At 56.2% G+C, this 57,671-nt stretch carries 51 protein-coding genes (2 of these 51 running past the window's edge); 24 read left to right on the top strand and 27 right to left on the bottom strand.

Annotated features, from left to right (window positions below; translation table 11 throughout):
• The 4 genes in view from RBB63_RS14010 to RBB63_RS13995 are tightly spaced (at most 39 nt apart) and all read right to left on the bottom strand, a layout consistent with a single transcriptional unit that may run on beyond the window.
• A protein-coding gene (locus tag RBB63_RS14010) for a prepilin peptidase (RefSeq protein WP_309385324.1) crosses the window boundary here: on the bottom strand, positions 1-123 show its beginning. The gene continues 924 nt to the left of window position 1, outside the view; only the first 123 of its 1,047 coding nucleotides appear in the window; it begins with the start codon at positions 121-123; its stop codon lies off the left edge, out of view.
• Between the two features lie 37 nt (positions 124-160).
• Positions 161-496, bottom strand: a complete 336-nt coding sequence (locus RBB63_RS14005) for a low molecular weight protein tyrosine phosphatase family protein (RefSeq protein ID WP_309385322.1) — start codon at positions 494-496, stop codon at positions 161-163.
• Complete coding sequence (locus RBB63_RS14000) at positions 493-1,422, bottom strand: shikimate dehydrogenase family protein (RefSeq protein ID WP_309385320.1); 930 nt, start codon at positions 1,420-1,422, stop codon at positions 493-495. The genes RBB63_RS14005 and RBB63_RS14000 overlap by 4 nt, the downstream gene beginning before the upstream one ends.
• 39 nt (positions 1,423-1,461) lie before the next feature.
• Positions 1,462-2,337, bottom strand: coding sequence for a transglutaminase-like domain-containing protein (locus RBB63_RS13995; RefSeq protein WP_309385318.1), 876 nt, complete (start codon positions 2,335-2,337; stop codon positions 1,462-1,464).
• Positions 2,338-2,489: 152 nt separating this feature from the next.
• Here RBB63_RS13995 and pyrE point away from each other — a divergent pair, with 152 nt between their 5' ends.
• From pyrE to RBB63_RS13980, 3 genes are all read left to right on the top strand, one after another.
• Positions 2,490-3,062 (top strand): orotate phosphoribosyltransferase, encoded by a 573-nt coding sequence (gene pyrE / locus RBB63_RS13990; RefSeq protein ID WP_309385316.1) that lies wholly within the window; start codon positions 2,490-2,492, stop codon positions 3,060-3,062.
• A gap of 115 nt (positions 3,063-3,177) precedes the next feature.
• Positions 3,178-3,561 (top strand): VOC family protein, encoded by a 384-nt coding sequence (locus RBB63_RS13985; protein ID WP_309385314.1) that lies wholly within the window; start codon positions 3,178-3,180, stop codon positions 3,559-3,561.
• A 62-nt stretch (positions 3,562-3,623) separates the two neighbouring features.
• Entirely contained in the window at positions 3,624-5,282 is a 1,659-nt protein-coding gene (locus RBB63_RS13980) for a tetratricopeptide repeat protein (RefSeq protein WP_309385312.1), read from the top strand.
• A 2-nt stretch (positions 5,283-5,284) separates the two neighbouring features.
• On the opposite strand, the gene RBB63_RS13975 is transcribed toward RBB63_RS13980, so the two are convergent.
• Positions 5,285-7,387, bottom strand: coding sequence for a hypothetical protein (locus RBB63_RS13975; RefSeq protein ID WP_309385311.1), 2,103 nt, complete (start codon positions 7,385-7,387; stop codon positions 5,285-5,287).
• A 140-nt stretch (positions 7,388-7,527) separates the two neighbouring features.
• On the opposite strand from RBB63_RS13975, the gene RBB63_RS13970 reads away from it, so the two are divergent.
• Positions 7,528-8,544, top strand: coding sequence for a glycosyltransferase family 9 protein (locus RBB63_RS13970; protein WP_309385309.1), 1,017 nt, complete (start codon positions 7,528-7,530; stop codon positions 8,542-8,544).
• Here the strand turns inward: RBB63_RS13970 and RBB63_RS13965 are convergent.
• A complete protein-coding gene (locus tag RBB63_RS13965; protein WP_309385307.1) occupies positions 8,520-8,945 on the bottom strand; it encodes a hypothetical protein in 426 nt (141 codons plus the stop codon). The genes RBB63_RS13970 and RBB63_RS13965 overlap by 25 nt on opposite strands.
• Before the next feature lie 263 nt (positions 8,946-9,208).
• Positions 9,209-9,742, bottom strand: coding sequence for a DUF3347 domain-containing protein (locus RBB63_RS13960; protein WP_309385305.1), 534 nt, complete (start codon positions 9,740-9,742; stop codon positions 9,209-9,211).
• A 1,152-nt stretch (positions 9,743-10,894) separates the two neighbouring features.
• Here RBB63_RS13960 and RBB63_RS13955 point away from each other — a divergent pair.
• On the top strand, positions 10,895-12,994 hold the full coding sequence (locus RBB63_RS13955; protein ID WP_309385303.1) for an ATP-dependent helicase: 2,100 nt from the start codon (positions 10,895-10,897) through the stop codon (positions 12,992-12,994).
• Between the two features lie 15 nt (positions 12,995-13,009).
• Positions 13,010-13,759, top strand: coding sequence for a hypothetical protein (locus RBB63_RS13950; RefSeq protein WP_309385301.1), 750 nt, complete (start codon positions 13,010-13,012; stop codon positions 13,757-13,759).
• Here RBB63_RS13950 and RBB63_RS13945 read toward each other — a convergent pair.
• Positions 13,756-15,525, bottom strand: coding sequence for a glycosyltransferase family 39 protein (locus tag RBB63_RS13945; RefSeq protein WP_309385300.1), 1,770 nt, complete (start codon positions 15,523-15,525; stop codon positions 13,756-13,758). The two genes, RBB63_RS13950 and RBB63_RS13945, sit on opposite strands and share 4 nt — an antisense overlap.
• 432 nt (positions 15,526-15,957) lie before the next feature.
• On the opposite strand from RBB63_RS13945, the gene RBB63_RS13940 reads away from it, so the two are divergent.
• Positions 15,958-16,686 (top strand): class I SAM-dependent methyltransferase, encoded by a 729-nt coding sequence (locus RBB63_RS13940; protein ID WP_309385299.1) that lies wholly within the window; start codon positions 15,958-15,960, stop codon positions 16,684-16,686.
• Between the two features lie 2 nt (positions 16,687-16,688).
• Here the strand turns inward: RBB63_RS13940 and RBB63_RS13935 are convergent, their stop codons facing one another.
• A complete protein-coding gene (locus tag RBB63_RS13935; protein ID WP_309385297.1) occupies positions 16,689-20,606 on the bottom strand; it encodes a methionine synthase in 3,918 nt (1,305 codons plus the stop codon).
• A 103-nt stretch (positions 20,607-20,709) separates the two neighbouring features.
• On the opposite strand from RBB63_RS13935, the gene rsmG reads away from it, so the two are divergent.
• The 3 genes from rsmG to RBB63_RS13920 all read left to right on the top strand — a co-directional run bounded on the left by rsmG (position 20,710) and on the right by RBB63_RS13920 (position 23,098).
• A complete protein-coding gene (gene rsmG, locus RBB63_RS13930) occupies positions 20,710-21,357 on the top strand; it encodes a 16S rRNA (guanine(527)-N(7))-methyltransferase RsmG (RefSeq protein WP_309385294.1) in 648 nt (215 codons plus the stop codon).
• Between the two features lie 156 nt (positions 21,358-21,513).
• A complete protein-coding gene (locus tag RBB63_RS13925; RefSeq protein WP_309385292.1) occupies positions 21,514-22,227 on the top strand; it encodes a hypothetical protein in 714 nt (237 codons plus the stop codon).
• Between the two features lie 154 nt (positions 22,228-22,381).
• Entirely contained in the window at positions 22,382-23,098 is a 717-nt protein-coding gene (locus RBB63_RS13920) for a class I SAM-dependent methyltransferase (protein ID WP_309385290.1), read from the top strand.
• Between the two features lie 33 nt (positions 23,099-23,131).
• Here RBB63_RS13920 and ruvB read toward each other — a convergent pair whose 3' ends face one another.
• From ruvB to RBB63_RS13900, 4 genes are all read right to left on the bottom strand, one after another.
• Entirely contained in the window at positions 23,132-24,175 is a 1,044-nt protein-coding gene (gene ruvB, locus RBB63_RS13915) for a Holliday junction branch migration DNA helicase RuvB (RefSeq protein ID WP_309385288.1), read from the bottom strand.
• Positions 24,176-24,250: 75 nt separating this feature from the next.
• The gene (locus tag RBB63_RS13910) at positions 24,251-25,567 is read right to left on the bottom strand and encodes a hypothetical protein (RefSeq protein WP_309385286.1); all 1,317 of its coding nucleotides are present in this window, start codon (positions 25,565-25,567) and stop codon (positions 24,251-24,253) included.
• Complete coding sequence (murA, locus tag RBB63_RS13905) at positions 25,560-26,864, bottom strand: UDP-N-acetylglucosamine 1-carboxyvinyltransferase (RefSeq protein ID WP_309385284.1); 1,305 nt, start codon at positions 26,862-26,864, stop codon at positions 25,560-25,562. The genes RBB63_RS13910 and murA overlap by 8 nt, the downstream gene beginning before the upstream one ends.
• A gap of 149 nt (positions 26,865-27,013) precedes the next feature.
• On the bottom strand, positions 27,014-28,267 hold the full coding sequence (locus RBB63_RS13900; protein WP_309385283.1) for a hypothetical protein: 1,254 nt from the start codon (positions 28,265-28,267) through the stop codon (positions 27,014-27,016).
• A 370-nt stretch (positions 28,268-28,637) separates the two neighbouring features.
• Between RBB63_RS13900 and RBB63_RS13895 the strand changes: the two genes are divergently transcribed.
• From RBB63_RS13895 to RBB63_RS13870, 6 genes are all read left to right on the top strand, one after another.
• Positions 28,638-29,753 (top strand): ATP-binding protein, encoded by a 1,116-nt coding sequence (locus tag RBB63_RS13895; protein WP_309385281.1) that lies wholly within the window; start codon positions 28,638-28,640, stop codon positions 29,751-29,753.
• Between the two features lie 60 nt (positions 29,754-29,813).
• A complete protein-coding gene (locus RBB63_RS13890; RefSeq protein WP_309385280.1) occupies positions 29,814-31,094 on the top strand; it encodes an urea ABC transporter substrate-binding protein in 1,281 nt (426 codons plus the stop codon).
• Positions 31,091-33,190, top strand: a complete 2,100-nt coding sequence (locus RBB63_RS13885) for a methyl-accepting chemotaxis protein (protein ID WP_309385279.1) — start codon at positions 31,091-31,093, stop codon at positions 33,188-33,190. The genes RBB63_RS13890 and RBB63_RS13885 overlap by 4 nt, the downstream gene beginning before the upstream one ends.
• 47 nt (positions 33,191-33,237) lie before the next feature.
• Positions 33,238-33,615 (top strand): four helix bundle protein, encoded by a 378-nt coding sequence (locus RBB63_RS13880; protein WP_309385277.1) that lies wholly within the window; start codon positions 33,238-33,240, stop codon positions 33,613-33,615.
• Between the two features lie 51 nt (positions 33,616-33,666).
• Positions 33,667-34,242 (top strand): peptide deformylase, encoded by a 576-nt coding sequence (locus RBB63_RS13875; RefSeq protein WP_309385275.1) that lies wholly within the window; start codon positions 33,667-33,669, stop codon positions 34,240-34,242.
• A gap of 64 nt (positions 34,243-34,306) precedes the next feature.
• Positions 34,307-35,047, top strand: a complete 741-nt coding sequence (locus tag RBB63_RS13870; protein WP_309385273.1) for a class I SAM-dependent methyltransferase — start codon at positions 34,307-34,309, stop codon at positions 35,045-35,047.
• On the opposite strand, the gene RBB63_RS13865 is transcribed toward RBB63_RS13870, so the two are convergent.
• The 6 genes from RBB63_RS13865 to RBB63_RS13840 form a co-directional block, all read right to left on the bottom strand.
• Positions 35,034-36,014: an acetylxylan esterase gene (locus RBB63_RS13865; RefSeq protein ID WP_309385270.1), complete on the bottom strand. Its 981-nt coding sequence runs from the start codon at positions 36,012-36,014 to the stop codon at positions 35,034-35,036. The genes RBB63_RS13870 and RBB63_RS13865 overlap by 14 nt on opposite strands.
• 73 nt (positions 36,015-36,087) lie before the next feature.
• A complete protein-coding gene (locus tag RBB63_RS13860) occupies positions 36,088-37,077 on the bottom strand; it encodes a helix-turn-helix domain-containing protein (RefSeq protein WP_309385268.1) in 990 nt (329 codons plus the stop codon).
• Positions 37,078-37,730: 653 nt separating this feature from the next.
• Positions 37,731-39,017, bottom strand: a complete 1,287-nt coding sequence (locus RBB63_RS13855) for a hypothetical protein (RefSeq protein WP_309385266.1) — start codon at positions 39,015-39,017, stop codon at positions 37,731-37,733.
• Positions 39,018-39,137: 120 nt separating this feature from the next.
• Positions 39,138-40,550 (bottom strand): DUF7305 domain-containing protein, encoded by a 1,413-nt coding sequence (locus tag RBB63_RS13850; protein WP_309385264.1) that lies wholly within the window; start codon positions 40,548-40,550, stop codon positions 39,138-39,140.
• Positions 40,547-41,101, bottom strand: a complete 555-nt coding sequence (locus tag RBB63_RS13845; RefSeq protein ID WP_309385261.1) for a PulJ/GspJ family protein — start codon at positions 41,099-41,101, stop codon at positions 40,547-40,549. The genes RBB63_RS13850 and RBB63_RS13845 overlap by 4 nt, the downstream gene beginning before the upstream one ends.
• A complete protein-coding gene (locus RBB63_RS13840; RefSeq protein WP_309385259.1) occupies positions 41,064-41,558 on the bottom strand; it encodes a pilus assembly FimT family protein in 495 nt (164 codons plus the stop codon). Before RBB63_RS13840 ends, RBB63_RS13845 begins: the two co-directional genes overlap by 38 nt.
• A gap of 307 nt (positions 41,559-41,865) precedes the next feature.
• Here RBB63_RS13840 and ispG point away from each other — a divergent pair, with 307 nt between their 5' ends.
• The 4 genes from ispG (at position 41,866) to RBB63_RS13820 (ending at position 47,472) form a co-directional block, all read left to right on the top strand.
• Positions 41,866-43,911, top strand: coding sequence for a (E)-4-hydroxy-3-methylbut-2-enyl-diphosphate synthase (ispG, locus tag RBB63_RS13835; RefSeq protein WP_309385257.1), 2,046 nt, complete (start codon positions 41,866-41,868; stop codon positions 43,909-43,911).
• An 18-nt stretch (positions 43,912-43,929) separates the two neighbouring features.
• On the top strand, positions 43,930-44,640 hold the full coding sequence (locus RBB63_RS13830) for a sulfotransferase domain-containing protein (RefSeq protein WP_309385255.1): 711 nt from the start codon (positions 43,930-43,932) through the stop codon (positions 44,638-44,640).
• Entirely contained in the window at positions 44,630-45,130 is a 501-nt protein-coding gene (locus tag RBB63_RS13825) for a GNAT family N-acetyltransferase (RefSeq protein ID WP_309385253.1), read from the top strand. The genes RBB63_RS13830 and RBB63_RS13825 overlap by 11 nt, the downstream gene beginning before the upstream one ends.
• 65 nt (positions 45,131-45,195) lie before the next feature.
• Positions 45,196-47,472 (top strand): S8 family serine peptidase, encoded by a 2,277-nt coding sequence (locus tag RBB63_RS13820; RefSeq protein WP_309385248.1) that lies wholly within the window; start codon positions 45,196-45,198, stop codon positions 47,470-47,472.
• A gap of 6 nt (positions 47,473-47,478) precedes the next feature.
• Here RBB63_RS13820 and RBB63_RS13815 read toward each other — a convergent pair whose 3' ends face one another.
• On the bottom strand, positions 47,479-47,853 hold the full coding sequence (locus RBB63_RS13815; protein ID WP_309385246.1) for an NADH-quinone oxidoreductase subunit A: 375 nt from the start codon (positions 47,851-47,853) through the stop codon (positions 47,479-47,481).
• A 275-nt stretch (positions 47,854-48,128) separates the two neighbouring features.
• Here RBB63_RS13815 and tmk point away from each other — a divergent pair, with 275 nt between their 5' ends.
• Positions 48,129-48,773 carry a dTMP kinase gene (tmk, locus tag RBB63_RS13810; RefSeq protein WP_309385244.1) on the top strand — a complete coding sequence of 215 codons (645 nt, stop codon included), beginning with the start codon at positions 48,129-48,131 and terminating at the stop codon, positions 48,771-48,773.
• On the opposite strand, the gene RBB63_RS13805 is transcribed toward tmk, so the two are convergent.
• Both RBB63_RS13805 and RBB63_RS13800 read right to left on the bottom strand, forming a co-directional pair.
• Positions 48,770-50,155, bottom strand: a complete 1,386-nt coding sequence (locus RBB63_RS13805) for a carbohydrate porin (RefSeq protein ID WP_309385242.1) — start codon at positions 50,153-50,155, stop codon at positions 48,770-48,772. The genes tmk and RBB63_RS13805 overlap by 4 nt on opposite strands.
• Before the next feature lie 113 nt (positions 50,156-50,268).
• Positions 50,269-51,627 (bottom strand): diadenylate cyclase, encoded by a 1,359-nt coding sequence (locus tag RBB63_RS13800; protein ID WP_309385240.1) that lies wholly within the window; start codon positions 51,625-51,627, stop codon positions 50,269-50,271.
• Positions 51,628-51,655: 28 nt separating this feature from the next.
• Here RBB63_RS13800 and RBB63_RS13795 point away from each other — a divergent pair, with 28 nt between their 5' ends.
• Together RBB63_RS13795 and RBB63_RS13790 are read left to right on the top strand one after the other, a co-directional pair.
• Complete coding sequence (locus RBB63_RS13795; protein WP_309385238.1) at positions 51,656-52,198, top strand: MotA/TolQ/ExbB proton channel family protein; 543 nt, start codon at positions 51,656-51,658, stop codon at positions 52,196-52,198.
• Entirely contained in the window at positions 52,195-52,677 is a 483-nt protein-coding gene (locus RBB63_RS13790; RefSeq protein ID WP_309385236.1) for a dihydrofolate reductase, read from the top strand. The genes RBB63_RS13795 and RBB63_RS13790 overlap by 4 nt, the downstream gene beginning before the upstream one ends.
• 173 nt (positions 52,678-52,850) lie before the next feature.
• Here RBB63_RS13790 and RBB63_RS13785 read toward each other — a convergent pair whose 3' ends face one another.
• From RBB63_RS13785 to nadB, 3 genes are all read right to left on the bottom strand, one after another.
• Entirely contained in the window at positions 52,851-53,306 is a 456-nt protein-coding gene (locus tag RBB63_RS13785; RefSeq protein WP_309385234.1) for a hypothetical protein, read from the bottom strand.
• Positions 53,307-53,398: 92 nt separating this feature from the next.
• On the bottom strand, positions 53,399-54,340 hold the full coding sequence (locus RBB63_RS13780) for a YHYH protein (RefSeq protein ID WP_309385232.1): 942 nt from the start codon (positions 54,338-54,340) through the stop codon (positions 53,399-53,401).
• A 29-nt stretch (positions 54,341-54,369) separates the two neighbouring features.
• Positions 54,370-56,004: an L-aspartate oxidase gene (gene nadB, locus RBB63_RS13775; RefSeq protein WP_309385230.1), complete on the bottom strand. Its 1,635-nt coding sequence runs from the start codon at positions 56,002-56,004 to the stop codon at positions 54,370-54,372.
• A gap of 143 nt (positions 56,005-56,147) precedes the next feature.
• Here nadB and RBB63_RS13770 point away from each other — a divergent pair, with 143 nt between their 5' ends.
• Positions 56,148-56,690, top strand: coding sequence for a thioredoxin family protein (locus tag RBB63_RS13770; RefSeq protein WP_309385228.1), 543 nt, complete (start codon positions 56,148-56,150; stop codon positions 56,688-56,690).
• Positions 56,691-56,786: 96 nt separating this feature from the next.
• Here RBB63_RS13770 and RBB63_RS13765 read toward each other — a convergent pair whose 3' ends face one another.
• Both RBB63_RS13765 and RBB63_RS13760 read right to left on the bottom strand, forming a co-directional pair.
• Positions 56,787-57,563 (bottom strand): hypothetical protein, encoded by a 777-nt coding sequence (locus RBB63_RS13765; RefSeq protein ID WP_309385226.1) that lies wholly within the window; start codon positions 57,561-57,563, stop codon positions 56,787-56,789.
• 63 nt (positions 57,564-57,626) lie between these two features.
• A protein-coding gene (locus tag RBB63_RS13760; RefSeq protein WP_309385224.1) for a glycosyltransferase family 9 protein crosses the window boundary here: on the bottom strand, positions 57,627-57,671 show its 3' end. It continues 966 nt past the right edge of the window; the window shows 45 of its 1,011 coding nt (coding positions 967-1,011); its start codon lies off the right edge, out of view; the stop codon is at positions 57,627-57,629.

Below are 57,671 nucleotides of genomic sequence, written 5' to 3'. Positions count from 1 at the left end.
TGCTGGCACACGATAGATCACGACGTTGAAAAAACTGCCCCAACAGGCGCCAAAAATGAACGCCCAAAATGCGAAAAACCAAGGTTGGGCGCTGTTGATTGCGTGGATTTCTTCGAGGATCATGCGATTTTATAAAAGAGTAGCTATCAGCACTTTCCCGTTAGGACAATAGTTGATTAATCCATGGCTCAGTCGATTCGCGGACGAGTTGCACTAACGCATCGTCCATGTAGCGAAAGTCATCCGGGATATCGAGGCACTCCACCGGCGGCAACGAGCCCTCACGAAAATGCTGGAGAATGCGCCGTTTGTGCTCGGGCGCCATGACGAGAATTAAGTCCGCCCAGTCAACATCCGACTGGCTAATCACGTGGCGCGCCGATTGGCTAACACCCGCCGAGCGCACTTCGACTCGCGGATCGCCGCGATAGACATGCTCAGCCGTAGGGCTGCGCCACTGATTGCGGCTGCACACAAAGAGGATGCGCGGCTTCATGCTCTCCTCGGCGAATAGCCTTTGGCCTGACAGGCGCCGTCCATCATGGCCTGAGCGGGGACCTGGGCGTTACTCCAGATTTCAAGGCTGCGCACCCCTTGCCAAACCAACATCGACAAACCATCGGCGTAGGCGATGCCCTGCTTTCTGGCTGCCACCGCCAATGCGTTTTCCACGCCATAGGTCATGTCGTAAACCTTTGCCGCTGGGGCAAAATGAGATAGGTCAATCGGCGCTGGGTCTTCCGCTTTCAAGCCCAGTGAGGTGGCGTTGACTATCACGCCGCTGCGAGGCAATTCCGTTGGCGGTTGGGTGAGGTCAAATCCGCGCACGCGTTCGCTATTAGGCGCCGCCTGCAAGAGATCGATCAGCTCGCCCAATCGCTGCTGGTTACGATTGCCAATCCATAGCTCGGCCACGCCCGACATCAGACACTGCACGGCAGCGGCGCGCGCAGCTCCCCCCGCCCCCAGCAAAATAACCGTGGCGCCAGCCAATTCAGCGCCAAGCTCGCGGCGCAAAGCCTGCTCCAGGCCATAGCCGTCGGAGTTAAAACCGGCCCAGCCATTTTCCCGGCGTAGCAGCGTGTTGACCGCGCCCGACATTTTGGCGCCGGGGTCGATTTCCACCACCAAGTCCACCGCCTGCACCTTATGCGGAATCGTCAAATTGACGCCCTGAAAACCAACCTGATGCAGTTGCTCGAGCGCGCTGGGCAAAATCTCGGGCGGGACATCAAACTTGAAGTAACGCCAATCCAGGAAAAGCTGCTGAGTCTGCCCCATCAGGTTCAGCGCCGCGTTGTGCATGCCAGGGCTCACACTGTGGGCGATGGGACTGCCGAGCACGGTAAGCGCCGTTCCGGAAAAATCCCAGTGCTTTAATTCATCGAGCAAACGCACGCGATCGGGGTCGTCATACTGCATGCCCCGTCAGCATGCTATTCCGGGTAACGGCGACAAGCCCTATTCGTCATTGAGTCGGTACGCCGCCTCAAATTCATTCACATAATCCGTGAAGAGCCGCGCGCGTTGCTTATCCCCTGCGCGACTGTATTGGTTGACCAAATTCCGGCAACAACGCGCCAGCACCTCACCCACCGGGCAAGGGGCAAAGATCGACGGCTCCAGCTCGATGTCGTATGGCTCGAGCATTTCCTCGATTTCCTCAATGGTCCGAAAAACTCCGCCTTCGTACACATCGATGTAAAACGGCTCAGAGTCCAAGAAACAGCCCACCATAAAGCGCCCGGGGAATGCGACTGGCGAAAGCTCCAAATGACAACGCTCGGCCACCAGCAAATACAGTATAGACAGACTGATCGGGATGCCGCGACGGCGGTCCACCACATCGCTCAAGTAGCTGTTGCGCGGGTCGTAGAAATTCTCCGTATCGCCACAAAAACCGTATTCGCCAAATATCACGCGATTGAGCACGCGGCACTTCTCCCAAGCCGTGCTGGGGTGGAGCATGAGTTCACGGCAACGATCAGAAACTTCGGCGAGAAATCGCTCATAGTCAGCCATGCCGATCTCCGGATTAGCCACGCGATCCAGCAGCAAAACGCCCGTTTCCAGCTCGTAATTAAATGAACGGATGAAATCCCGGAACACCCGCTCTGGTTGACCGCCAGTCAGGGCGTCCAGCAGGTCGCGAGCCGCGCATCCGACATTGGCGTCGGCATGGTGGGTGGCCTCACGCAAGAAGGCGACGCCCGTTGGGCCGAGCCGCTCCAGCTCGGCGCGCACGGCGTTACGGACAGTGGTCGTGGTGTCGTCCAACAAACCCAGCAACGCGCGTTTGCGCGAAGCCTTCAGCGGCGCTGGTTTGTTTTCATTCACGACTTTCACCATAAGCCTAAAAAGGACCTCCGCAATGGAAAAGCAAAGCTTGGGCCAACCTGTTTCAAGAAAATGTCATTTTCTAATTCCCGAAACGCCTCTTCCGCGACTTTGCCTTGACCCAACCTAATGGCGCTTCCAGCTTCCCACCTATGAGTGATTCCGTCGACCAAGAGGTACTCCAGATTTTCCGCGATTCCGGCGCTTTGCTGGAAGGGCATTTCATCCTGCGCTCCGGCCTGCGTTCAGGCCATTTTTTCCAGTGCGCCCGAGTTTGCGAGCAGTTGGATAAAGTCACCCGCCTAGCCGAGCTTCTCTTGGAAAAAATCGACACCGATAGCTTTGACACCGTATTGGCCCCAGCCATGGGCGGCTTGGTCATCGGCCAGGAAGTCGCGCGCCAAGCAGGCAAACGCTTTCTCTTCGTCGAAAAAGTAGACGACAAACTGGCTTTACGCCGGAACTTCAAAATAGCTGACGGAGAACGCATTCTAGTCGTGGAAGACGTGATCACCCGAGGTGGGCGCGTCAATGAAGCGCTCGACATCGTCGAAGCCGAAGGCGGCGCCGCAACCGGCGTGGCCGTGCTCGTAGATCGATCCGAGGGCAACGCAAGCTTCCGCACTCCCCTAACCTCCCTGCTGGAGTTTTCTTTCCCGACTTACGATCCAGAAAACTTGCCTCCCGAGCTGGCCGCGATCCCGGCCATCAAGCCGGGAAGCTAGGTGAGATTAAAGTGAGCAAATTAAAAATTAAAGATGGGTTGAAAACGATGGCTCACTCATCGAAACTAGATACACCGCTCTTTAATTTTTAATCTTTAATTTGCTCACTCTCCCTATGCCTATCTCCTTCGACCACACCCGTATCCGCGTCAGCGACCTCGAAAAATCCATCCAGTGGTATTGCCTGACTTGTGGATTTGAAGTGCTCAAGCGCACGGACAAATCACCCTCCGGCAACCAACTCGCGCACCTGCGCATTCCAGGTAGTGAGCATAAGCTCGAGTTGACCTACTCCCCGGACTTCAAAGTCGAGTTTCCGGAAGACTTGGTCCACACCTGCATCCGGGTAGACGACATCGTGGAGCATTGTGGTAAGCTGGAAGCAGCCGGCATCGAAATTTGGCCCGGCGGCTGGAAAGAGAAATTTACATCCGGCGGCAGCAAAATGGCCTTCATTACAGACCCGGACGGCTACGAGGTCGAAATTCTCGAACACTAAGTTCGCCGCGCCTGCTACTGCTGCATTTGGCCATGCCCTACTCTGCTACTAATCTGAAACGCATGTCCTGGCTCCCCATCACCATTTTGGTGGTGGGCGCTGCTAGCCTATGCGCCGCGGGCTACTGGTATTGGCAGCACCATGAGCTCACCGAGGCCCAGGCCGCCATGCAGGCCCAAGACTATGAAGAATCGATACGACGCGCCAATCTGGTGATCGATTATGGCTGGAAGAAAGATAAGGCGCTTGAACTCAGATCCCTGGCGCTGATCAAGCTCGCGCCGGAAGATGCGCTCGCAGTCATTAACGAGGACCGCGACGGAGCCATTTCCCCCCGGGTTGGCATGGAGCTCCTGCGCCACAGCAAGGAACACGGCGCCTACGAGGGCGTAGAAGAAATCTATGACGCCTTGGGGCCGAGCCAGGGCGGCGAGCCTGAATATCTGTTGCTTCAGGCCCAAATTGAGTTTGATCGCGATCACCCCAAACGCGCCCTGGAGTCCCTGGACCGACTCCTCACGATTGACCCCAACCACTCTTCTGCGCTTCTGCTCAAAGGCCAATACCTGCTGAGCCAGCCATCGCCGCTCACCTCGCTCCAGGCGAAATCCATCCTTCGACGCGCCGGCGAAGCAAAGAATGAAGACGGGTTTCGCGCGATGATTCTTCTAGGAGCGCGCGCCGACATTCCCATGTTTGACAACGACCGAAAATGGCTCGTCGCCAACTTGGAGAAAAGCAAGCGCTCTACGCCGTTGAGCCGGATCATCATCGCCACTCAACACCTGTTTCTCGACCCGGAAAAACGTCCAACCATCATTCGTGACACCGTCAATCGCGAGGTTGCCGAGTCCCCCGCCCTAGTCGCCAACTGGCTGCTCACCATTGGCGCTTACGAGGAATTACTGACGCTGATGAATAGCTCCAACGCAGAGTTGATGGACTCAAAATTCCGTTGGCTGGGCCAGCTTAAGGCCCACCTGGGGCAAGGGCAATTGGAAGACGCAATCAAGCTGATCAACCAACAAGGGGACTCCCTCGACGAACTCCACCGCGCTACAATGCTGGCGCATATCCAGAGCAGAGACGCAGCGCCCAGCCCAACCGAAGCGTGGCTACACGCCTACCAACTGGCCGCCAATCGTGGAGCTTTTGAGCAAATGCTTTCCCTGGCTTCCCTTGCCCTGCGGAATAAGTGGACCGACGCATCGCTTGAAGCCTACTATCAAGCGGTCAAGATAGCGCAAAACGATAGCCAAAAAAGCCGCGCGCTCAATCTGCTCTTCATTGCACTGGTCAGCAATAGCCGTACTCAGCAAGGCTTGGAAGTCATTCTGGAATATCTCGCCCTACAGCCCAATAGCCACGAAATGTGGAACAACGCCGCTTACCTGGAGGCATTGCTCGGTACGCCAAGCGAGCAGCATATTCAAAAAATGAGCGAACTGGTCGAGGCGATGCCCAACAGCATTTACCCATCCACGTATGCATTCATGCTTTGGAAGCAGGGGCGTGTGGAAGCTGCATCCGAGCAGTTGGCTCACCTGAACCGACGTTATTTGGCGGTGCCAAGCTGTCGCTTATCCAGCGCTCTGGTCGCGCTCGATCAAAATGACTCCGTGACTGCTCAGGAAATGCTCCATTCCTTAAAGGTCGAGCAACTGCTCCCGGAGGAACAAACGCTGTTCGAAGAGGCCATGCAAAAGCTGCCCAAGCTGTAAGCTCAGTTGACTGACATCCCCTGGCTCTCCGCCTCGCGTCGCTTCACCTGATCATACAGCGCCTGCTCAGCGCTGAGGTAAAGTTGCTCCCGATTGACTGCGCCCCAGTCGCCACTTGCCGCCGCATAGCAAAAGTAAAGGCTGGCGTCCTGCGCTTTATCAGCCGTATTCACAGGCACTTGAGTGGCCACTCTTTTGGCGACTCCCGGGTGGTTGGATTGCGCATAGGCAAACGCGAGGACCAGGTAGTATTTCGCCGTGTCCGGAAAACGTGACACCAGCTCTTCCGCATAGTAGCGACAAAGCTCCAAATCCTGTCCATACAAAGCCTTCAGGTAGATCGCCTGCATCAGAATGTTCGGGCTGTTGCGCAAGGTCTGCAACGACACTTGAGGCAGCACCCGCTTGAGTGTTTCGTCGTCGGATTGCAAATATAGCTGCCCCAGAAAGCTGGAGAGAATCATCGGCGAATAAGGAGTCTGCCGCATCGATTCGCTGTAAAACTCGATCAGTGCAGTTGGGTCGAGATAACGCAGCGCAATCTGGTTCAACCGCTGCCAGTCTGCTTCTTCCGCCGCCTCCAAACTCTTCACCAGCTCTTCCCGAAAACCATCTACATCCCCATTTTTATGCGCCAGGATCGCCCGCCAAAATGCGCGATCATGCGGATAGAGCTTTACGGTAGTCTCCGTGGAAATTCCGTTTACCAAGCCCGCCACTTGCTCGAAGTCAGGATTCTCCCCCTGCAGCAAGCCTTCCACATAAAGCTGAGACAATGCCTCATCCCGCTTGATGGAAGCTTTCAGCGGTTCCTCTTCCAGAATTTCGTAAAACTTAAAATTACTGATCAAGTCGAGTGCGCTATCCCAGCTCTCGGCGTCTTGCCAATCAATGACTTCATACACGCCTTGCACCGCCTCATCACGATCCAGATCTCCCATTTCCCACGTCCGACCATAAGCCATCGCCTGTTCAATCGGCGTGATCTCCGGATGGGCGAGCGCTGCAGTGAGCACGCGGTTGTAATCGAAGCCTTCGTCAAACAAAGGCCCGGGATTGAGGAGCGCCAGGTGAATGACCCCCAGCCCCAAGCGATCTGGTTCGTCAATATGCTCATCGATGTAAGCGATCAGCTTATCGCGAGCTTCCGGATCGCGCCAATACTCCTGCAGCACCAACTGGTGCACTGCCGGTGACTGGTTGCCAGCGGCGAAAGCCTTTCCCGCCAGCGCATAAGCATCGGCCGCACGCCCCTGCACCATCAACAAACGAACATGCGCGTCCACCACCAGATCGTGCTCAGGATACATCTGAAGCAGACGCTGGTAATAACGCGCAGCAATCCGGATACGCCGATACTGGCATGCATACTCCACCACTTCCGCCAGTGATTCAGGATCATAGCCGCTAGCCTTCGCCGTCAATTCACTCCACCAAACCAACTCCGGGTTGCGCGTTTCCTTGGCCAGTTCGGCGGTTACCTTCAGCAGCTCAGGATCATCACGGTCCAGCAAGGCCGCCGCACGGGCCTTGGTGTAGGCCTCCACTAAACGGCCGGATTCCTGCAACTGCTCCGCCTCCGCGAAAATCACCTCACTGCGATAAGACTTCGCCGCCTTGATCGCCCAGGGCAAAGAGATCAGGCCACCGACGCCACCCAAGATAATCAGGGCGGATATTCCGCGCAGCCACAGAGGAAAATCCCGCCAGCGCATAAAGAGGTAGCCCAGTTGGTTCAGCCCCCAGGCAATCATCGCCCGGTAGCCGTACCAAACCTCCAGGCAGGCTTCTTTGGCTGACATTTTCCGCAGTCGGTTTAATCCCCGGAAGAACCAACGCGCCAAGCGAAAAGGAGCGGTTATCAGCGAGACGAGCAATGCCAACGCGGCAAACAATGACATGCGCAGCCATTGCTTGGCATTGGCCCGGGCAGCCCAACGCTCCCGCTTGGCAGTCTTCCGGCGAGCGTCAGCACTGCGCCTCCAGTCGCCAAATTCCTTGGCTTGGTGCTCGCCAAAACCCTTGATAAATCGGAAACGATTCTTGAGCTGATGACGGAAAAAGTAGCGTCTGTCCGCCCACCATTCGCCGACTGTAATGCGCACAATTGCTATAATTCGCCTCAACATTGCCTCATTGCTAAGGCATTCTCCCATTGCCGCGCAATATCTTTCAGGCAGTGGAGCAATCCAACGCGAACCTTTTCCGCTTGGCGCAGACTGCAACATCTCCAAGCTCTGACTGAATGCGAATCGTGCTATTCCGGACCGACCGACTCGGCGATGTGGTGATCTCCTCCGCGCTCGTCGAGGCGACTCAGCGCGCCTACCCGGAAGCAGAGGTGTTTTTTTGCGCCAGCGAAATTTACGGTCCGCTGCTAATGGCGCCCGAAAAGGCGACCCACTTCCTGCCCTGGGGATCATTATCCCCGCAGCAAGTGCGCGACCTGAATTTCGACGTGTCCATCCACTTGCACCCGGACTCGGTTTGCGCCAAGCTCGCGCAGGATGCTGGCATTCCTCGGCGCGTGGGCTATGCGCAGGACGCCCAATGGCTGACCGACGCCCTGCCTTATGACAAAGACGCTGGGCTCAAGCACGAGCTCGAATACTGCCTTGCGGTCGTGCAATCCGCTCTGCCCGAAGTGCGCGACCCGTGGACGCCTGCGCTTCCCTTTGCCTCCTGGAGCCCTGATCGCGCCGAGCCACGCATCGTCATTCACTGCGGCTCCTTTGGCGCAAAAGCCAAGCTCCCGCCTTCCCTCCTCGCCCAGATCGCAAAGGACGTCATTGACGCTGAAATCATAGCCGAAGCAACCGAGGTCAAGGTGACCTTGATCGGAACCGAGCAGGAGTTTGCCATTGCAGAGGGCGTCGCCAACGAACTCAGGGCGCGCCAGATCCCGGTCGAAAACCTTTCAGGCAAGCTGCCCTTGCCCGGTATGGTGGACAGCCTCACGCGGGCCTCTCTATTCATCGGTCGTGACAGTGGCCCGGCACACGTTGCGGCGGCAACGGGATGCCCAACGTGCTGTATTTTTCCGGTAACGCGCTCTGACGTATCCCCAGTGCGTTGGCGACCACTTGGGCCACGTGTCCTGGTCTTTGAAATACCAGCCAAGCCATGGCCATGGCAGAAGAACGCCACTGCCGCCGAAAAGGCTTTTGCCAAGCAGTCCCCTACGAAAGTGAGTGATGCGATTGCGGACTTCTTACGGTCTTTGCAAGTCGACCAAGCTCAGCGCCCGATTGGCCAACGATAGGGAACTGAGGAAACGAGCACAGTTCCGAAATTACTGTCCTCGACCAAAATGATTTCCAGCGGCGACAGCGAATCATAGCCCATGGGCAGCCCCCGCTCCATGTGGTAGCCCAAGCTTTTCCTCACTGTTAGTCGATGATGCCCTGCGCCGTGCATGTAGTCCATACACAACACCTTGAGGTCATCCTGCATGACTAGCCATCGATCACTGGCCAAGGCCGGGGGGAACAGCAAAGATTCACCCTTCGGAGCCTGATTGAAAGTATAGGCGCTCAGCGGCTCGATGGGCGCGTCAGTGGCGTGATAAAATAGCCTGGCCTGCGGCGTTAAAAAATCACTGTCGACATGGGAAGTATCGACCAGCAGGAATGCATGCCCCAAGTGCGCGACCAGGAGCGGCATAAACAGTAGGATATGGCGCATGATATCGCTTCTGCGCCCAAAAGAACGCCGATTCAATGACGAACATGATAATAGGGTATCTTAAAAGCACTGCCACCACTTGAGGCCTGATCGTAATCAGCAAAAAATACTTATCTAATTGTCGATGATTCAACCCACTAGTCAGAGCCATTGAACCACACGGTATTTTCATTAGCTAAATCGAAAAACGCCCTTCCCAATACAGGAAGAGCGCTCATGAAATCCAGTATCTTTAGAACTCCCTAATGCGGGTGATCTTCGGTTTCACCGTTGGCTGCCCCACTGATTTCCTCGTCAAACTCGCCGCACTTGAGCATCATTTTGCCGTAGTAGGGATTCGCCGTGTCCTTGTTAGGCTGAATCCAGGCAGCCCCTTGGCCATCATGCGCCATTGGGCAGAAATGCACGAAATGCTTGCTGCCATCATGCGCGCCTTCGTGTTTGAGCAGCTTGATCAGCTCTTGGGAAATCACGTGGAAATCCTTACGAGCCGACTTGAGATCAGGAGCCTTGCTCATTGCGGTCGCAGACGTGCTCAACGCATTGGTGGTGTCGACAAAGTCAGGATCAGTCGGCGCGTTTTTCATCGCCTCAGCCAGCTCCTTGCCCCCGGCCTGGACCTTAGCCAAATCGTCCGCAGCCAAGCCTTCATGCATTTTATAATATGGCTGCATCAGCGTGTCCACAATCTGCGGCGTATACTCAACATGCTTGGCGAACAGCGCGCTGGCCAGACAGCAGATAGACAGGACGAACAATGATCGAAGAGTGCTCATAGCGTAAGTTATTCAGTGGTTGGGATGCCGTGACTATTTTGATCGCAGTCATGAGAAGCTCAATGACCAGCGACACATCACGGCAACATCATACAGGCAGCTGGATTAATAAACACTTAATAAAGCTAAAAATGTACGTGGGCGTCTGAAAATCAATTGCCCTTCGACCCAGTTGGCCTCCGGGGCAAGGCGCTTTCGAACAAAGAGCTGAACGGGTGAATGCAAAGTAGTTTGAATGCCCCGTTGCTGATCGGATCGCCCGTTTTCGCGTACGTAAGTCGTTGATTCCCAGCGTGGATTATTAGTGAAAGCCACTCACTAATAAAATGCTCGCACGTTCACTTTTTATTTGCGGTTGGGCGTCCAAATCTTAGTGTCTTATTGATCACTTCATTTCCCTTTCTGCGTTGCCCCTCGGACGTAGCATAGGCGTCCCGCCTGTGCTCTACCCATCTAACTGTACACAGACGCATCCCCATCGCATTGGCGTCGCGCGGTGCATTCAGTCAGTTGGAAATCGGGACACAGGCGAGACGCCTGTGCTACTCAACTGCGCCCCCCCCGCCTCCTCAACATTACCCACCTTACAAACCTTACCCACCCTACCCACATTACCCACATTACCCACATCCCACCCCTCCAACTTTCAAACATTCGAACTTTCGAACATATGAACTTCTCCCAAACACATCCGCCATAGCGACCACCACGCAGGTATCCCAGTCGACGCCATGCGGGACCATTCGGTCGCGTGCATTGTGGTGACGGGCAAACGGGCTTATTCGCGGACTGGCTTGGTGACAGCAACCAGCCTCGCGACGCCCAGCTTTGCCTGATCCACCCTTTGCGCGACGCCCTATGCCAGCCTGGTCAGCGCAGCATCGACGTGTGAGTAACGGAGTTATCCGTCGCTCCAGCCGGCGGCCCCTGAGCCGCCTGCGTCCCACCTGCGCCTCGTCCCGGCGAGCGGGCAGTTACAGTAGTGTTCTTTGATATGCAATTTGCGGCGGGCTCCCCCCCCCCCTGGGCTCAGGTCATCCGATTTTTGAGAAGCCCGCTAAGGCAGCTATTCGTTCAAGCCGCCTTGCGCCAACTCTAGGCTGTGAATAAAAACCACTCGCATTAAGGACCAACAATCGCAAAGTTGGGCCGATGAGTTTTGCAGGAAATAGCACGCAGGCCGACCGCGCCTTCGCGCCAATCGACTACGACGCCGAACTGAACCCGGCACAATTGGCCGCCGTGAAGGCGCCCGATGGCCCTTGCCTCGTGCTCGCTGGCGCCGGCTCGGGCAAGACGCGCACCCTCACCTACCGCGTAGCCTATTTGCTCGAACAGGGCGTGTGGCCGCGCGAAATCCTGTTGCTCACCTTCACCAATAAGGCTGCCCGTGAAATGCTCACACGCGTCGAGGAGCTGACGGGCGTGCCAGGCAAGCAATTCTGGGGCGGCACGTTTCACTCCATCGGCAGCCGCATTCTGCGCATGCATGGCGAGTCCATCGGTCTGGAGAAAAGCTACACGATCCTCGACCAGGGCGACGCCGAAAGCCTCTTTGGCGACACGCTCAAGACGCTCGACCCGAAGTTTACCAAGGACAAGGAAAACCCGAAACCCAAGGTCGTCCTGGACCTCGTTAGCTATGCGCGCAACACCAACCGCCCGGTTGAAGACGTCGCCGCCGAACGCTATCCGTGGCGCGAGGACCTCCCCCAGCAAGCCCGAAAATTTGCCGACGAGTACGAGAAGAAAAAACGCGCCCAGCAAGTCTGCGATTACGACGACCTGCTTGAAATGTGGCTCAAGCTGCTGAATGAGGACGCCGAGGCGCGCGAAGTCCTGCAGTCCCGTTTTCGCTACATCCTCGTCGATGAGTTTCAGGACACCAATACCGTGCAGGCGTCGATCATCAACAAGATGGCCGAGAAGCACCGCAACGTGATGATCGTCGGCGACAACTGGCAGTGCATTTACACGTGGCGCGGCGCCGAGTTCGGCAACATGGAGGAGTTCGCCAAGGTTTACCCCGAGCGGGAGATTTACAAGATCGAGACGAACTACCGCTCAAGCCCGGAAATCCTGCGCCTGGCCAATGCGCTCATGCTGCCCCACCCCTACATCGATGGCTATCCGCTGGAGCTCAAGGCCGCGAAACGCAGCAACCAGCGCCCCTACGTAGTCCCCACAATGGATACCCGCCAGCAGGCCTCGTTTGTCATCAAACGCATCGAAGGCCTGCAAATGGAAGGCGTGCCGCTTAAGGACATTGCCGTGCTCTACCGCGCTCATTTTCAGGCCATGGATTTGCAGATGGAGCTGTCACGCCAAGGCGTCGGTTACACGATAACCAGCGGCGTGCGTTTCTTCGAGCAGGCGCACATCCGTGACTTCGTGGCGCAACTGTCGTTCATCACCAACCCCGGCAACGAGACCGCCTTCAAGCGCGTAGCGGGCCTGCTGCCCAAGGTCGGCCCGAAAACCGCCGAACGCCTCCTGAAACTCGCGCTCAAAGTCGTCGAGAAGCACAAGCTCAACATCTTCCATGCGCTCAGCCACGAAACCGTGCTCGACAAAGTGCCCAAAGACGCCGTCGACGACTGGACAGACATGGCCTACACCTGGCAGGATATGTTCGAAGCCATGGGCTCACCAGAGCCCACGCCCGAGCCTCAAGTCGACGACCCTCAACGCGACCTCTTTGCCGAAGTTTTAGCCGAGGAAAAAGTTGCCGCCAAAGCCAAGACTCCAGAGGAAATTGTCCGCATCGGCATCGAAGGCTGGTATGGCGATTACCTGCGCACCGTTTACGAAAACTGGCAATCCCGCCGCGACGACCTCGATTCCCTGATTGGCTTTGCCAGCCGTTATGACAACATGACGGAGCTCCTAGCACAACTCGTCCTGCTCAACTCCGAGACCAGCGACCGGAAGATCGATCCGGACTCCGAAACTGTGCGCTTGTCGACGATTCACCAGGCCAAGGGCTTGGAGTTCCCCTATGTTTTTGTATTGGGCTGCGCCGACGAATTATTCCCGCTCAAACGCGCCATCGAAGAAGGCGACGTCGAGGAGGAACGGCGTTTGTTTTACGTGGCTGTGACCCGCGCCAAGGACGAGCTTTACCTGTGCTACCCCAAAGTCACGGTAACCGGTGGCCCGCCCCGGCTCTTGCAACCCAGCCGCTTCCTGCACGACATTAAGAGCCTGGGCGAAGATTTCTATGAAGCCTTGCATTTCCAAGGCGGTTGGTAGTATCTATTAAGAAAAATGATGAAACATTTAGTGCAGATTTTTGCCATCGTCGGAATCATTCTGAGTTTCGCGGCGTGCTCCAAGCCAAGCGAACCAGCGGAACCAGCCAGCACAAACGCCGAAGCCGCCGCTCAGGCCGTCCCCAGCGAGGACAATCGCCCGCTTGGCCCAACCCCCGACGGCTACTTAATCGTGCAGGCGACCGATGGACGCAAGGCAGAGCTAAAATTCACCGACCGCTCCCCCGACGGCACACTATCCGCCTCTGGCCGTAATCGCCAGTCATACAGCTTTCCCGAAAGCCGACTGACGGCGGAATCAATCGCAATGCTTCACGACTATATGTCGGAGCATGCAATGATCAGCATTCGCCTGCAGGAGCTAACCAGTCACACCAGTAACGCCGTTCGTGAAAGCGTGGCGACTGCAACTGGCAATACGGCGTCGACCAGCAACCGGGAAAACACTTACTACCGTGGCGCTGGCTCATCTCACATCGTGCACATCAGCACGACTTCGCCTTTTGACAACACCATTGTAGTCGAGTCGTTTTACACGTCCGGCACAGGACGAAGCGAGTATCAGAATCGCACGGAAACTTACACGATATCCCGGCACACGCCGATCAAGTTTCAGATTGAAGCCACTTCTTCGACGGTTTCGATTCTTCACCCGACCGTCATTGTCCGAAACAGCGAAGGAAAGATTCTGGATTATGAAACCAAGAATCCCAAAATCCTGAACGAGCTTAGATCCCAGCGTTAAGGAGTATCCGTCAGCTTCCCCTGCTCCTTCAATGCCTGCTTGATTTGATACTTGAAGGCGGCATACGGAAAGTCTTCGGGAAAACCTAACTCGGGAAAAGGGAGCGCGTTTTGCAAATCCTGTTCGCTTAGTTTATAGACGAAGATGGAGTAGTTAATGCGAGCAGTCGGTTCTTGCCCGATCAGATACAATCGCAAACGTTCGGCGCGCAATTGCTCAAAATTTTCAAGCGACTTCAACCAGCGCTCCGGATCATGGTGCATCACATATTTAAACAGCGTCTGAGGGTCGTCAGAAATACTGAGCAATTTCGCCAGATCGGCCGCCGAGTGCACATAAGCGCGGTCATGAGCGTCGTTCCACGGGCGTTGAATCCGGTAATAAATCCCCTGCAACATAGTCGCGCTCATAACGTAATATCCAGGCTCCAAAATTTCGAGATGATAGGACTCCATGCTGTGAATCCCTTTTGAGTAAAGATACCGCGCATCCACGCCATTGTAAGTCGGGCTCTCATTCCCCAAGAAGCCGAGATAGACTGGAAGCCGCGCTTCACCGGAATGGTTCTCAGCCAGCCAATCACTCAGTTGGCCCAAATCTTGCCCACCGTCAACAGAGCTATCAACGAGCAGTTTATACCCATTTGCCGGGCCGCCAACCGCCACATTAAAAAATGAAAGATAGTGGGGAAAAACAGCTAAGCACTCCAGCGCTTGAATAAGCAGCGCCGCACTGATCAACACCCGCCCCGCCCGACTCGTCCGCCACAAAACCGCCAAGCCGCCGAGCAAGACAACCAAGCATAAATTAACGGGCAGGAAATAACGAAAGCCGATGTTGTAAACACTGTTAACTGCGATCAGCGAATAGATCACAATCATGATCAAGAATGGCGTCATGAAGATTATCCGCGAACGCGGGACAACGTTGCGATTCGCACGCCAGCGCTTCAATTGAATGCCCGCGAAGACCAAACCCGTCGCATACAAAAACAGTAATGCAACCGGAGTTTTAATTAACATCGCAATGGGGAAATACGTCAGGAAGCCATCATACGAATACTCACCCAATAAAAAGGAATGCCGGACTTCACCGCCTCGCAGAATGTGCGCTACGCCATACACAAACGCTTCCGGCAACAATCGCATTTCTCGAATGGCGCTGACTAGACCGACGCTCGCGCGGTCAGAGTCCAGCATATCATCCCAGTCCCAGCTCTCAACCGGTGGCGCTAACTCGGGATTATACGCCGCATAACGGAACCCATAAAAAGCCCAGAGCACAGCCCAAGCCACCAGCGCCGCCGCCAGTAATCCCGACAAGCGCGTAAGCAATACCCGCGCAAAGCCTTGTTGCGTCCACAAACGTCCCGGCAACGACATCACATACTCACGACGTAGCGCAGAAACAGTCAGCAACGATAGAAAAGCAACCGGCGCAAACAGAGCAGCATAATTTTTAGAAACGCTCAATAAACCAACCGCAACGCCCAGTAATAAAGTGCGAGGCAGCGTCATTTTTTCCAGCAATAAACCCAACGCATACAGACTCAGCAGAAACGTTCCTGCGCCCATCATGTCCGCCGTAATCACCCGCCCATGCGCATACATTTCAGGATTAAACACGAAGGCAATCAGCGCGATGAAGCCACCCGCCACGCCAAACATTTGTCGCGCGAAAAGATAGGCCACTAAACCGAAAAATGCCGTCGCCAGTATCATCATTACCCGGGCGCAGAACAGTAGCCAAACCGGCTCAGTATCCATCTGGTAAAGGTAGTGTCGCTCGGCTTGCCACCCCTCCGGATACTGCCAGGAAAAATGATCCGTCGGAAATTCCGGCGTGTCCATCAAGAGCATGGGCAGCGTGCCCCAACGCTGTGGCAAATTTCCGTTCTCGGGATGCAAGCGATAATCACTGTGCGTCCAAAATGTATAACCACCAATTAGGTAAATGCCCTCGTCGTAATGCTTGGAAAGGTTGATCAGGCTATACAGAGCAATTAGGAAATAGCTTCCCAGCAGCAACAGCACCCCGCCAATCTCAAGCTTGCGATTCATGGAGAAGACATTGCGAAGCACGCCGCTTGGATCAACCCTCATTTACACTGGCCTCACGGGATGGAGTAACAGGAAACACTGTCATTACGCTTTGACTGATTCAGGAATGCAGACAAACTACACACGACACACCACGCCATGGCATCCTCACTCTCCCTTATATTTGATCGCGTCGTTTTCTTTGGTCGTCGCTACGAAGAAATACTTAACTTATTCGCCCTCAGCGAAGATGAATTGCGCGACAAACGAATTCTCGACTGCAACTCGGGCCCAGACGGCTTTGTCGCCGGCGGCCATGCACGCGGATTCGACGTAACCGGCTGTGATCCCGTCTACGCCAAACCGATCCCGGATATCGAAGCGATGGGTCGCGCCGACATAGAATATGCGCGCGACCTCTGTGAAAGGCAACCCGACATGATGACGCCCGAGGAAATGGCCGCTTGGACGGCGGATAAATCTGCGGCGCTGAATGCGTTTCTAGCCGATTTCCAAACCGGCCATCGGGAGGGTCGCTATGTCGCCGCATCTCTACCCGAGCTCCCCTTTGAAGACAACGCCTTCGACCTCGTGCTGAGCTCGCACTTTCTATTCATCGGCAGTCATCCCGATGTCGGTGGGATGATCGATGGCGGTCATTTTTCCCAAGAATTCCACCAGCAGGCCATCCGTGAACTGCTACGCGTCTGCCGCGGACAAGTCCGCATTTTCCCGTTTACCAAGGTTAGTGGTCCAAACGTTCTTCACCCTTGGGCAATCGACATGATGGCTGAGCTCAACCGCGAAGGATACACGCAATCCATTCTGGAAAACAACTACTCCCAGGGCAAATACACCGACCACCATGTGTGGTCTATTGATGCTTAGCCCTACTCGTTCAGGTTCGGCGCGAGCCACTTGGCGGCAACGTCCTCGCTGATGCCCTTGCGCTGCGCGTAGTCCTTCAACTGGTCGCGACCGATCAGACCTACGTTGAAGTACGAGACGTCGGGGTGGCCAAAGTAAAGGCCACTCACGGACGCGCCGGGGAACATTGCGCGGCTCTCGGTGAGCTGCATGCCGGTGCGCGCCTCTACGTCGAGCACTTGCCAGAGCGTGTCCTTCTCGGTGTGGTCCGGGCACGCCGGGTAGCCCGCCGCCGGGCGAATGCCGCGATACTGCTCCTTGATCATCCAGGCAACGTGGTCATTAACCTCGCCAACTTTGGATTCCAAAGCTACTTTGCCTGAGAAAGCTTCCTCGGCGCCATAGCCCCACTGATCGCGGATCTGCTTATGCAACCACTCAGCACAGGACTCTGCAAATCGGTCGCCCAAGGCTTTGATCATGATGCCCGTAAAGTCGTCACCCTTCTCTTCGAATGTCTTCGCGTAGTCATCGACTTCATGACCTGCGGTGCAGGCAAAGCCGCCCATCACGTCAAGGATGCCGGTTGACTTCGGCGCCACGTAATCGGCGAGGCACTTGTAGGTCTCACCCGCGTTGAGCTTTTCCTTTTGCTGACGCAGGAAGTGGAACGTCGCCAATTCCCTGGCATGGTCTTCCGGCGTGTAGATCACCACATCGTCGCCTACACTTTGTGCTGGCCACAGCGCGGTAACCGCACGCAGGCGGAAGCGTTGGTTGCTAATGATGTCATCGAGCAAGTGGCGGGCTTCGTCGTATAGCTTGGTTGCCTCGGCGCCGTATTTGTCGTGCGAAAGGATTTTCGGGAAGACGCCCTTCAGCTCCCAGGAGTGGAAGAACGGCGACCAGTCGAAATACTCCGCCACGCGGTCGAGCGGAATGTTGTCCCAACTTTGTAATCCAAAGTTTTCCGGCTTAGCGGGTGAATAGCCATCCCATTCAACCTTGGGCGCGCGCTCGCGGGCCTCTTCGATGGAGAGGATTTTCACCTTGTCCTTGCCCTTTTCAAAACGCTCGCGGTGCTTCTGTTGCTCTTCTTCGAGCTCCTTAATGTAGGCGTCGCGCTTTTTCGGATTCAGCAGGCTGTTACAAACACCGGTCACCAGTGAGGCATCACCCACACGCACAACCGGCTGATTGTAGTGCGGCGCAATCTTGATCGCCGTATGCGCGGAGCTGGTCGTGGCTCCACCGATGAGCAAGGGCTGTTTGAAGCCGCGCTTGGTCATCTCCTGCGCGTTGTAAATCATTTCGTCGAGCGACGGCGTGATCAGCCCGGACATGCCAATGATGTCCGCGCCCCACTCCTCGGCTTCCTTTAGAATGGTGTCGCAGTCGACCATCACCCCGAGATCCTTGACCTCGTAGTTGTTGCACGCGAGCACCACGCCCACGATGTTTTTGCCGATGTCGTGCACGTCGCCCTTCACGGTCGCGATCAGGAATTTACCCGCACTGCTGCCCGCGCCGTCTTCCTTCTCCGCCTCCATGTAAGGCATCAGGTAGGCCACGGCCTTCTTCATCACGCGGGCGCTTTTAACCACCTGTGGCAGGAACATTTTGCCAGCGCCAAAGAGATCGCCGACGACCTTCATGCCGTCCATCAGAGGACCTTCGATCACCTCCAGCGGTCGACTGTATTTCTGGCGCGCTTCCTCGGTATCCGCATCGACATGCGTGACGATGCCTTTAACGAGCGCATGGCTCAGCCGCTCCTCGACCGTGCCACTGCGCCAGTCGTCCTTTACGTCAGCCGTTTTTTTTTGAGCGGCAGGAACCGCGCCTGCGCCGCCCTGCAAAAACTTCTCAATGACCTCGGGATTCTTCTCCGCGTTGGCGCGCTCAAAGAGCTCGCGCAGCGTGTTCATGCCCTGAATCATGGCCGCATTGATACGCTCTTCCGGCGTGCCAGCGCCCACGGTGATCGTGCCGTCCTTCACCTTTTCCGCATACTCGATGATGCGCTCGGTGGCGTCGGGGTCACGATTCAGCAAGACGTCCTCGACCATCGTTTTCATGGTCGCATCCATCTCGTCGTAGTTCATCAGCAGGCTCGGATTGACGATCGCCATGTCGAGCCCCGCCGCGCAAGCGTGATGCAGGAACGCCGCGTGCATCGCTTCGCGGACCGGGTTGTTGCCGCGGAACGAAAACGAAATGTTCGACAGGCCGCCGCTGGTGCGCGCGCCGGGGCACTTTTGCTTCACTTCGCGCACGGCCTCGATGAAGTCCACCGCGTAGTTGTTGTGCTCCTCCATGCCGGTCGCAACCGTCAGGATATTGAGGTCGAAAATGATGTCCTGCGGATCCATGCCCACCTCGTCAACGAGGATATCGTAGGAGCGCTTAGCGATCTTCACCTTGTCGGCCTGATTGTCAGCTTGGCCCGTTTCGTCGAAGGCCATGACGATGACCGCGGCGCCGTAGCGCGTAATCTTTTTCGCCTGCGCCTTAAACTCTTCCTCGCCGCCCTTGAGGCTGATCGAGTTGACAATGCATTTACCCTGCACGCACTTGAGACCGGCTTCGATGACGGACCACTTCGAGCTGTCGATCATGATCGGCACCTTGGCAATATCGGGCTCCGATGCCACGAGGTTGAGGAAGCGCGTCATGCACTCCTCGCCGTCGAGCATGCCTTCGTCGAAGTTGATGTCGATCACCTGCGCTCCAGCGTCCACCTGGCTCTGCGCAATGGCGAGCGCGGCATTAAAATCGTCGGCCTTGATGAGCTTTTTAAACTTCGGCGAACCGGTCACATTGGTGCGTTCGCCGACGTTGATGAACCCGCTCTTGTCGGTGATGTTCAGCGCCTGCAAACCGCTGAGGCGCAGCGCGGGCTCGAAGCTCGGCACCTTGCGCGGCGGCAGCGGGGAAAGTTCTTTAACGACAGCCGCGATGTGCCCCGGAGTCGTGCCGCAGCAGCCACCCACCAGGTTCACGAGGCCCGCTTCGGCAAACTGCTTGACCGCGCTGCCGGTCGTTGCCGGGGTCTCATCGTAGCCCGTCGGCGCGAGCGGATTCGGCAAGCCGGCATTCGGGTAAACGTGCACGTAGCAATCGGCAACGGCGGACAGCTCTTCGAGGAAGGGCTTCATCAGGTCCGCGCCAAGCGCGCAGTTAAGACCCACGCAAAGCGGCTTGGCGTGGCGGATGGAATTCCAGCACGCCTCGACGGTTTGCCCGGACAGCGTGCGCCCGGATTTGTCCGTAATCGTCACCGACACGATCACCGGGATGCGCTCGGGCAAGGTGTCCTGCAAATCGGCAATCGCGTGCAACGCGGCCTTCAGGTTCAGCGTGTCAAAAGTCGTCTCCGGCAACAGCAGGTCCACGCCGCCTTCGATCAGTTGCTCGGCCTGCTCGTAGTAGGCCTTATAGAGCTCGTCGTAGCTGGTTGCGCGATATTCCGGGCGGTTGACATCCGGCGAGAGCGACGCGGTACGATTCGTCGGCCCCATGGCGCCAGCCACAAAAGTCGGGCGGCCCTCTTTTTCAGAAATTTCGTCGGCGACCTTGCGGGCAAGCTTGGCGGACTCGACGTTGATGTCGCGCACGCGGGACTCGAGCTTGTAGTCGGCCTGGGCGATCGTGGTGCCGCTAAAGGTGTTCGTCTCAATGATGTCCGCGCCGGCCTCGAAGAACTGGCGGTGGATTTCCCCAATGATGTCCGGGCGGGTGAAGCTGAGCAGGTCGTTGTTGCCCTTCAGGTCGCCCGGGGCGTCGGCCAGGGAGTCATCGCGGAAATCCTCTTCCTGCAACTTGTATTGCTGGATCATGGTCCCCATCGCTCCATCGAGGAAGACGATGCGCTCCGCCAGCAAATCGGCGAGGAGCTGGCCTTTTTTCGTAAACGGCTTATTGATTGCGGAATTAGACATGCAAGAAACAAATCAATCTATTCGGATGCTTTGATGCGTTGCAAGTGTGAAGTTGCGGTTTGCGTCGAAGAAAAGCGCCCTACATAACGTGGCTTTTCTGACCGTGGAAACCATAAAACCGCATTTTCCTGACATCGAAGCCGCCACTTGGGACCAGCTCACCGCCTGGGCCGAACTCATGCGCGACTGGAACGCCAAGATCAACCTCGTCTCACGCAAAGACATTGAGCGTTTGGAAGAAAAGCACCTTGCGCACTGCCTGATCGTCAACCGCGTGCTCAAGCTGATGAAAGGCGCGCGCGTGATCGATGTCGGCACCGGTGGCGGCCTCCCTGGCCTCGTCATGGCGATCTGCTATCCGCACGCACACTTCACGCTGGTAGACTCCGTGGGCAAGAAAATCATGGTCGTTGAAGACATCGCCAAGCAGCTGGGCTTGGAAAATGTCGAGGTCCGCAACTGCCGCGCGGAAAGCATAAACCGCGAGTTCGACTTCATTACCGGCCGCGCCGTTAAGGAGCTGCCGCTGTTTTGTAGTTGGATCAAAAAGCTCGGGCGCCGCGGCCAAAAACACTCACTCGAAAACGGACTCATCTACTGGAAAGGCGGTGAGTACGCCGAGGAAGTCGCCCGCCTAAAAATCAAGCCACGCCACGTGTGGCCGGTAAATGAGTTTCTGCCCGGTGAAGAGTTTGAGGGCAAATACCTGCTGCATTTCCTGGCGCAAGACCTGCCGCGAGCAAAATCGTAAAGCCCACGCATACAGTCAGTTGTTTCGCAATAAACTTGGCGTAGTTGAGAATACGAATCGCGTTGACATGAAAATGAATCTCAAATTCATTCAACAAGCTATTGAGACTCAGTCTTTCTCATTGAGCTCAATATTACAAACAACTGACTAGGAACAATGAAACTGAATATAATTCACTGGGCGGCCCTGATCAGCGTGGTCCCTACAGTAGCAAATGCGGTATTAAATCCAGGCTTCGCAGGAACAACCGAAAGCGCAGCATGGTATGATCTGAATCGCGATAATCCACTGCTGTCTGAGGCCAACGGCTACAATCACAATTACCAAACTCCGACCTTGGGCTGGGCGCAACCACTCGCAGACATGACTGGCACGACCAGCGCCACGCTAGATAAAATTACAGGCACCGACTTGTATGTCGCAGGCGGCGGTCTGTTCAGCTTCAGTGGCGATGGCACCTTATTCGTCAGCGACGCTTCGCCCATTGCAAATTTGCAAACCATCCTTTTTCAGGTGGACATCAACAATGTCGTAGGAACCGAATCATTTGTTTCCGTACCCACGCTGTTCCTGAACGGGTCGACAGATCCGATTGCCGCCGACTTCACTGATTCCATCAGCGGCGGTCTGAGCTTTGCCGAGGATTCCACTTTGTTCCTGTTTCAATGGGATCTTTCCGATGCTGGCCCGATCAGCAGCTACGAGATCGATTGGACCACCGGAGCCTACTACTACAATTACGAAATCTCGGTGGATACCAGCGACACTGCTTACACAGCCATGACCGTGCCAGAGCCTCAAACCTACGCCATGATCGCAGGCTTTGGCGTCCTTTGCATCGCCGTTATTCGAAAGCGCCATAGCAAGTAAAGCGACTTTGCACCCGGCGGTGGAAATGGTCCAAAGAGCGCCCCAAGGCTTTCAGCCTTGGGGCGCTTTCATCATAGCTTCGTCGGCGCGGTGAACAGCGCATTGCATTGGCGTTGACCTTTGGAGACCCGGCGCCTTGCTTTTGTGCGTCACTATGCACGCCAATCAAGAAATGTACAATCGCCACGGCGCCGCCTACCATGCCAAGCGAGGGCGTGAACAGGATAGCGCGTGGAATCGCTACCTCGACCAACCGATGATCGAATCGCTACTGGCGGGCATTGCCCCATGCAAAGTAGCAGACCTCGGCTGCGGTAGTGGTCTGCTTTCCCGCTGGCTTAAAAGCTGTGGCTTCGACGTAACCGGTGCTGACTTTTCCCAATCGCTAATCGACATCGCACGCGCGGAAAATCCCGATATCGAATTCTGCGTGGCGAACATCAAATCCACGCCTTACCCAACCGGTTCTTTTTCGCTGATCGTCAGCGCGCTCGTCATCCACTACGAGCAGAATTTGGCGCCGGTGTTCGCTGAAATGGCGCGTATTCTTCAGCCCAGAGGGCAACTCGTTTTCTCCATGCACCACCCGATGGACGAAGTAACGAACATGGGCACGCGGGCAAATGCTCATCCCACGGTTCGCCCCTACTTTCATAACGATCCCTACCACTTTGAAATGGCAGGCATGGACCTGACCGCCTATCACCACACTTTTGAGGACATCGCGCAGGCGCTCTTCGCCAATGGTTTTGTGATCGAAGACTTCCGCGAGGCGCGCATGGTCGACGAGGTAAAGGACAAGTTCCCCGACTACTACGCGCGAACCAACGCCTACCCCAGCTTTGTAGGATTTCGCGCCAGGCTTCGCTGAGCCGGTAGCTCGGCACATTGCGACGTGTACTTTTTAGTTTCCGAACAAGGAACCTTGACCTGTTCCCTCCTCGGGCTTCAGTCCAATCGTGGTCCACGCTTTGGGCGTCAGGACGCGGCCTTGCGGGGTGCGCGCAATGTAGCCCTCCTGAATTAAATACGGCTCGTGAACTTCCTCCAGGGTGTGCTGTTCTTCGCCAACGGCAACCGCTACCGTGCCTAGGCCTACCGGGCCGCCCCGATAGTTTTCCGCCATGAGGCGCAGGATACGCTTGTCCATTTCGTCGAGGCCATTGCGATCGATTTCCAACAGCTCCAGCGCATTGGCGGCCACTGGGCCGGTGATCTCGCCATCAGCGCGCTGCTGAGCATAGTCACGGGCAAAGTTGATTAAATTGTTGGCAATGCGCGGGGTGCCCCGGGCGCGTCCAGCAACTTCGGCGGCGCCTTCATCATTGATCGGCACGCCAAGGAGTTTGCAACTACGGCGAACGATTTTCTCGAGCGTGTCGCGGTTGTAGTAATCGAGTCGGGTTTGCAGGGTGAAGCGGCTGCGCAGCGGCGCGGTCAAGAGGCCAGTACGGGTAGTGGCGCCGACGAGGGTGAAACGCGGGATCGACAGGCGGACGCTGCGCGCGTTGGGCCCCTGATCGATCATAATGTCGATGCGGTAATCCTCCATTGCCGAGTAAAGATACTCCTCGACGCTCTTGGGGATGCGGTGGATTTCGTCGATGAAAAGGATGTCCCCCTCCTGCAAACTAGTGAGCAAGCCGGCGAGGTCGCCCGCCTTGTCAATTACGGGACCGCTGGTGAGCTTGATGTCGGCCTCCATCTCGTTGGCGAGAATATGCGCGAGGGTCGTCTTGCCGAGCCCAGGCGGGCCGTGCAGTAAAATATGGTTCAAAGGCTCACTGCGCGACTTCGCCGCGCCGACCATCACCTCAAGCCGTTCCTTGGTTTTGCCCTGCCCGCTGAAATCCGCGAAACTTAGCGGCCGCAGCGCTTTTTCCACGGCGGACTCCGGCGCTTCGAGCACCTGCGAGAGATAATCCGTTCCTTTGGCATCATCGGGCATGATGAGCAGTTAAAGACATCGCGCCAGAAACGAAAGATTTTTCCCACGGTTGGGCTCAGATGCTTGAGCGGCGCGCTAGGGCTCGATATGTCGTGCTGATTCCAGTACGTCGCGCGCGCTTGGCCAAGCCCCTGGTTTACCACTGAGTTGGCCCATGTAAAAATGCTCGCCATCCGTCACGTAGAAAGTCCCCACGATCAATGTGCCTTCCTCGGTGCGCAAGGTCACGAGACCCAACTCGCCGTGCACGACATCGCCTTTGATCGGGTACATCATGGTTTCCAGCACCTCCATCGGCACATCCTGATTTTGCTCAATCTGGCGAGGATAGGCGTCTAGAAACAATCGAACCTGCAACTTGGCGCTTTCTTCGCTTTTCATCATGCCGGGCTTCAGCGGGTGCATCATGAGCAAGGCATTCTGCTCACCGGGCAGCCGAAAAAGATACTGCCCCTGCCCTTCTCCCACGAAATCAAACGACCACGGCTCAGGCGGATCAAAATCCAGAAACTGCTGGGCCATTTTCGCTTGATCTGCCTGCACTGCTTCGGTCGCCAGATCGATAAAGATCACCGAAGCATCGGCGCGTGGCGGGAAACGATTTCGATGGAAAACCCGGGCGTCGCGGGGTAAAGTTACCTCGAGTTGGCGCGGCTCTTTCCAGGCCAGTTCGGTGAGTGGTTGGTCCAAGATCGCGACATTTCCATTGGTCTGCGTCGCGTCCTCTCCATCTTTGACAATCGAGAGATGGTAGCTGAGTCGCCCATCACTGCCCATGCGCGAAAACTGCACAGCCATGCGCCCATGGCTGTCGGGCAGCTCAGTCAAAACAGTGGCTGGTCCCAACGCATTCCATCCATGCCGACGGATGGACTTCAGGATTTTCAGCGCCTCTTCCCATTCCGCCCAGTGACCGCTAAAGTTGGCGTCAAGCGATTGTCGCCCATCGTTGAGCAGCACCTGCGCGGTGTAGAAGTCGTTTAACGAACCGCTCTTTAAGAGAATCGCCTGCCCCTGAAAAGCGCCGTCGTCAATCACAATGGTCTCCGATCCTTCCGCTGGCTCCAAACCATGATCCTTCATCGACTGGTCGGAGATCTGCATGAAGTGACTGAACTTCGTGGGCACATCCGCCTCGGTCACATTGTGTTTCCGCTCGATTTCAATCAGGAGATTCGCGCTCTTGCTTTGATTATAAATATTGAAGTAATCCGACAAATCGCCCAATTCCCGAGCCTCCCAGCCATCAGGTAAATCCATCGCCAGCGGCCAGTCATCCGGAGTGGAGCTTGCCTGGAGCGCGGGCGCGCTCAAGGCCGCCAACAGGCACAAGCATGCCTGAAGCAACCAACGGGCAATGCCCTGACAAACGCTGTTGGCCGGGCTAGCCATCCGCCGATAGGTCCTTAGGCATGGCTTCCTGCTTAAGGCGCTCAATGTCAGCGCCCAAAGCCTGAAGCTTCTTTTCAAAGCCGTCGTAGCCACGGTCCAAGTGGTAAATACGCTGCACCCACGTCTCACCGTGGGCTGCCATTGCCGCCAGGATCAGAGCAGCGCTCGCTCGCAAATCACTCGCCATGACCGGCGCACCGGACAGTGGATTACGCCGCCCCTTCACGATGGCGCTCGCGCCCTCGATGGCGATGTCCGCCCCCATCCGCTGAAGCTCAGGCACATGCATAAAGCGGTTCGGATAAACGCGCTCCGTGATGATGGATAAGCCGGGGGTAACGCTCATGAGCGTGCACATCTGCGCTTGAAGGTCAGTCGGATAGCCAGGATGCGGTAAGGTAATGACATCGACCGGGCTCAAGGAGCCGGGCGTTCCCTTTACCCGGATGCGCCCTCCCAGCTCGATCGTGAAATCAGCACCGGCCTCTTCCAGTTTATCCAACAAGGCCGAGAGATCTTCGGCATGCGCGCCGCAAACCGTGATATCGGCATCCAACATGGCGCCGGCAATTAGGTAAGTGCCTGCTTCAATGCGGTCATCGATCACACGGTAAGTCGTGCCATGAAGCTTATCGACGCCTTCGATGGTCAAGCAATGGCTGCCCACGCCTTTGATCCGGGCGCCCATCGACAGTAGCATTTTGCATAAATCGACCACCTCCGGCTCGCAGGCCGCAGACTCGATCCGCGTGACACCGGGCGTCAGCACCGCCGCCATCAGGATATTCGCCGTGCCGGTAACCGTGCTGCCATGGCGACCGCCCAGGAACACATGCCCCCCCCGCGCCCGCTTGGCGTTGACGTGGACATAGCCCGCGCGAACATCGACATCGCAGTTGAGCTTGGACAATCCCTTCAGGTGTAAATCAATGGGCCGTGGACCAATCACACAACCACCTGGCAAAGAGACCTCGGCCTTCTTCAGGCGCGCCACCAGCGGCCCCAACAGACAGACGCTGGCGCGCATGCGACGCACGAGCTCATAGGGGGCGCGATGGGTAATGTCCGCCGCCGTAATGCGCCAAGTGGACTTGTCCGGGCGCTCAACCTTGGCGCCGAGGTTTTCAATAATTTCCGCCATGAAGCGGAGATCGGAAAGGTCCGGCACGTTCTCGATAACGCACGTTTCACCAGTCAGCAAAGTAGCAGCAAACATCGGCAAACAGGCGTTCTTGGCGCCACTCACCGTCACTTCACCGCGCAGGGGTCGCCCCCCGTTAATTCGAAATACATCCATGGGTAAAAACACAGCCGCCGACGCGCTCATCGCGACGACGTAACGCTAGCCAAGATAAAGCCTGCCCCGGGTTCAATGCCTTATGTGAGTTGAGCCAAAAAAAGCGCCGTCCCGTTTGGGACGACGCTGAAATTTTCGCAAAGAACTGCTTAAGACTGCTGGGCCGAAGGCTTGTTATCGCGTCCACCGCCCTGGCGATTGCCGCCGCGACGGTTTTTACCGCCACGCTTGCCGCGACGACGCTTCGGACGATCATCACCGCCCTCGCCTTTGGGGCCATTGTCGCCCTGACCACGTGGCTGACCACCCTGGCCGCCTTGGCCACGGCGGGGACCGCCTTTACCGCGACCCTGGCCACCCTTGCCGCGAGGACGGTCGCCCTGAGGCTTGCCTTCACGCTTCGGGGTTTCCTGCGCCTTGGGCTTTTCGGCCGGAGCAGGCGCAGCGCCAAAGAGGCCGCCCAAAAACTTTTTCACCGCGCCCATGAAGCCCTTGGGCTCGGGAGCCGGAGCTGGCTTGGCCGCCGCACGTGGCTTGGGCTGAGACTTTTCGCGACGTTCCTGGCCTTGCGGGCGGGGCTTATCACTCTTTTCAGAGCGCTCTCCCTGCTGCTTGGGCTGCTGTCCGTCCTGACGATTCTCGCCATTGTTGGACTTCTTCTTACGACGGCGCTTGCGCTTGGGCTTAGTAGGCGCATCTCCAGTCGCGTCATCCGCAGGCTTGGCCTTAGCGGCTTCGTCAGTCTGACCTTCCGTTTTCTCGGTTGCAGGTTTCTCCGACTTTGCACGTGGCTTACGCTCGGGCTTTCCTTCCGCAAAGCGACCGCTGAGCTTTTCTTCAAAAGCCGCTGGCGATTCAACTAAGCCTGGATGACCGGCGGGCAAGCGGGACTTCTCCGCACCGGTTTCCGGACGGTTGCGCTTACGGCCGGGGCCCTGGCTGGCAAGGCTGGCGCGATTCTGCAACAGCGCTGGGCCGGGATTCGGCAGATCACTATCGTCTATGCGCTGTGGCTTCGGAGCTTCCTCAGCGGGAGCTTCGGCCACAGACTCTACTTTGGCGGGTTCCGCGTCAACAGGTTGCGCCTCAGCTGAGGCTTCTGCGACGGGTTCGGCAGCGGCGTCAACCGCGATGTCAAAGTCCGACATGTCAAAATCATCCACGGACTCATCGCCCAGGACATTTTGGTTGGCTTCGACTGGCTTTTCGGCTGGCTTTTCCTGAACGGGTTCGGGCTCAGGTTCTTTGGCGAGGTCTCCCCAGGAGAGGGCTTCCTGGCCCAGGCCAGCTTTCTTGGCTTGTTCTTCGGCGGAATCGTCTTTTGCTGACGCGTCATCGCCCGGACGAAAATGTTCGTCCTCTCGCGCCTTAGGCTGCGAATTGGTGTGTTCGAATGAAGGCATACTTCGTTTTTGGGTGTTGGGTGTGGCCGGCCGCCTAGTTTAGGTTTGGTGTGGCGCCGCGCCAAATTCGGGTTGGGAAGCAAGAGCTTTCGGCCGGAAATTTTAATCCGACGTCCCGAAAAAAACTCCTGAGATAGCGTATACTCGTGATCATTCAAGCAAAAAGACTGGTTCGCCCAAGGCAGAGCCAGACGCCTGATATGAAACCAGCACTGTCTACGCGTGCTTTAGACCCGCCAAAGGAGCCGAAGTTCCTCATTGTTCGGTAGTAGCGTTATTTTTGGGCTAGACCTGTCAAGGTTAGCCACTAGAGTAACGCCAATGAGCTCTCAACCAATCTCTGCTGACCTGCAGTAACTTTGCCGCACGCATGCAGCTAAACGATCATCCGTTTTTCCGAAATTCTGATCAGGAGAGCGTCATGCGACTGGTTGACCAGGCGGACGTTGATCATTATCAGGACGGAGATGCGATTTTCCTGGAAGGGAGCCCGTCAGACAGCCTGTGCCTGGTGCTCGAAGGCATCGTCGCCTTCGCCGCCGAAACGCCCGATGGTAAACGCCGCATCATCTCCACGACCAAACAGGGAAACTTTTTCGGCGAAATTGGCATTTTTACCGGTGCGCCGCGCTCATTGAGCGCCTTGGCACAGGGCCACGTGAGCATTGCCAAAGTCTACCGCGAGGACTTGCTGACCTTTATTAAGAGCACCCCGGGCCCAATCGAGCAAATCCTGGGCAGCATCGTCAACCACCTGCATCAGACGACGCGCCACTACCTGGACGACATGCTCCAACAGGAGAAAATGAGCCTCGTTGGCACCATGGTGAACAGCATTATCCACGACTTTAAGAATCCATTTACGCTGATCGGCCTGGGCGCGCAAATGATCCAAAGTCGCCACGGAGAAGACGAGAAAACCATTAAAATCTGCAACAACATCGCGGCTCAGGTCGACCGCATGGTGGAAATGGCCAACGAGCTTTCGGAGTTCTCCCGAGGCGAGCAAAAGCTGTTCATCGAAACCGTCAGCCTCAGTAAGCTGATGGAAAAGTTTAAGGATTTAAACGAACCCTCCTTCGCCAAGGATAACTTAAGCATCGAGCTGGCCGTCACCGACGTCGAGTTCGAAGGCGAGCAAAACAAGCTCCTGCGCGTGCTGCAGAATATCGTCGGCAACGCAGTCGACGCGCTTGGCGAACGGGAGAACGCCGAAATCGTCATCAAAGCAGGGGCGGATGCAGACATTATCCGCATCACCATCAGTGACAACGGCGATGGCATTCCGGAGCAAATCCGCAGCAATTTCTGGACTCCATTCGTCACCTATGGCAAGAGCCGCGGCACTGGCTTGGGCTCCGCCATTGCAAAATCCATTGTCGAGGCGCATCATGGCGAAATCGATTTTGTCACCGAATCCGGCAAAGGCACGACGTTTACCATCCGCCTGCCCTTCAAGCAACCGGCGGAAACTTCCGCCAACTAGCCCTGCTCGCTGCGTATTTTGGGTTGATGGCCCCGCAATGTTGCCAAATGATATCCACCGATGACTCGCACTATTCTGCTTAGTTGGCTGGCGCTGGCGTTGTTTACGCTGGGTGGGTGCGGCGACCAGCGCAAGGAGCAGACGGTAAAAGTCGGCATTTTGCACTCGGCCACCGGCACCATGGCCAACTCCGAACTACCCGTGATCGACGCCGTGCGCATGGCGATCGACGAAATCAACGCCAGCAATTTCCTCCCCGGCATCAAGCTGGAGCCAGTAATCCGTGACGGGCAGTCCAAGGAACGCATTTTCGCCATGCAGGCGGACCAGCTGCTTTCCGACGATAAAGTCGCCGTCATATTCGGCGGATGGACATCGGCAAGCCGCAAGGCCATGACCCCGGTGCTCGAAAAGCACGATGCGCTGCTTTTCTACCCCGTGCAATATGAGGGCGCTGAAAGCTCGCCCAACATCGTCTACACCGGGGCGGCGCCGAACCAACAGATCATCCCCGCAGTCTACTGGGCCATGAAAGACAAAGGCGCCAAACGCTTCTATCTCGTCGGCTCTGATTATGTATTTCCGCGCACCGCCAATGAAGTGATCAAAGACCAGGTAAAGGCGCTCGGTGGAGAAATCGTAGGCGAGCGCTATCTGCCGCTTGGCTCAGAAGACACTGAAGAAATGGCCGCAGACATCGCCAAGACTCAACCAGACTTCATCCTGAACACCATCAACGGCGACTCCAACATCGCCTTCTTCCGCGCCTTGCGCGAGGCCGGCGTCACCAGCGACGAAATCCCGACCATTTCCTTCAGCATCGATGAAAGCCTGCTCCAAAGCATGGGTATGGAAAAGCAACTCTTGGTGGGCGACTTCGCGGCGTGGAACTATTTTCAGTCGATACCGACCAGGGAAAATCGGGAGTTTGTGCGTAACTTCAAGCAAGCTTACGGCAAAGACAGCGTCACCTCCGACGCTGTTGACGCGGCCTATAGCGGGGTTTACCTCTGGGCAGAGGCCGTCCGCAAAGCCAACGAAGACAAGGACTGGATACTGCCCGAGACGACCAGTGCGGAATCAGTCCGCGAAAACATCGGCAACCGCAGCTTTCTTGCCCCCGGGGGCATGGTGTTCATCGACCCGCAAAACCAGCACCTTTATAAAACTGCCCGCATCGGCCGCATCTTAAATGACGGCCAGTTCGCCATCGAGTGGGAGAGCGACGCCCCAGTGCGCCCGGCCCCCTACCCCATGTTCCGCCCCCGGGAAGCTTGGGATGAATACCTGGCCATGCTCAAGCAAGGCTGGAACGGAGAATGGAGCGCGCCTGCCAAATGAGCGACCATCCCAGCCATACCCTGTTGACGCAGCGGCGTCAGAGCAGCCCAACGAAGGCGCCCAACGAGCCAGCAAAGTCATTGTCTGGCCGTCGGCTGTTTCGCCAGATCATGCTCTACTTCCTGACGATCGCCATGGCGCCACTTATCATCGTCAGCGTCGCACAATATCTGCTGGCCCGCGACGCCTTGCTCGATACCGAGGGCTCATACCTGTCTGCGATATCCACGCTCCAGTTGGAGGAAATCCGCAACTACCTGGAGGAAGTGGAAAACATCGTGGGCTTGGTCGCGGATAGCCCCGCCGTCCAGTACAGCCTGCTTTATCTGGGCGAGATCACCAATAAAGATCTGGAAACCATTGAGGATAACACGACCTACCTGGAGGTTGAAGAGTTTGCCCGCCCCATCGTCCGCGACTTGCGCAGCAAGCTGGGATTTCGGCAGATTCTTTTCATCAATAACCAAGGCATCGTGGTTTACAGCGACCCTGAACTGCCGATTGAAAACCGTGACCTGCGCAGCGAGCCGAACAGCAAACACGAATTGGCGCAGTCTTTCGAAAGTGCGATTCGCCTGATGAGTCCACAGGCCGGCGACTATGATATTTTCCCCCCCACGGGTGAGCCTTCGCTCTTCATCACCAGCCCGGTGCTCGAAGATGGCATCCTCCTCGGCGCTGTCGCCCTGGCGCCCGACAACGAGAAGCTGTTGTCGGTGATCGATGACACCACTGGGCTGGGAGATACCGGCGAAGTCATGTTCCTGGCTCGGCGCGGGGAAGAAATCATCACGCTGAATCAACTGCGCAGCGGCGAAGAAGCCGCCTTCAAAAAAATCACCGACTATAATCCGAAAAATGGCGAGGATCTAAACCCATCACAACGCGCGGTGCGCGGGATGAGCGGTGGCGCGCTCGACGTCGATTATCGGGGCGAAGAGGTCGTCGCGATCTGGGATTACTTGCCCAACCTACGACTTGGCTTGGTGTTGAAGATTGACCGCGAAGAAGTCTTCGGCCCGGTCAGTCACTTGCTGTCGGCGTCAATCCTGGTTGCCGGCGTCACGCTGCTGGTTGTGCTCATCGCTTCCCTGCTCATGTCACGTGGCATCACCCACCCGATCGCCAGTTTGACCGATGCCGCACACCGCTTGGCCGAAGGTGACTTGACCGCCGAAATTCGTTGTAAAACCCGCAACGAAATCGGCCAGCTCTCCGCCGCAGCCCAAACCATGGCGACCAATTTGAAGTCCCTCGTGGGCAAGGTGAAGGTGACAGCGGAAGAGATCAGCAACACCTCGCAACACCTGAACTCATCCGCTCAACAGCAGGTAACCGCCGCCGAGCAAACCGGCGCCGCATCCGTCGAAGTCAACGCCACCGCCAAGCAAATTTCCACCACGACGCGTGAGCTGGCCCGCACGATGAAGCAGGTCAACGAAGTCACCCAAAGCACAGCGCTCAAGGCGGAGTCAGGGCTCGATGTCTTGACTGCCCTAGAGTCCTCCATGAAGGAGCTCGGCGAAGCCAATGACGATGTGGCCGAACAGCTCAACCTCATCAATCAGCGCGCTTACGCGATCACCAGCGTCATCTCCACCATGACCAAGGTTGCGGACCAGACCAACCTGCTGTCATTGAACGCCTCCATTGAGGCCAAGAAAGCGGGCGTGCACGGACGCGGTTTCTCCGTCGTCGCCACCGAAATTCGCCGCTTGGCCGACCAGGCTGCATCCTCGACTTTGGAGATCGAGCAAAGCGTGCAGGACATGCTCACCGCCGTGCAAACCGGCGTGAAAAACATGAGCAATTTCTCCCGTAAAGTCGACAGCAGCGTTGTCGAGATCATTGACATCAGCGGCCGCCTGACCGATGTGATTCAGCAAGTGCAAGGCCTCCCTCCGCGCTTTGATCAGATCCTCGAAGGCATGGAAAGCCAGGCCGAAGGCGCCAGCCAGATCAACGAAGCCATGGGCCAACTCAGCTCCTCCGCTCAACAAACCGCCAACGCCGTGCGCGAAACCAACCGCATGGTCATGAACCTCAAGCGCAGCGCCGATGTGCTGAAGTCTGAAATCCAAAGATTTCAGACTTAGTGTTGGGGTGTTGAGGTAGGGAGGTATTGAGGTTTATTGGGTCTATCATGGCGAAAATCGAACGATTCGAAGAAATTCAGGCATGGCGGGAAGCACGTGAACTGACGAAAGAGATATACATCCTATGCAAGCAGGAGCCTCTTTCTAGCGATTTCGGTCTCCGCGACCAGATTCGCCGCTCTGCGGTTTCGATTGGCTCTAACATTGCGGAAGGTTTTGGACGTGGCAGCCGCCCAGAGTTTGTGCGTTTCTTGCGCATCGCTCAAGGCTCCGCCTACGAGTTCCGTTCACAGTTATATACTTTACTCGACGCGAACTACCTTGATGCTGGAACGTTTCAACGACTACATGACCAGGCAGTCTCCACCGCCAATTTAATTGGCGGTTTCCTTCGTTATTTAGAAAAATCTAAAACGCCTAAGTAGCAGCAATAACTTCCGCACCTCTACACATCAACACTTCAACACACCTACACTTTGATCCTAAGAGTTACCATGTTTGGTGAGCCTATCCTGCGGGAGAAAGGCGCTCCTGTCACAGAATTTAATGACGAGCTCAAAGAGTTCGCCCAGAACATGCTCGACACCATGTATGACGAGGAAGGCATTGGGCTGGCCGCACAGCAGGTTAATGTCGCCAAGCAAATCTTCGTCATGGATATGCAGCTCGGCGACCGGCCTGTGGAATTCTTTTACGAACTCGATGGCAAGACGCCGCCGCTGGACCTCATCATGCCGCTCGTGGTCATTAACCCACAGATCGTGACCAAAGAACCGAAGGCGCCTTACGAAGAAGGTTGCCTGTCCTTCCCCGGCATTCGCGGCGAAGTCGTGCGCGACACCTACGTCGAAATGAAATTTCAGGATCTCGATGGCAACCACCATGAGGTCAAATGCGACGGCCTCTTTGCCCGCGTCATCCTCCACGAAAACGATCACCTGCAAGGCGTGCTTTTCATCGACCACATGACGCCCCAAACCCTGCGCCCCCTGCAAACGCGCATCAAGAAGCTCAAGCGTAGCACGCGCGACTGGTTGAAGAAATACGGTTAAAACTGGAGGGCAACTCTCCGACACCTGGGATTGACGAAACGGCCTTGAGGCATATCATAATGCCATGGCCACTCCGCTTCACGAAAAGTCCACTCTCGACGAAATTCGCACGCGCTTTGACGCCGACGTCGAGCGCTTCTCCAATTTGGAAACCGGGCAGGCTGCGACCATTGACGCACCGCTGGCGATGGACCTCATCACGCAGGCCGCCATCGCCGCCACGCCGACCATTCGTCGCGTCCTCGATATCGGCTGCGGCGCCGCCAACAACACCATCAAGCTTCGGCAGGAATACGGGCGTGATTTCGACTGCGACATTTGCGACTTGAGCCTGCCCATGCTTGAGCGCGCCGAGGAGCGCATTGAGGCGGAGAACTCCGGCAGCATCACCGTCTACCAAGGCGACTTCCGCGATATCGCGTTCCCGACGCATTCGTTCGATGTCGTAATTGCCGCTGCGGTGCTGCACCACCTGCGCGATGACGCGGATTGGGAGGCCGCGTTCGAGATGATTTTCCACCTGCTCCGGCCCGGCGGCTCGTTTTGGATCACTGACTTGGTCGCCCACGAATCGGACAACGTGCACAGCCTCATGTGGCGACGGTACGGAGATTATCTCAACGGTCTGGGCGGCGCCGAATATGCGGAAAAAGTATTTGCCTACATTGATCGGGAAGACTCGCCGCGATCCGTCACCTACCAAATCGAGCTCATGCACCGGGTCGGCTTTCGCCCGGTGGACATCTTACACAAGAACTCCTGCTTCGCAGCCTTTGGCGGCATCAAGCCCATCATTGGCCGCTGACGCACATCCAGTCGCGGAAGAAGCGATAGACGTGGTCTGGCCAATGCGGCAGATTTTCGTGCCCATGGTCATGATAGATCAAATGCTTCTTGGGAGCGTGGATGTTGTTATACGCGGCAAACTGTGTGGATGGCGGGCAGGTTTTATCCATCAGCGTGATGGCCATAAGCACGTCTCCCTTGATGCGCGGCGCGAGGTTCTTCACGTCGATGTAGCCAAGCCAATTAAAGATTTCCTCTTCACGCTCGTGCAGCGGATCAGACCAACGGAAGAAATCACGCAGTTCAACGTATGCGTTTTCGGCGAGATCCATCTGCCAGACCCGGTAGTAGTCGGACAAAAACGGGAACTGAGACACGACCTTCGCAATGCGCGGCTCTAGCGCGGCGCAGACCAGTGAAAGCGCCCCACCCTGGCTGCCGCCCTGGGAAGCTACCCGCGCGCCGTCGACTTCGGGCATGTCCATCACGAGGCCCGCCAGTTGCGCGGTGTCGAGGAAGATCGCGCGAAATGCGAGGTCTTTGGGGTCATTGCGCAGGCCGCGGATAATGTGCCCCTTAAACGTGCTCAGGTTCGCGGATACGACCTCCTGGGAATCTCCCGCCTGGCCCCGGCAATCCATCGACGCCACCACAAAACCGGAGGCAGCCATCGCCAGTAAATGAGTCCACTCTCCGCACCAGGCGCTGTAGCCATGGAACTGGCAAATGGCCGGGCAACCACCTTCGGGGATATGCTTCGGGATGACGAGCTTGGCGTGCACGCGGGCGCCGCCAACGCCTTTCCAATACAAGTCATAGCAGTCCGCAAAGGGCGTTTCGAAGTCGGACTTCACCCGCTCGGGCTGAGCGTCCACCGCGCGCATTTCGTCCAAGGCTTCGGTCCAGTAGGCGTCGAAATCCGACGGGCACGGGCTTTGCCCCAGGTAGGTTTTGAGTTTCTCGAGAGGGTAATCGAATGCTGGCATAGAATGATTTGGGTTCGGAAAACACCAGCTAGTCGGCTTGCCGGACTGGTCGCAAACTAAAACTCTGCTGGCCTTAACTTCTGCAGCCTGTCAGGGCCTGGCCATCGAACTGCGACGGCGCCATGCCCCAGAACTGCTTGAACTGCCGCGAGAACTGAAACTGATCCGTGTAACCAAGCTCGGCGGCGACTTCCTTCACCGACAGGCTGGAGTAACGCAACAGTGCGGCGGCGCGCTCCAACCGGGTGCGGATTTGGTAGTCGCGCGGTGAGCATTGGTAGACGGTGTGGAATGCCCGCCGCAGGCGCGAAACACTGCAACTGCAGTCCCTCGCCAACGCTTCGATCATCACAAATGCAGAGCGCTCCGCCTCCATGAGCTGCACCGCGCGGGCCACCAATTCGCGGTCCCGCATCTTGGCGGAATCCATGGATGTTGCCGGCAGCATCGGCGCAAGCAAGGGCTCGGCCACGAGCGCAATGTAGGTGAGGTGGCGCGCCAGATCCGTCGCCCGGCTCGCTTGGCTGGACGGCAACATGGTCACGCCATCGATGTTTTCGTTCATGCTCGGCCCACTCCCAGAGCTGCCACGGTGTGACAACCACTGGTTATACTCCGTCATGAGCCACTCGCGGAAAAGCGCATCCCAGCGCCAATAGTCCGGAAAATCATAAACGAGCGGCTGGTCGCCCAGAAACGAAACCATTTGTTGCGTCACCTCGGCTGACGGCCTGAAGTGCAGGAACGCCAGCGCAATTGGATCACTCTGCTCATGCTCGCCACGCATGATAAAGTTCGGGGGGGCGAGCACGGCCATGCCTGAGCGAAGCGCACATTCCCAGTCGGAATGCTCATCGTATAAAACGCCGCGACCCGAGAGGATGATGAGCACGTCAAAATCGTTGTGTGGACGCCTCCCAGTCATCGTAGGTTCCAGGCGCGAGGTGGGGCTCCACTTGATGCGGCCACAGTAGCCACGCTCTACGGCGTGAGGCTTTTCGAGCATCTGGCGCACCAGCGCCAGCCAGCGGGATTCATTTTGCAAAGTGCTTGGTTCGGTCATGCCGGGGTATGGCTCATTGAACCAACTACGCCACTCCGACCGCAAACTTTATTTTTTCGCATAGAGCGTTAAAGTCATGGCCTGAGTGATGGTCAATACTTGGAAAAATGACCCGCAAAACTCGCTGAGGGGGGGGCGCCAATGGCAAAAAATCACGGTATCAAAGAACAAAAAGGTCTCCCGTTCGCCCATTGGGCGCGGGTCGGGGAACGCCCCGTTGTGTCGGGCGCTTCAACGTCAACATGGCGAAACACAAGCTGGCATAAGTTTACGGTGCGCTTGTCGGCGGCTGCCGAATTAAAGCCTCGGGGCGTCGCCGACGTGACTGTTTACACCAGCACATCGGCGAATGGGCCCCATCAACGGCTCAAGCGCCGCGCAAACACGAATGCGTTCACACAGCATTGACTGGACTCGCTGCCCGTTAAGGCGGGCAACCGGTGTATGGGAGAGAAGTTTTCATGGCGGATAGAAATGTTCATTTAAACACTACTAATCCGATCACTTTTCACAACAAAAAAGTGAACGCGCGAGCATTTTTATTTTTGATCTTAAGCCGCCTCCCCGCCGCCTTGGGCATCTGGATGAAGATGCATTGATGCTGCTCGCTGATCTGGTCAGCCATTCTCCAGAGCAACTTTAAGCGACAGGCGTCACTCCTCGATGTAGGACCAGGCTTGAATGCGCCAAAAGCGCGTACTTGGATCACCAGACCAGTCATCCGTCCAACTCATGGACCCACCAATGTTCGCAATGCCGCTGTCGATCAATTCCCAATCGACCAGGTTTTCGCTCACGCCTACGGTGGTTGGCTGGCCGTAGTAGTTTTGCCAATCCGCGTCCGTCTCGAAGTCCACGGCGTCCACCAGCAACTCAGCTCCAGCCAGCATCTCTTCCGCAGGAAAATACAGCCACGGAACCAGCACACTGGTGGAGCCGACAGTGACGTCGATCTGCACTCCGGACAACAAATCGCCTCCGCTGAAGCTTAATGTATAGTCGCCGGGATCGACCGGGATCGCATAGCCGCCAGCATCCCCTGTGATGGCGTAGAAATCGCCACTGTCCGGCATCACCGTCACCCCAGCCAAGCCTTCACCCGGATCGTAGAGCAGGTTGCCATTGGCGTCCTCCCAAACCGTGCCCACGATGAAGCGGTTGTAGTGGTTGGCTTGCGAAGTCTGGGCGTTGCAATAGTTGATCGTCGTGACTTGCGGGCCAACGGACGTGCCCGCGTCATTGTCTTCCACGATGCCGATGCCGACGTTGCTGTAGTTGCCCATCAGCCCTGCCCGATGACCGCGGCCCGTCTGCATGCCAGTCCCGTCATTGCCGCCCCAGTCGATGTTGAACCCGGCGTGGCCATAGGGGCCATTTTGGGAGTAGGAAAACACGCTGGCGCGGGCGCTGGAGTAGGCAAAACCTGCATCGGAAATGCGTTGAAATTGACCGGTGTGGTTCTGGGCGTCCTCACTGACCAGATACTCCGAGTGAGACAGCGCAGCCTCGTGCAAACGAACGTCGAACGCCGCTGGCGGCGTGGGCGCCAGCGCAAGAAACTCCGCCCGCAGAATATCCAAGTCCACGTTGAAGTAGCTGACGGCATTCTTAATCCGACTATCCTGAACCAGGGAAAGCCAGATGCCCTCGACTTCCGGGTTCGCCCGCGCCCGGTTCATCAGCCACACATATTGCTGCTCGACCCCACTCGGCCGCGAGCCATCGGCGCTCTTGTGGAATGCCCATTCGCTCATCGCGAGCGGTTCCTTGGGGACGTCACCCAACGAGCGTGCGGTAAACGCAGGCGCTGAAACCACCTCCCAGGGAGGCGACAGCTCAGGGGCCTGCGGCACTGCTGATGCGAGCTGCCCAGCGAAAAAAACGCCAAGCAATACAGAAAAACGATGGTGCGCGCGCTGGGGGCTAGCTGTTATTTTCACACCAAGCGTTATAGAAAATTTGCCCCCTTTGCTCCAGACGGAACCGGTCACCCCGCACCGTTTGACATTTATTTTAGCGAGGCGCCAGTGAGCGAAACTTGGCGTAGATCCTTACCGAGATTACTTAAACGCCTTCGACGGTGAGATTTCGGCCCAACTGACGAGTTCCAGCTCACCGATGTCATCATCGCCTTCGTCGTAATTGCCTGGGTCCTGACTGCCGCCATCGCCCAGGTTGACGTCGTAGTAAAACTCGACGCCATTGGTGACCTCGATATACTTCGCGACAACCGCGCCACGGAATTGCCCCTTGGGCGTGCTGCCAACCCCGGCCAAGCGCACGTTGGAATTCGGCGCGTTAATCACACCGGTAAAGACCTTGAAGTTATTCAGCACAACATCCTGGCTGTTTTTCGCGATGATCTGAAACTGTGCCGGATACTGCTGGTCGATGTAGTCCGCGTTCACGTGGATATTTTCGCCCGCCATGATGATGAGGCTCGCGCCAGGCTTGATGTCGATCTCGCCGCCGAGATTCAGGTTGCGCACCGCATCAATCACGACGGTTCCATTAATCGTCAACTTGGCGTTTTGGTTGGTGTTGATGCGCTCAGTGTCGACCCAGGTTGGCACAAGAGAATTGCCCAGAGAAATGTTAGAGTTGTTCTGCCAATAATTTTGGTCGTAGGAAACTTTGACGTAGCCATCGCTCGTTGGCAGGTCGGGGTCGGTGACTTCGCCATCGAAATCTTTGGAAACATAGTTGGAGTCAACGCCACTGGTTTGAGTGGAGTCAGGCCCGATGATAACCGCATTCTGGTCTTGCTGGTTCGGGTTGTTGAAGCCCGAAGAATAGCTGATGTTGCCGCCTCCCGTGCGAATCGACCCATGCACGACAGCATTGTTGATGGCGATCGCGTTGTTGCCAGTCGCAGGGGTCGCCACGGTCACGTAGCGCCCGGTGTTCGTTCCCCAAATCGGCACGCCGTTGTTGACGTTACTATCGTAGCTGGAGACCTTCATGCCCGGATTGTTGTGGTTGAGCTTGATGGAGTCGCGAGCCACCATGCCGTAGGCAAAGACGCCCGAGCCGGTGTTTTCCTCTTCCTGCTCCTGACTCAAGGCCTGCTGGACGACGGTTTCCACCGCACGCTGGACAGGCGTATCGCCCAAATCGATCTCCGCCAGTGAGGTGATGAGGTATTTGCCGCTGCCCTGCCCCACGATACGCACCGTGGTGGATGAGCCATACTGGCCAACCGGGGCATTATCAACGTATTCCCAGGTGACGTCCGCCTTCTTGGGCCAGTAGCTGCCGCCCAAATCCTGGTTGGCAATGGCGTGCATGCCCAGCTCGATGCCTGACTCTGCAAGGTGAAAAGCCGTGTAGCCCAAGCCATAGCGAACCGTTGTCCGGTGCTGCGACACTAAAGACTGGCTCAGGTAGACAATGGCGATGATGGATACCGCGCTGAAAATCATGGCCAATAGAATGACCGATCCGCTGCGGCGAGTGTGCTGTGCAGAGTTCATAGGTTGCGATTGCGAAAGGTGATGATGGATGTTTCTGTCTTCACATCCTTGGAGCCGTTGGTCGTGGCGACCTCAGTCTGGACCTCCAGTTTGGCGGCGTTGATGTCGATCAGGGTGTTGGTTACAACGCCAAATCGGTCGTAGTAAGTGAATTGAGCGGAGTCCACCTTGGCTAACAGCGTGCGAATGCCTCCAGTGGTGACGTTGGCTTCGATCAGCTCGTCTTTTTGCGCGTCGTAGTAGAGCTTGAGCCGTTCTTTGTTCCCCTCCAGATCGGTGGTCGTAAAGTCAAAACTCGTGCTGGATGTCGCATGTGCGGTGCTGATCGAATGAAGCTTTTTGTTAATGCGCTCGAAGGCGTACTGGGTTTGGGCCGAGTGGTCAGCATGCTCCATGGAAACCTTCAGCCCTCGACTGAAGGCGAAAAACGTCGCCGTAATGCCACTGGCCAGCAGTCCAAAAATGGTCATTGCAATGAGTAGCTCGGGCAGTGAAAAGCCCGCCTGACGGCGCTTAGTTCGCCGTGCTGAACTTTTTATCCGATAGTCCATCTTTGGTGAAAATTGCCCGACCGACAATGTTCTGGCTCCGCCCGGCGGAACTCCAGTCCACCGTGATGGTGGTTTGGATGATTTCCTTGGCGGAATCCATAAACTGCAGGTCGCGGACAACCGTATATGCGGTGCTGTTCAGGGTGACCGTGGATTTGGTCTGCACCTGGTCGTTTTCCTCTTCCAGCCCGAGCAAGCCGCCCAAAAGACCACCGCTGGGACTAGAGCCAGAGTTGGTGATCGTGTCCGAGAGCTGATCGTAAGTCTGAGTCCTCAGGTTTTCCAACTCAGAATTCAAAACGGTATAGCCGCTGCGAACACTGTCCGAGCGAAAATTAAGCTCCCGAATCTCCGGAATTGCCATCAGGCTGGCAGCCATCACCAGCCCAAGAATGGCCATTCCGATCATGATTTCGATCAGCGAAAGGCCCGCGCGTCTCCGCTTAGCCGGCGACATGTCAAATTTAACAGCTTTCATTCCCCTCCTACGCCGCAGGTGCAAGATGCTCGCACCTTAAGCTTCTGTTAAGAGATACGGCAGAAATCAGCAGTTGTTAAGCCGCACCCCCTATTTTTTAGGGCATTTTAGCCTTTCACAATTAATTAACAAACACACCTCCATTGCGCACTATCCAAGCAGGGTAATGAGCCCCCTCGCCAAAAGGCAGACTGAAACTGTCCAAAAATGAGCAAAAGCACGGCATTTCTTTCCGTTTGATATTTGCTCCCGCTGCTGTTCTAGTGGCTGACTTTGATTTTTTACTATGCAGCCTTATTGCCATTCACGCTTTAAAGCAACCCGCCGTCAAACGCGCGAAGTCATGGTTGGCCCTGTCGGTGTTGGCGGCGGCAACCCGATACGCGTCCAATCCATGACCACGAGCTTGACGCAAGACGTCGAAGCCACAGTCAGGCAGTGTATCCGCCTCGCGGAGGTCGGTTGCGAAATCGTCCGCATCACCGCGCCCAATAAAGCTGCCGCAGAGGCCCTCGGGCCGATTCGCAAACAGTTTTCGGCGGCCGGATTTAGCAATGTGCCGCTGGTTGCGGACATTCACTTTCTGCCGAGCGCTGCAATGATCGCTGTTGAGCACGTGGACAAGGTCCGCGTCAACCCAGGCAACTACGCCGATAAAAAGAAGTTCGCCGTCACCGAGTACACCGACGCCGCTTACCAGGAAGAGCTTGAGCGCCTGCACAGCGCCTTCACTCCCCTGGTCCTCCGCGCCAAGGAGCTTGGTCGCGCCCTGCGCATCGGCACCAACCACGGCTCCCTGTCCGACCGCATCATGAACCGCTACGGCGATACGCCGCTGGGCATGGTCGAGTCCGCCCTCGAGTTTATCCGCATCGCCGAAAGCCACAATTTCCACAACATCATTTTGTCGATGAAGGCGAGCAACCCGAAGGTCATGATTCAGGCCTACCGGCTCGTGGTTGAGAAAATGAACCTGGAAGGCATGCAATATCCATTGCACCTGGGCGTCACCGAGGCCGGTGAAGGTGAAGACGCGCGCATCAAGAGCGCAGTCGGCATCGGCGCCCTGCTCTATGACGGCCTCGGCGACACCGTGCGCGTTTCCCTGACTGAAGATCCCTGGCACGAAATTCCGGTCTGCCAGGAGCTCGTGAAGCGCGCGCATGCGCATTGGGAGCAATCCGCCGCCCTGCCCGACACCGACCGCAGCGAAGCACACGCAGATTTCTACAACTACCAACGCCGCGAAATCGTCGATCTCTCCTTTGGCCGCAATGCGCCACTGGGCCCACTGGAACCGCCACGCGTCATCACCGCCGCCGGACGCCCGCTGTCTGAGCACACTCAGATCGTCAAAGACGTGCTGGACGTGAACCGCAAGTTTAAGGACGCCAAAGTCGAAGGCCTGTTGGTGAACGTTGCGTCCAATGACGACCTTCCCCACTTGGAGCAGCTCGCCAAAGTGCTGGCCCCGGCAATCGAAGCAATCGTCGTTAAGTGCGCCGAGGATGTTTCTCCGGAGAAATTGGAAGCGTTGAACTTCAGCACGGACATCCGCTGGATGTTCATTTGCAAGTTTGAGAAAAACTGCCTCGAACACGCCCACCAGTGGGCCGTGCATCATAATTTCCTGATCGCCCTCGACACCAGCGCGCACCAAGTCCTCGAATGGCGAGACACCATTCAGAAACTCGGTGACGGCCATCTCGTATTCACCCGCACAGGCGTTCCGGGCGACACCCACGCCACGGGCGCTTACCGTGCGCTCGGCGATGCGCTGAAAGAAATCGGCAGCAAAGCCCCACTCTGGATTCGCATCACCCCGGAAATGCAGGTGCTCGAAGAAACCGGCTTTGGCAATCAACTGCTGGAGGCGTCCATGGTCGCCGGTAATTTGTTTGTCGATGGCATGGGCGACTTAATTTCCGTCGAAAACGTTGACCGCTTTGATCAGGCGACGGCTCTTGCCTACAACATGCTCCAGGCTGCGCGCATGCGCGCCACCAAAACGGAATACGTCGCGTGTCCCAGCTGTGGCCGCACCTTGTTCGACCTGCAGGAAGTCACGCAGCGCATCAAAGGGCGCACTGGCCACCTGAAGGGCGTAACCATCGCCGTCATGGGCTGCATCGTGAATGGCCCCGGCGAAATGGCGGATGCGGACTTTGGCTACGTCGGCGGCGCGCCGGGCAAGATCAACCTCTATGTCGGCAAGGAGTGCGTGAAGTTTAACATCCCGGAAGTCGAAGCCCTCGACCGTCTGGTGGACCTCATTTCCGAGCATGGCAAGTGGGTCGAGCCCGAGGCCGTTGAAGCCGCAGCGGAGGTTTAACCCGCATACTTTTCAGGCATGGTTGTTTGGCTCTACTCCTACCCACGCTCGGGCAATACCCTCCTGCGTATCCTGACTCACAGCTACTTCGGCTTGGACACTTACTCTGTCCACAGCACGACCAACGAAGGCGATAAGGAATTCAACCGCGAGGGCACGGCCAAATTTATGGGGCAAAAGCCTATTCCAGGCACTTGGGAAGAATGCCAGGCCTCGGACGATGTGTTCCTCGTCAAAACTCATGCGCTGCCGCCTGATTATGGCAAAGTCGTCCACCTGCATCGTGATGGGCGGGACGCCCTTGTCTCCTACGCGCATTATTACATGAAATACATCCTGCCGGAGAAAAATAAGCTGCTCTATAAACTGAAGGGCAAGCCGACGGATGTCAGCGCGGCCATCACTTATTTTCTGCCGAAAAAGGAAGATAGCTGGAGCGATCACGCCAAGGCAGTCAAGACGCTCAGCAATCCTATCCTGGAGCTACGCTACCAAGACCTGGTCGACCAGCCGGATGAATCCATGGCCTTGCTCGCTGAATTCATCGGGATCAATCAAGATGCCGGGCACGCCAAACCGCCGACCTTCGAAGAGCTCAACGCCAGTTCCCCGGGCTTCTTCCGCAAAGGCGCCTCAGGTTCCTGGAAAGACGAAATGACGGACGCGCAGCATGAGCTGTTCTGGCAATACCACGGTGACGTCATGCGCGAATTGGGTTATGAGCGCTGATGCGCCGCAGAACATCACTGCATTACTGCCCCATCGAGTATCCGAAGCAAAGTCTCTGCTGGACACCGCGTTTGCGCCGAGCTCATTCGAAAGCGCCCTCGTCCAAAAGCTCTTGCTCCGAACTGATTCACACCTCTGGATTTTGGAGGAAACGAGTCGACTTGTTGGCGTCGTCGCCTACTCGCCTGCCTACCGAAATGGTGTAGCAATCGGCTATCACCTGGCCCCAATCGCCGTCCACCCCACACAACAGCGTCTGGGATTTGGCTCGAAGTTGATTCACGAAACCCTGGCCATGCCACCAATCGACGCGAGCCCTGTGTTCGTGCTGGGCGACCCAAGCTACTATGAACGTTTTGGCTTTGGTTCAGCACAAGACGTCCAGTGCCCTTACGACCCGACGGGCGAGCATTTTCGCGCATTGCGTTGGCCAAGTGGCAAAGAATCCTTTGTGATTGGCTACCCCTCCGAGTTTACAATGTGTGAATAGTTCTTCATCCGGTGGAAGGATACTGCATTCTCAAATGAAATATGCTATCGTCCCTCCCTTAATTTATGCGGAGGAGTCTACCCATCGTCAGCGGTTACATCGTAGCGGTCTGTTTTGCGCTTTGGTTGGCGCTGAGCCAGAGCTCGGTTGCGCCTACTACTGAGGCCACTCGTGCGAGCGTAACTCCAGATACCCGGGGCGAAGCCAAACCACCGCACTCCAGCGAAACAGCCAAAGCCGGAGAAACGATAGCCGCTGAAATTGCGTCGTCTTCCAGCGATGGCCAACCCGCACGCCGCAACCCCATACTCGCTGAAATCCTTGACCGCTCCGAATTGCTGGACGCCCGAACCGTGGTCAACACTGACGGCAGTCGCATCGAAAAGCGACTCTACCGAACTCCGGAAAAATATCCGCATTGGCGCGTGGAAACGCATTGGGACGAGTACGGTGAATACCAGCGCGACATCGTGGAAGTCGCCGACCACCTGATCGCCCGCGCGCCACTGGAGTCCATCGAAGCAACCAAGCTCAAGCTGGAGCGCGCTGGCTTGACGATTCGCAAACAACTCTTCGCGCCAGGACACTTATTGGTGAGCGGCCCTGAACCCAGTTTAGACGCCCTGGAAGTCATCCAAAACCGCTTGGCCCAAAGCGACGCCGCAAGCGACATCGAGCACGCCGAAACTGACCCCATCGTCTTTGCGATCGCGACGACTCCAAACGACACCCGCTACAGCGAGCAGTGGATGCACGACACCTCCGCCGAGGATGGCCCGCACATCGGCTCACCCGCCGCATGGGATGTCCAGACCAGCGCAGCGGACATTGTCGTCGGCGTGATCGACACCGGCATCGACCATTCCCACGTGGACTTGGCGGCGAACATCTGGGTCAACCCCGGAGAGATCGACGGCAACGGCATTGACGACGATGGCAACGGGCTGATTGACGACTACCACGGCTACGATTTTTACAACGACGATGGCGACCCCATGGACGACAATAACCACGGCACCCACTGTGCGGGCATCATTGGGGCCGTTGGCGACAACGGCATTGGCGTCGCAGGGGTGGCTTGGGAAACCCAGCTCATGGGGTTAAAGTTCCTCTCCGCCTCTGGCGCTGGCAGCCTGTCGGACGCATTGAATTGCATTTACTACGCCTGGTTTATGGATGCGGACCTGACCAGCAACTCCTGGGGCGCCAGCGGTGAAACGCATTTTCTGTTCAGCGACGCGATTCGCCTTTCGAATATCCCCTTTGTGGCGGCGGCTGGCAACGAAAGCGAAGACACTGATGCGAATCCCCACATGCCATCGTCCGACGACGAGGAAAACATCATCGCCGTAGCCTCGCACAATCGCTACGACAGCTTCTCGTATTTCAGCAATTATGGGGCGACGTCAGTGGATTTATCCGCGCCCGGTCAAAGCATCCTGAGCACGGTGCGCAACAATGGCTACAGAAGCATGAGTGGCACCTCGATGGCCACTCCTTGCGTCGCAGGCGCCGTGGCCTTGCTCCTCCAGCATGAGCCTGACTTGAGCCCAGCCGAGGTGAAAGCCCAGTTACTGGCGACGGCGACGCCAGTTGACTACCTGGCGTCGAAAACCGTATCGGGAGCACGGCTCAACCTGGCAAATTTGCTGGGCGCAGGTGTGGTGAACATCCCGGAATTCACCAGCAGCGACAGCGCACGTGGATTCATTGGCGAAGCATTTTTCTTCAGTGTCACTGCGGACAATGAACCAACCAGCTTTGACGCCTCGGGCTTACCTGACGGGCTGAGCATTCACGCCGTCACTGGGGCGATTACGGGCTATCCTTCAGCTTCCGGCGACTATACTGTAACGCTGACCGCCGCCAACGACGCTGGCGCCGCCGAGCAAACCTGGCTCCTCGACATAGGCAATGAACTCGACCTGTGGGTTTACGAAAACATCAGCGAAACGGGCTCGGGCGACGATATTGAAAATCAAGACGCCGACGAGGACGGTGTTTCTGACCTGATCAACTACGCAACTGGCACTTACAGCAGCACGCAGAGTCGCGAGAACTTGCCATCGGTCGGCTCAGACAACGGTCTGCGCACCCTCCTCTACACCTATCGTCGGTTGGAAGGTTCTGGCGCGGGCTCATCGGTGGCCGGTTACACCATCGCGGGCATCACCTATACCGTGTGGCTCAGCGACGACATGACCAATTGGGAAACCGGCGAAAGCGTCTTGGAAGAAATTGAAGCGCTATCGAACGGAGACGGCACGGAAAGCATCACCTTGGCCAGCCGCGTGGACGCGCCATTATGCTTCTTTAAGCTCGAAGTAACCCCGGCGCAGTAGCCGAGATCAACGCTCCCACTCCAAACCCTTTTTCTTCATTTCGTAGACCAACCCAAGCGTCAGCACGAAGAGGAAGAACAGGATCGGCCAAAAGTCCAAAATACCAACAGCAAGCAGCTCGCGGTAAATCATGACCCACGGAATCATGAAGACCATTTCAATGTCGAACAGGATGAACAACATGGCCACGACGTAGAACTTCACGCTGAACTTCGGGTGCGGCTTGCCCTCCTCGAGCATGCCGCACTCATAGGCAGAGTCCTTGACGTAGTTGCCCCGCGCACGCTGGCCAAACATATGGCTAGCAATGAGGATTGCCGCTGCAATCACCACAGCAAGCAGGATCTGAATCAATACGGGCAGGTAATCCACCAATTCCATAGACGCCTAGGAAAGCATCCCCTCCGCGCATGGCAAGCGGGATTTTTTCTGTTTTAGGCAGAAGGCAGATGGGAGAAGGCAGAAGGGAATAGATGGAGTGGTTGCTGCACGGTGATGAGTTCTTTTATTGAGCAAGCTCTGTGACCTCCGGCTTTAAATCCTTCTCGACCCTTCTGCCTTCTCCCATCTGCCTTCTGCCTATTCCATCTCCCCTTCTCCCATCTGCCTCACCAAAAATACTTGTGACCACCGGACACACTTGCTTTCTTCAGCACATGACGCAAAGCGGAGGCATTTTTATCTCCTTTGAAGGCTCGGAAGGCAGTGGAAAAAGCACTCAAATTGCCCGACTCGCCCAACAATTTGAAGCCATCGGACGCGAAGTCGTGCAGACTCGCGAGCCCGGCGGCACCAAGCTCGGCGAAGAAATTCGCCACCTGCTCAAGCATGCAGACGCTGGCTTCGGCATGTTTCCCGAGTCCGAGCTCCTGCTCTTTGCCGCCAGCCGCGCACAGCTTGTTCGCGAAGTGATCCTCCCCGGTCTGACCGCCAATAAGGTCATTTTGAGTGATCGTTTTTTGGACTCCACCACGGTTTACCAAGGAGTCGCGCGTCAATTAAGCGAAGACCCTGTGAGCGCAATCAATGGCTTCGCGGTGGGCGAGGCCATGCCCAAACTGACCATTGTGGTGGATGTGCCGGCCGAAATCGGACTGGCGCGCGCAGCCAAGCGCGCCAGCGATTTGCCAGACCGGATGGAGCAGGAAAACATCGAGTTTTACCAGCAAGTGCGCCAAGGCTACCTGGACCTCGCAGAAGAGCAGCCCGACCGCTTTTTCGTCGTCGACGGAACACTGCCGATTGACGAGTTGGCCGATCTGATTTGGGCTGAAGTCAGCCAGCATTTCAGTCTGGGTTAAAATTCCACCGACGACTGAAAGCCTATCACGAAGGCGTCGCCATACTGATTCGCCCCGCCAGGATTGATAATGTATTGGATGTCCGGCTGGAAGGTGAACCACTGGTTCACCTGGATCTGGTAGGTTAATTCGATGACGGACTCAAAATTTTGCCCCTGGCGCCCGCGATTACGGCGCGCCTGAGCCAGGTCGTCGCTGAAGTCGCCATACACGTAGCCCAACGCCAGAAAGTCATCTTGGCGGTTGGGGATAATCGCGTCCCAACGCACGCCTCCGTAGACGGAATATGGCATTTGATTCACGCGCTCATCGGGCGCAATGCTGACCACAAACCACGGGGTAATGCCTGTCTTCTTCCCATGAGAATTGACGCCGTTGGCGTAGACCATTTGGTCAAACATCCAATACAGGCCCCATTTACCGTCGACACTCGAAGGGACTCCGGGTGAGGACGGAAGGAAGGTTTGAAAATCTCCCGTCACGTAGTAGCCGCCCATAGAGTAGTTGCCCGGCAAGCCGCGTTGCCCGCTGATCTGCAATTGCGGCCGCCAGCCAAACATCCCCATCAGGTAGGCGTTCTCATAGTCAAAAGACCAGTCAAGGCCATGCGCGCTGTTGCGGGTTTGGTTGGGCTGCTTGGCGCCGCCATAGAGGCCGCCCTGCACAAAGAAACTCGATTCCCGAGGCGTGTATTTCACGAAGCCGCCCCAGGTGGAATTCGGGTATGCATACATTGGCGTATTGAGAAAAATCGAGACCGGGTTGCCGTCGAAGGCGTTCTGCACGTAGCTCCAATACACCGGCCGAGAGAGAAAGTCATCCCCCTGCGCAATGCGGCCTACCTTAATTTGGAGTTGTTCATCGAGCAACATTTGCCGCCAATAAAAGGCGTAAAGCCGGAGGTTTTGCCCACCGTAGATTTGCTGTGTCTGGAAGACATTGCCGATGTAGTGGTTGGATAAGCTTTTGCCGGAGCGCCAGACAGCGGAGGTATAGAAATTTGCCCCATCCAAGCCGATGAGTTTTTCCAAATCTACGTCCATATCTAAGCCCAGCGAGCCAGTGTAAGTAAACCCCTGGTCCCGCCCGCCGCTGACATTGCCCAAGCTATCGGTGACGAATTTCATGGAAACCGTGACGCCCTCTCTCGCCCAGTCATCCCGGTAATAGCCGTCGCCAAGCATGTATCTGTAGCGCCACCAGTCATCAATAGAATCGGGAACGGTGGCTTCCTGGTGGTGTTCAAAGAAATCCACCATCTCTTCGTGCCGCTCCTCTGCCGTCACAGAATACTCAGAGTAGGCGGCATACACTGGGCTCGCCCCCAGAATGGTCATCAGGCACAGTCGCCCAATCGGGCGCCAGGCTTTGGATTGGTTCATGCTCGCTGGTGTTCGGGGTTACAACGACCACAATGATCCTCAGGCCAGAATGTTAAGTAGTTTTAGGGGTCTCTGGCGTGGGGAATCATGGTGGTTAACAAGCAGGGAGTAGGCTATAAATCGCGATTGGTGTTGCGCTCGATCAATGGCAACATCTGGCCTCGCCGAAACAGCGTGACCTGCCCGGTGCTGGCCGACACCACCAGCGCAATGCAATCCGTGGCCATCGAAATCGACGCGGCGGCGGCATGTCGCGTGCCCAGGCCACTGGGTAGTTGCTGGGGTAATTCATTGGCGTGGATGAGCGTGCCCGCAGCCTCCAGCACGCCATCGCCCCGGATGATGAATGCGCCGTCGAGGAGCGAAAACTCCTTCACGGTTTCATCCATGAACGGGTTCAGGATATTGCGCTCCTCCGCCTCGTAGCCGAAGAACGGGTTGAGCACGAGCTGCTTGGTGTGCGGACGCACCTGCTGGGAATCACCCAGAACGAAAAGGGAGCCAACGGGTTTGCCTTCACGGCCCTCGACGGACAGCTCCGTCGCAATCGCCAGCACGCGCTCCAGCACTTCCGGCTTTACCGCGGCTGGCAGCATGTCTGTCTGCCGTGTCAGCACGCTTTGGAATTCACGCTCGACGTCGACGACGACCAGCGTGTCAAATTGGTTGCTGTGCGGCAAGCCACCGACGCAGCAAAGACGCTCGTTGTGCTTGATAATGCCGCGCGTCAAGCCGATCAACATGGCGCTACGCAGTTGCGACAGCCGACTGTGCCCGAATGAGCGCGCCGGAATAATCGCGGTGACCGTCTTCGTGTCGAAAGAAGCTTCCGAAGCCGACTGTGTGACCAAAATCGTCTTCATGTCGCCGAAGGGCTCCGTCAAATCCACGCCGCCAATAAAGGTGTCGCCAAAGACCATGATCGCCGAGCTCTGCGAGCCTTTGGCCACCTTGACGGCCTCTTTCAAGATAAGCCGATTAAACTTGTTGTCCTTGGTGCCCTGCTTGGTTCCGCTACCGCCAAAGGTGGACGCCACCGAATCACGCAGCTCGGTGATGTCCTTGGAACTGGTCATCTTCTCCACGACGCCCGGCTCCTGGAAGGTGCGCGCCAGCGAGGCGAGCACATTCAGGTAGGACTTCTCCTTCTCGGAAGCGAGCAAGAGGAAGATCAACCGCATATCGCGGTATTCGTCGTGCCCTTCAAAATCCAGCCCACGCGGGCAGCGGCCAATGGCGAACTGATAAGGACGCTTCATTGGAATACGCACGTGGGGGAGGCCAATCCCACTGCCCAAATACGTGGTCATCGTCTGCTCGCGTTCAATCAGCTCGCCCAGCAGCTGCTTTTTGGTCATGCCGGCCTCCTCGGGAAGCTTGCAGACTTCAAGCAATTCTTTGAGCGCGCCTTCCAAATCCGAGCTGACGATGTCGATGATTCGGGACTTGGAAATATACCGGTCTAGTCGCATGAAGGAGTTTTGTTTAAAATGGGGCAAAATGGCCCAACTGACAACCTTTTTCTTTGGCTATCAGGCAGTTATTGATCTCAATTTTTCCGGGCGCAATGTCGAAATCAACGATTTGCAGAAATTCCGTTGCCAACGCAGTGTAGCGCCAAATGATGCCGTTAAGTACTCCCCCATGAACAACGAATCTGGAAAATCGCTCGCGCAATTCGGCGCCTGGATGCAGCTCGGCCCCGTAATTGGGCTCATCGGAACGATTATCGGAATGCTTGGCGCCTTCAAAGACATCTCAGACGGCGGGATGGGCGAGCCCGAAGCGCTTGCCGATTCCATCAGCCTTGCGCTCGTCACCACGGCAATCGGCTTGGTCCTGGGCCTGATAGGCATTGTCCTGCTCGCCATAGCCCTGTTTGGCTGTCGCTACCGCGCCCCCTGGTTTTACACATTCCTCCTGGTGATCTCCATCATCTGGATGTTGAATTTCCCGATCGGCACGATTCTCGGCGTTCTGCTGCTCCTCTACATATTGAATCGGAAAGACGAATTTCAAACGCAGCCGCCCACGCTTTCATGACCCAAGTTCACACCAATTGGACCGCCATCGCCGCGATGGCTGAAAACCGCGTAATCGGCAACGGCAACGCCATTCCCTGGCGCTTGTCCGAGGACTTTAAATTTTTCAAAAGGACTACGATGGGGCATGTGCTCGTCATGGGGCGCAAGACGTGGGACTCCATTGGCCGCCCCCTGCCCGGCCGCGAAACCATCGTCATCTCCCGCAATGCGCAACCCGATGATGTCCCCGGCGCCACAATCATCCGCTCGCTGGAAGCGCTGGAGCAATTCGATGCCGGTGATCGCAAAATCTTCATTGCTGGCGGCGCGGAGATCTATCGCCAGACACTACCGCTGTGCGCCGAACTGCTATTGACCCGCGTTTACGGTCAACCAACAGGCGACGCCTTTATGCCAGAATTTGAGGAGCTGTTTACGCCTGCGGAAACGCTGTTACAGTTTCCCGAATTCGAAACGACTCGCTTGGTCAGGAGGTAGGATTAGGTTCTGTTCGAAAAGGTGGAGCCCGGTGTCCCTACCGGGCTTGCTATTGCCACTCCGTCAACCCGCTGGATGAAACAAGCCCGGTAGGGACACCGAGCTCCACCTTTTGAAATAGCTTTTTTGCATTTTCGAACACTCCCTAGCGGCTTGAATGAGAAAACCGCGCTCTAGAAATCGCCTTCCTTGGTTTCCATGGGCACCTTGTTATTGGTGCGCAGGAGGAAGACAGGCTCTTTGTTTTTGATCCAGATTTTCTGCTCCTTGGCAATGCGCGCGGGAACGTGCTCGCAGACTTCGGCGATGGTCTTCACCGGCATGCGGCGGCCCTTCTTGCTCATGTTATATTCGTAGGCGCAGCGGAACAGGCGTTCCTCGGTCACGTAAACAGAGTCTTCCTCGGGTATCTGTAAAATCCAGCCGACGACGTCCACGCCCTCTAGCTTGCCCTCGGGGTCGGAGACCATCATCACAAACTGCTTCTTGACGGGCGGCGGCTTCTCCTCTTCGTCAGCTTGCGCCTTCATCTCAAGATTAATGTCCTCGATGACCTGGGCCACAGTGCGCACATCCAGGCCGTTGCGGGTCATCACCATCTTCACTAAATCTACATCGACTTTCGCCATAGCCCGCTAAGCTCGCGCACACCTCGCCCGCTGGCCAGAATTTTTTCACCTCGGGGCGCAAATTGTGCCGATTGGCGGCGCCAGATTGCGAATTAATATTGGCGTCCGGGTGGAGGAGGCCGCATTTGACCACCGGGCCCACTCGAAAATCCGCCTGGGCGATTGCCCCGCTGGCCTCCGTGAGGCGACATATTTTGCTGGGACTTGCCAAAGCTCTGATGAGGCTCTCCCAGGAAATACCGCGGCACGAATGGAAATGCTTCCGTCAAATGATATTGATACGTGCCCTCTGGATATTCGGCCGTGGGCCCGTATCGGCCATTGAGCCAATCCAGATCACCCGACTCGGCAACGTACTCGTAGTCGCGGGTATAGGTTCCGTCGATTGTGCCACCGGGGCCGCCTTCACGCTGGCCTTCCTTGAGCCGCCAACTGGATTTCATTCCCTCAAGATAGTAGATCGGGTAGCCATCCGCCGCCCAGCCGATCAGCATGGGGTGTTCCACGCCCGCTTTGGGATCCCTCTCTTGCAGTTCCTTCACCAGCCCCCAGGGAATCCCATGATAGTGATACATGCCACTGGGCTGAACATGGGCATTACTTGAATCGACCCCAAGGTGATCGGCATCGCCTTCAATGATCGCCTCCTTGCGCCACTGGCGGTTGTTTTGCCAAAATTCCCCGGTATTCGGATCGAACGGCACGCCATTCAAGGCCACCCCAAACAAATAACCATCGTAAGGTTGGGGCCGAGCAGCGCGCTTCGGCGCCAGCGGAACCTGAAAGGAGAACGACTGCGCGCTCATCCGGTTAGGGTTATTCCGGTTGGGAAATTGCCCGGTTTCATGCCCGGGCAGGTCTTTGGATTGGATAATCAGGTAATCGCCTTCTTGCTCAATCGAAACATCACCGAGGGAAGGGGCATCAGAGATTGCGGAGTCGAGATCAACATCTGGACCGTGCGAGTGGTCACCGTGCGCAAACAGCAAAGCAACGGGCGTCAACAGCGCCACAGTTAGAGTTAGCGTTTTCATATCAATAGACAATAACACTAATTATCGGTTCATTGTTGCATTAATGAACCACTTTTCATCGAAGAATGAAGCTGCACCACGCTGTCATCTGACTTCGGCAGCCTTTCCTGGTAATCCAAGGTGTAGTGCAGCCCGCGTGATTCCTTGCGCTGCAGAGCGCAGTCGATGATCAGCTCGGCGACTTGGATGAGGTTGCGCAACTCAAGCAACGACGCATCCACTTTAAAGTTCCAATAATATTCTGTGATTTCCTGCTGAAGGTTGGCCACGCGCGTCTTAGCGCGGCGCAAGCGCTTCGTCGTTCGGACGATGCCCACGTAGTCCCACATGGTGCGCTTCAATTCGTCGAGGTTGTGGGAAAGGACCACGCGCTCGTCCGGATCACGCATGTCGCCATCCAACCAATCAGGCAAGGTGGGCGGCGATTTTGGCGTGCTTTGTAGCAGCTCCAGCGTCGTCTTGACTCCGTCCCGCGCCAGCACACAGGCTTCGAGCAACGAATTACTCGCCAGGCGGTTGGCGCCATGCAGGCCCGTGCACGCCACCTCGCCACAGGCCAATAAGCCCTCGATGCTCGTGCGCGCCTTAAGGTCGGTCTTCACGCCGCCACAAAGATAATGACAGGCCGGCACGACGGGAATCTTGTCCTGCGCCATGTTCACGCCTTGCTTAAGCAGCGCTTCGAAAATGGTTGGGAACCGGTCGCGCAAGCTTTCTTCGGACTGGTCAGTGATGTCGAGCCAGAGATGCTGAGCGCCGCTCTTTTTCATTTCGCTGTCGATCGCCCGCGCCACGATGTCGCGCGGAGCGAGGTCTTTGCGTTCGTCATAGCGACTCATGAACGCCTCGCCCTGCAGGTTGCGGAGGATCGCCCCCTCGCCGCGCACGGCTTCCGAGATCAAAAACCGCTCATGCGTGTAGGTAAACAACGAGGTCGGGTGAAACTGAATGAACTCCATGTTGCGCACTTCGGCGCCAGCGCGATAAGCCATCGCAATGCCGTCACCCGTCGCAATGTCAGGGTTCGTCGAATACTGATAGACCTGCCCCACTCCACCCGTGGCGAGCATCACTACGCGTGCCGCAAAGGTCTCTACATCACCTTGTTGCGAATCCAGCACATAGAGACCAACGACTCGATTGGCCGATGGCCCCATCGACATGCCCTTGCGGCGAAGTTTTTCAAACGTAATGAGGTCGATGGCCATGTGGTGCTCCAGCACCTCGATGTTCTTGCAGGCGGCCACCGCGTCCAACAGCGCGGCCTCAATAGCGGCCCCGGTCAGGTCTTTAACGTGCAGGATGCGGCGCTTGCTGTGCCCGCCCTCGCGGTGCAGCGATACACGGCCATCACCAAGGTGCGTGAAGTCGACGCCGAGCTCAATCAGCTCCTGAATGCGCGACGGGCCGTCGCTGATGATTTCCCGAACGACTGCTTCATCGCAAAGCCCATCGCCCGCTGTCAGCGTGTCTTTGACGTGCAATTCGAAGTCATCCGTTTGCGAAGTCACGCTGGCTATGCCACCTTGGGCATAGTTGGTGTTGGATTCAGCGCGATTCTTCTTCGTGATGATCGCGACCCGGTGGCCTTCACGCCCAATCCCCAATGCATAACTCAGCCCGGCAATGCCAGAGCCGACTACAATGACGTCAAATGTCTTCAAAAATTATCGAAATGGTTTATTTGCAACGAGTAAAGCAATCTAAACTGTAAGACTGTCCCAAGAAAATCAATAGCATATGTATTTTTTCTGAAAGGATGGAATATTTTCCCCGACTGCATGTCCTATAACTAAACACCTATATTATGAAAAATCTGCTCTTCATTTTCGCCTTCCTCGCTGTCAGCGCAACCCTCTACATGAGCGGCAATGGCTCTTGTGCATTTGCTGGAGCGCCCAGCGCTGCGTCAGCGAAATCTGACGCCAGCACCGTTTCCATGGACCAACAGCCCAATGTCCCTGAAGGCTGGGTGACTGACTATCAGGGGGCGCTCGCCGAAGCCAAAAAAGACGGCAAGGCAGTCCTGATCGACTTCACTGGCTCAGACTGGTGCGGCTGGTGCAAGAAGCTCGACAAGGAAGTTTTCGACCAAGCCGCGTTTGAAGAATACGCCGAGCAAAATCTCGTCCGCGTATACTTGGACTTTCCTTCCAACAAGCCACAAACCGAGACTCTGAAGAATCAAAATGAGGAACTCGCCAAGCAATATGGTGTCCAAGGATTCCCAACGATCTTAGTTTTAAATTCCGACGGTGACGCCCTGGCCAAGATTGGCTACCAGCGCGGCGGCGCCGAAAAATATGTCGAGACCCTCAAGGAAATCATCGACACCCCGGAAAAGTCATAAATTTCAGTCAGTATAGTAGAGTAAAGTTAGCAGCAGAAAAAGCGTCGGTTCGAAGCGAGCCGGCGCTTTCTTTATGGGGTGAAGCTTAGGAAATTTCTATTTCTTTTTAGTATCTTCTATGCCATTGGGCTTTTTGCCAAGATTAGCCATTCTTTCCATCATAGGAACAAATTTGTCCATCGATTCAGGATTCTTAAGCATTTCCCCAAATAGTTGCATCCCAAGTTCTTGGTTTCGTTTATCTTTTTCAAACTGCAATTCTTGAGCACGAGAATTTCTCATTTCTAAAATAATATTCGCTAGCTCAATTAGATACTGTTTTGCCTCGACTGTTTCTTTCTTTATTTCACTGCAAACGTCCAAAACACTAATTAGATCATTACCTCCAGAATCATTAGCTGAATTCGAGTCAATTCGCCCGAACAAAGCCTTATCCATCGCGGATAGTTCGCCTTCTAAGGACTTAGTTATATGACCAGACAACTCACTCTGAGCGCTTTCTACGAAATCAAGCTCTAGTTGATAAAAAATTGTGCGATAGTCGCTCAAGTCAAAAGGCAATTTTTGCCCTTTCTCCGCTAACAACACAAGCGGTTTAGCGATTGCCTGCCTAACTCCTACCTCATACATTACATTTGCATTTGTGTCCGTAAGATCAGCCAAAACACAATCCGCATTAACGATTTCTCGAATTATTTGATTCGTAATTTTTCCTGGCTCAGCAATTTGATCGCTACGTATGATCTCAAGCCTTTCATCCTCATCACAGACTGATTTCAGTGCAGGATTTATGATATGCTTTAGAAGTTTATCTGATCTAATGCGCTCTGCGCTATCAGAAGCACCTATTGGGCATGCTATAAATACTCTCATTTGGTACTAAAAATATACAGTAGATAGCTATCACGCTTATCGATGTCAAAGCAACATATTATACTAACGTTTCAGGAGATCTCGATATGAAAGCCCTTGCAGACCATT

Source organism: Cerasicoccus frondis, assembly GCA_031296915.1.
GTDB lineage: Bacteria > Verrucomicrobiota > Verrucomicrobiia > Opitutales > Cerasicoccaceae > Cerasicoccus > Cerasicoccus frondis.
The sequence above is the reverse complement of the archived record's forward strand: the minus strand, read 5'-3'. Positions and strand labels throughout refer to the sequence as shown.

What these genes read in the sequence shown, in the direction of transcription:
- RBB63_RS13965 (WP_309385307.1), bottom strand. Translation starts at nt 8,945, where the DNA reads ATGCCGCTCCTGGTCGCGCACTTGGGGCATGCATTCCTGCTGGTCGAT.
- RBB63_RS13945 (WP_309385300.1), bottom strand. Translation starts at nt 15,525, where the DNA reads ATGGATACTGAGCCGGTTTGGCTACTGTTCTGCGCCCGGGTAATGATG.
- RBB63_RS13925 (WP_309385292.1), top strand. Translation starts at nt 21,514, where the DNA reads ATGAAACTGAATATAATTCACTGGGCGGCCCTGATCAGCGTGGTCCCT.
- RBB63_RS13865 (WP_309385270.1), bottom strand. Translation starts at nt 36,014, where the DNA reads ATGCCAGCATTCGATTACCCTCTCGAGAAACTCAAAACCTACCTGGGG.
- RBB63_RS13960 (WP_309385305.1), bottom strand. Translation starts at nt 9,742, where the DNA reads ATGAGCACTCTTCGATCATTGTTCGTCCTGTCTATCTGCTGTCTGGCC.
- RBB63_RS13970 (WP_309385309.1), top strand. Translation starts at nt 7,528, where the DNA reads ATGCGAATCGTGCTATTCCGGACCGACCGACTCGGCGATGTGGTGATC.
- RBB63_RS13800 (WP_309385240.1), bottom strand. Translation starts at nt 51,627, where the DNA reads ATGCGACTAGACCGGTATATTTCCAAGTCCCGAATCATCGACATCGTC.
- RBB63_RS13860 (WP_309385268.1), bottom strand. Translation starts at nt 37,077, where the DNA reads ATGACCGAACCAAGCACTTTGCAAAATGAATCCCGCTGGCTGGCGCTG.
- RBB63_RS13870 (WP_309385273.1), top strand. Translation starts at nt 34,307, where the DNA reads ATGGCCACTCCGCTTCACGAAAAGTCCACTCTCGACGAAATTCGCACG.
- RBB63_RS13820 (WP_309385248.1), top strand. Translation starts at nt 45,196, where the DNA reads ATGCGGAGGAGTCTACCCATCGTCAGCGGTTACATCGTAGCGGTCTGT.
- RBB63_RS13825 (WP_309385253.1), top strand. Translation starts at nt 44,630, where the DNA reads ATGAGCGCTGATGCGCCGCAGAACATCACTGCATTACTGCCCCATCGA.
- RBB63_RS13890 (WP_309385280.1), top strand. Translation starts at nt 29,814, where the DNA reads ATGACTCGCACTATTCTGCTTAGTTGGCTGGCGCTGGCGTTGTTTACG.
- ruvB (WP_309385288.1), bottom strand. Translation starts at nt 24,175, where the DNA reads ATGCCCGATGATGCCAAAGGAACGGATTATCTCTCGCAGGTGCTCGAA.
- RBB63_RS14005 (WP_309385322.1), bottom strand. Translation starts at nt 496, where the DNA reads ATGAAGCCGCGCATCCTCTTTGTGTGCAGCCGCAATCAGTGGCGCAGC.
- RBB63_RS13845 (WP_309385261.1), bottom strand. Translation starts at nt 41,101, where the DNA reads ATGGACTATCGGATAAAAAGTTCAGCACGGCGAACTAAGCGCCGTCAG.
- RBB63_RS13795 (WP_309385238.1), top strand. Translation starts at nt 51,656, where the DNA reads ATGGCCCAACTGACAACCTTTTTCTTTGGCTATCAGGCAGTTATTGAT.
- RBB63_RS13940 (WP_309385299.1), top strand. Translation starts at nt 15,958, where the DNA reads ATGGCATCCTCACTCTCCCTTATATTTGATCGCGTCGTTTTCTTTGGT.
- RBB63_RS13840 (WP_309385259.1), bottom strand. Translation starts at nt 41,558, where the DNA reads ATGTCGCCGGCTAAGCGGAGACGCGCGGGCCTTTCGCTGATCGAAATC.
- RBB63_RS13785 (WP_309385234.1), bottom strand. Translation starts at nt 53,306, where the DNA reads ATGGCGAAAGTCGATGTAGATTTAGTGAAGATGGTGATGACCCGCAAC.
- RBB63_RS13895 (WP_309385281.1), top strand. Translation starts at nt 28,638, where the DNA reads ATGCAGCTAAACGATCATCCGTTTTTCCGAAATTCTGATCAGGAGAGC.
- RBB63_RS13985 (WP_309385314.1), top strand. Translation starts at nt 3,178, where the DNA reads ATGCCTATCTCCTTCGACCACACCCGTATCCGCGTCAGCGACCTCGAA.
- ispG (WP_309385257.1), top strand. Translation starts at nt 41,866, where the DNA reads ATGCAGCCTTATTGCCATTCACGCTTTAAAGCAACCCGCCGTCAAACG.
- pyrE (WP_309385316.1), top strand. Translation starts at nt 2,490, where the DNA reads ATGAGTGATTCCGTCGACCAAGAGGTACTCCAGATTTTCCGCGATTCC.
- RBB63_RS13830 (WP_309385255.1), top strand. Translation starts at nt 43,930, where the DNA reads ATGGTTGTTTGGCTCTACTCCTACCCACGCTCGGGCAATACCCTCCTG.
- RBB63_RS13805 (WP_309385242.1), bottom strand. Translation starts at nt 50,155, where the DNA reads ATGAACCAATCCAAAGCCTGGCGCCCGATTGGGCGACTGTGCCTGATG.
- RBB63_RS13850 (WP_309385264.1), bottom strand. Translation starts at nt 40,550, where the DNA reads ATGAACTCTGCACAGCACACTCGCCGCAGCGGATCGGTCATTCTATTG.
- RBB63_RS13880 (WP_309385277.1), top strand. Translation starts at nt 33,238, where the DNA reads ATGGCGAAAATCGAACGATTCGAAGAAATTCAGGCATGGCGGGAAGCA.
- RBB63_RS13935 (WP_309385297.1), bottom strand. Translation starts at nt 20,606, where the DNA reads ATGTCTAATTCCGCAATCAATAAGCCGTTTACGAAAAAAGGCCAGCTC.
- RBB63_RS13955 (WP_309385303.1), top strand. Translation starts at nt 10,895, where the DNA reads ATGAGTTTTGCAGGAAATAGCACGCAGGCCGACCGCGCCTTCGCGCCA.
- RBB63_RS13765 (WP_309385226.1), bottom strand. Translation starts at nt 57,563, where the DNA reads ATGAGAGTATTTATAGCATGCCCAATAGGTGCTTCTGATAGCGCAGAG.
- RBB63_RS13900 (WP_309385283.1), bottom strand. Translation starts at nt 28,267, where the DNA reads ATGCCTTCATTCGAACACACCAATTCGCAGCCTAAGGCGCGAGAGGAC.
- RBB63_RS13910 (WP_309385286.1), bottom strand. Translation starts at nt 25,567, where the DNA reads ATGGCTAGCCCGGCCAACAGCGTTTGTCAGGGCATTGCCCGTTGGTTG.
- RBB63_RS13790 (WP_309385236.1), top strand. Translation starts at nt 52,195, where the DNA reads ATGACCCAAGTTCACACCAATTGGACCGCCATCGCCGCGATGGCTGAA.
- RBB63_RS13980 (WP_309385312.1), top strand. Translation starts at nt 3,624, where the DNA reads ATGTCCTGGCTCCCCATCACCATTTTGGTGGTGGGCGCTGCTAGCCTA.
- RBB63_RS13815 (WP_309385246.1), bottom strand. Translation starts at nt 47,853, where the DNA reads ATGGAATTGGTGGATTACCTGCCCGTATTGATTCAGATCCTGCTTGCT.
- RBB63_RS13885 (WP_309385279.1), top strand. Translation starts at nt 31,091, where the DNA reads ATGAGCGACCATCCCAGCCATACCCTGTTGACGCAGCGGCGTCAGAGC.
- RBB63_RS13950 (WP_309385301.1), top strand. Translation starts at nt 13,010, where the DNA reads ATGATGAAACATTTAGTGCAGATTTTTGCCATCGTCGGAATCATTCTG.
- RBB63_RS13770 (WP_309385228.1), top strand. Translation starts at nt 56,148, where the DNA reads ATGAAAAATCTGCTCTTCATTTTCGCCTTCCTCGCTGTCAGCGCAACC.
- RBB63_RS13920 (WP_309385290.1), top strand. Translation starts at nt 22,382, where the DNA reads ATGCACGCCAATCAAGAAATGTACAATCGCCACGGCGCCGCCTACCAT.
- RBB63_RS13780 (WP_309385232.1), bottom strand. Translation starts at nt 54,340, where the DNA reads ATGAAAACGCTAACTCTAACTGTGGCGCTGTTGACGCCCGTTGCTTTG.
- murA (WP_309385284.1), bottom strand. Translation starts at nt 26,864, where the DNA reads ATGGATGTATTTCGAATTAACGGGGGGCGACCCCTGCGCGGTGAAGTG.
- tmk (WP_309385244.1), top strand. Translation starts at nt 48,129, where the DNA reads ATGACGCAAAGCGGAGGCATTTTTATCTCCTTTGAAGGCTCGGAAGGC.
- RBB63_RS14000 (WP_309385320.1), bottom strand. Translation starts at nt 1,422, where the DNA reads ATGCAGTATGACGACCCCGATCGCGTGCGTTTGCTCGATGAATTAAAG.